Source organism: Blautia segnis (assembly GCF_014287535.1).
Classification (GTDB): domain Bacteria; phylum Bacillota; class Clostridia; order Lachnospirales; family Lachnospiraceae; genus Blautia_A; species Blautia_A acetigignens.
Genome location: NZ_JACOOT010000012.1, coordinates 57,290 through 109,667, shown reverse-complemented (window position 1 = coordinate 109,667; position 52,378 = coordinate 57,290). Strand labels below are relative to the sequence as shown.

Below are 52,378 nucleotides of genomic sequence, written 5' to 3'. Positions count from 1 at the left end.
GGGAGATTTTGTCCGGATGAGGGCGCCGTAGCGGGCTACGGCAACTGAATTCGGGCAAAATATACCGCAAAGTGGGGCGTGCAGATTGCGGGAATGATTTTTCAAACACGCTCTAATCTGCCCCTGCGTTTTCTTATGTACATAGCAGATATTTATTCTGCTTATACAAAAGATATGAACCTGTATGGTACTAAAGCAATACAGATTCCATTGCCTTCTTTTATTATTTTTTACAATGGAAGAGAACAACAGCCTGACAGAACGGAATACCTGCTTTCTGATTTATTCCATCCTACTGCAGATCATCCTGCACTGGAGCTGAAAGCTGTCATGTTAAATATAAACAAGGGACATAATCAGGAACTGATGGATGCTTGTCACACCCTTCGTGATTATTCCGAATATGTATCACGCATCCGAACCTACTCTGCCCAGATGCCATTATCTGACGCTGTTGAAAAAGCCATCACCGAATGTATCCAGGAAAATATTCTGCGGGATTTTCTATTAAAAAATCGAGCGGAGGCAAAAGCTATGAGTATTTACGAATATGATGAAGAGAAAACGATGCGCATGCTTCGGGAAGAGGCATATGAAGAAGCAATTGAAATAGGTATCCGCACTACGATTGAAACCTGTATGGAATTTAACGCTTCCTCTGCCCTCATTATTCAAAAGCTGATTTCCCAATTTCATCTTTCCGAGGAGAAAGCACAGGCCTATTTAAATGAGTACCTAAACCAAAATCCCAAACACTCCCCCCTATAACCACTTATCAGCATTCCATAAAAAAACCTTCTGTTACTCGTCTCAGCAACAGAAGGTTTTATAAATATACCTTTCATTAAAAATATAAAATTATACCATTTTCGCTACCATATAAAATATTTTAATTAAAATCTGCAGATACCCTATGCCGCATAATATACCAGTTATAAACCTGCGTATATTAGTTGACGGCAGAACATCAATATACTGCATATACCAATCCCCCAGCATAACCAAGCCAAAACATAAACATAATTCTATAGGTACAAATATTTTCAGCACAAATAAAAGAACTCCAACTAAATATCCTGCTAAAATCCCTGTGCAGCGTGCACATAATGGAAATTGCATCCCATTTATAAAAAAACTTCTTTCTGGCATCTGATGACATCCGGAGTATTTTCCTATATGCATAAAGTATCTATGTAAAAGCAGGAGCTTACATTTTAACTTTTTGTTCAAGTTCTGCATATTCTGATTCCTTTGTTTTTATTTCTCTCTTAAGCAGAGGAACTAATATTACAGTAAAAATTGCACATCCTATTCCCATAATTTTAAGCAAAGAATAATCTATCAAAATTCCCATAATAACAAGAATTAAGCAGCAAACAAATATTGATCTGACTCCTTTTAAAGCATTTTTCTTCTTTTGTATTTCCAGTTCAAGATCTTCAAGTGCAGGAAATTTACAGCCACAATCAGAGCACACCCAGAAATGCTTATGTTCATCTGTAACCGTTGTTTTCTGGGATTTTCCGCAATTTCCGCAAAGCAGTCCAAATGGTCCTAAGAAAAGATAGCCCAGGAATCCTTTAGAGCCTGAATATCCTCCTGAAGTTTCTACTTTTGTTTCTGTTTCGGTCACATATTGTAAATTAGTACTGTTACAAGATGGACATTTTAATCTTTTTGTTTCTCCATTTTGTTGTTTCCTGTTATTAAATTCGTTCATTTTTCTGCCTTTCCTCCCAAAGCGCCCATAGGCAGTGCTTTCACTGCCTAATCTATTGCATGGATGCTCGAAATCGTATTGTTATTATAATTAATTTCCACATTGTATTTACCATTGTTAAAACTTAAAATCACCTCTTCCTTTTTAGTTTTGGTAAATTCATAGGAATAATATGCTTCCTGAATCATACTCTCTTCTTCCCAATCCTCAAAAACCATTCCATCACTGTTCTCCTTACACACTGGTGTGAACTTACTTTCTTTAAGATAAAGAGTAGAAGCATCAAGAAAAGTTATATGTGTCTGTATCTCTCTTGAAGAGCCATTCTTATTTTTATGTAAATTATAAATCTCAAAAGATTGTCCAAGCGCATCTTCTTTTACTGACTCAAGTAATTCTTTATCCGCATATTCTTCAAAATGGCTGATAGGTATATAACCAACCACAGACCGATCAGCATTGCAAACCAACGGACAATCTTCATAACGGAATTTTCCGCTTTTTAACCATCCGACTTTTCCAAAATCCGATTGGTTTCCAATAGAATATACCACCTCTCCCTTATGAAATTTTTTCAGTTTATAGCCCGTCATAGATAGTGACAGGGGAAAGTACGATACTGCAACACCATATTTATACTTATATCTACACCCTGCTTCTACAATCGGAAAACTTTCTCTATCTAATTTATATGTAATGCTTTCTTCCACAGGAGTTTCCAAAATTTCTGCTGCCCAAACATTATACGCATATACCTGTGGAACGATCATGACCACAAACTGTATGATAAGTGCAGTAATAAACGCACCAACACCTGCCCATTCTTTCATCAACCAATTATCCACTGCACACATTATGATCAAAATAGCAAGAGATATCATAACACTGATACAATTTACTTTTTCTGCATTGTCAAAAAAGACAAGACATAATGCATATGGAAAATATGAAAAAAACGCTCCGAAAAACAAATACTTAATACCATATAAAATCCATATAAACCGCCTTTCTCTAAAAGCATAAACGATTTCTCTCCCTGCCTGAAAAAAAGTCCATAGAAAAAATGATACCCAGGATATCCCCCTTATCATATCGGTAATATTTGCCACAAATGTATAGCCTGCACCTAACAGAAGCATCAAAACACCAATAATTACTTCAAATGTAATCGGTAAAATAATTATATATTCCATAACATTCTCCATTCTTAAAAAACCAGAGTTTGTGGTTTTAGTAAATTTATTTACTATTTCTTATTTTAGTACATTTATTTACTAATTTCAATATAAAAGAATCTTCCTATGCTAAAATTATATAAATTTTATTTCTGAATCATATTTTTTAGGTTTATACAAAAACTAAAATGAAATCTTATTTTTTCAATGTTTTCATGAGGATTTACTTGAATTACAGACAACGTATTCGCGATTTACGCGAGGATGCCGATAAAACCCAGACTCAGATTGCTGATTATTTAGGCACTTCACAAACGATGTATGCACGATACGAACGTGGTGCGAATGAAATGCCAATCCGCTATCTGGTTGCTTTATGCAGATACTATAACGTTTCTGCTGACTATATTCTTGGATTTACCAACACAAAAATTGTCTTACCTGAAGATTCTCCCAGAAAAGAACAATAAGTTCGCAAAATTTTCCAATTACATTTTCGTGTAATAACGAGAAAATTTTTGCGAACTTATTATTTTTGCACTCTTTCTTTTTTATTGTATCAAAGCATTTTCTGTAGTCGCTGCGCTCCTCCGCCTACAGAAACTCCTTCAGTTTCTCCACATTCTCCTCCTCAAACTCCTGGAGCCGTTCCATCAGCTTTTTAATATCTTTCTCCACATCGTTTTCATACTGATGAAGTTTTTTCACGGCTTCGGTGATTCCCATGCTGCTGCCCTGGATCAGCATTTTGGCGATGTGGGAGGTGGATGCGTCGGCCATGGTCTGAAGATTCACCATCAGGTAGGTGCGGATTTTTTCGAAGGTGCCAAGGCCTTTTTCATCGTATCCGTTCCGGTTCAGCAGGTCGCGGGCTTCGCTGTGGAATTTGCAGTAGCCTTCCAGCTGCTTTTTCAGATAAGCCTGAAGCTTCTCATCTTCTGTGATGTCCAGAAGCTGTTCTAAGGTATCTACTCCCATCTGGGAATTCTGGTATACGTAATTTAGAAATTCTGCATTTGCATTCATAGGCAATTCTCCTCCGTTTAAAAGGGTTCTTTCATGTAAAACTGTTCCTTACCTTTATAACAGAATGCCCCGCATTTCTATTTTATATGCAAAATTGTTTCTAAAATTTCCAGATAAATTTCCCCCTTATTTTCAATACTTTCAGATAAATTCAGCTTACCTCATTTACTTTCACTCATACTTCACAATCTCCTTCTTCAGCCTCTTCATAATCCGCTTCTCCAGCCGCGAAATATAAGACTGCGAAATTCCAAGCAGATCCGCTACCTCTTTCTGGGTTTTCTCTCGGCCTTCGTGTCTGCCAAGGCCGAACCGCAGCTTGATAATGGTCTGCTCCCTTGGTGAAAGCTTGGAAATGGCTTTTCCAAGAAGACGAATCTCCACCTCATCCTCCAGACGGCGGGAAATCTCATCATCATCTGTTCCCAAAATGTCCGACAGCAAAAGCTCATTTCCATCCCAGTCCACATTCAAAGGCTCGTCTATGGAAACCTCCATTTTCGTCTTGCTGTTCCGGCGAAGGTACATCAGGATTTCATTCTCGATGCACCGGGATGCATACGTAGCAAGCTTAATATTTTTCACCGGATTAAAGGTATTGATTGCCTTGATCAGTCCGATGGTTCCAATAGAAATCAAGTCCTCCACACTCACCCCTGTGTTGTCAAATTTCTTCGCAATATACACCACAAGCCGAAGATTGTGCTCAATAAGAAGTGATTTGGCTTCCTTTTCCTCTGGTGTCCCCAGCTTCTCCAGGATCCTGGCTTCTCTCTGGCTCTCAAGCGGCGGCGGCAGAATGTCGCTTCCGCCAATATAATAAACATCTCCCTGCCTGCCAAACAGGAATCTTGGCATCACCTGAAACGGATAATAAGTTGCACTTGCTGCTGATCGGTTCATAGACGAGTCCCCCTCCTAATGCAATATTCTGGAATTTAACAGTACCTGGTACTCTTTTCCCAAAGCAGAGGGTTCCACCGCCAGCGCAAGCACCGGATTCACTGCATGAATCACCTCCCCGGGAGTGTGAATACAAAGGTCATCCAACACCACCGCCAGCATCACGCCTTCCTTTCCCACTGTTTTGTAGGGTAGAAAATGCGGATGCAGATCAGTAAGCTTCGTACCTTCCAGCTCCCCTGGATCCTCCTGCAGGTGCATCAGCCTGTCTCTTTTCTCTTCAGGCAGCATTGCCTCCAAAACCTCAGGTTTCACAATAAAAACCCCATCTCCGTTTATCGGATCCACAAGAAGGTTCCCCGTATCCCAGAACCCGAAAAACTGCTGTACATTTCCCTGATAGGACAGGGTAACCGGATAGATGTTTTTCCACCTGGCACGAAAAGAATCGCTGACATAGATCAATGCGCTAAGTCCCATGTAGGCCCCTGCTGCCACAACCAGAAACCGAAGCGGCGCGGCATTCTTCACTGGCGCCGCCTCCATAAGGCCGCCCATGAGAAATGCCATCAGGTAAAAAGTCACCAGTGCCTTCGCCAGCATTCCTCCCGGCTTAAGCCCCAGTCCCAGAACCAGCATGATCCAGGCACAGCCTCCATGAAGAAGCACCTTTGCCGGAAACAGCCCATCCGATGGTACATAAAGAATGAGGCAGGAAAAAAGGGCGCCGACGGCTGCCGCCAGCAAGATCCTTCTGCGGCTTCTTTTTCGCAGAAACAGTTTGCCAACAATGCGAAGAAGAATATAATCCATAAAAAGATTCGTCAGAAAGACGATGTCTATGTATACGTCATAATACATAAAAAAGCCCCCTGTGGCCGTCAATCCTTCACTTTGGTAAGTGAACCCATTATACGGTCACAGGGGGCGCAGATTTTGTCAAAAAGGGACGGGAAATCCTGAGAATTTCTCGCCCCTAATCGACAGCGCGATCTGTCAATTTTCTTTTTTCGAAGTCATTCGAGAGATGCATAGTAAAGCCGAAAATACTCGCACAAAGAACAATTTTCGGATTATGCCTCCAGATTCTTCTGGTGCAGCGCTTCCAGAAGACTTCGCAGCTCTCCAATAGGGAACTGTCCCGGTGCAGAAGCTGCTCCTACCGTTCCAAAGGTAATTCCGGAGCCGAAGTTTTCCCCGGAAATACGGCTGATAGAGCCAATGCTTCCCATTGCCATGGATACCAGCGGCTTTTCGCACTCTTTTCTCATGGCATTGGTTGCTTCCATAATGGCTGCCACATCCTCAAAACCGTGGGGCATTACCGCCATTTTCAGAATATCAGCTCCGGATTTTTCCATTTCACGGAAACGGTCCAGAAGGATTTCCTGACTGTCTGTTTTGTCAAAATCGTGGGAAGAAGCAATGATTTTGACACCTTCCCTTTGAAGCTCTGCCACCAGTTTTTTCTTCTCTTCTGGATTTCCCATCACTTCCACATCCACAAGGTCTGCTATGTGGCTTCTGGCAGCGTTTCGGCAACATGCGCTGTAATCTTCCATGGAGATGGCAATATTTCCGCCTTCCTCGCTTGTGCGGATAGTAAAAAGAAGCGGAGTCTCTCCAAGGATTTCCGAAAGCTTTCCAAGCACCTGCTTACAGGCTTCTTTGTCCATCAGGCCCTCGAAGAAGTCCGCACGCCACTCCACCAGGTCTGCTCCGGCTTTTTTCGCATCCTTGGCTTCCTGGCAGATTTTTTCTTCTGTGGTTCCCGTAAGAGGAACACAGATTTTGGGGATTCCTGCCCCAATGGTCAGATTCTTGATCTGAATAGGTTTTGTCATTTCTTGACATCTCCTTTCTATTAGAATAAGATAAGAAGTAAGTTTATAAAATTTCAGGAGGTTCCTTATGATTCCAATTACCGGCCATACCCGTCTTACCGCACTTCTTGGAAGCCCGGTAGCGCACAGTATTTCTCCCCTTATGCATAACGAAGCATTCCAGCTTCTTGACCTTGACTACACCTATTTATGCTTTGAGGTAAATGAAGAGACTCTTCCGGCAGCTGTCGATGGTCTGAAGGCCTGCGGCATCCGCGGTTTTAATCTTACCATGCCGAACAAGAACAAGATTGTAGAGCTTCTGGACGAGCTTTCCCCGGCAGCCAGACTGATCGGTGCAGTGAATACCGTTGTCAATGATGACGGACATCTTACCGGATACAACACAGACGGTGTTGGCTATATGCAGGCAGTCAAAGATGCCGGCTATGACATCACAGGCAAAACCATCACGATCATGGGTGCCGGCGGTGCTGCTACTGCCATCTGTGCACAGGCTGCTCTTGACGGCGTGGAAAAAATCCACATTTTTGCCCGGGAAACCAGCCGTTTCTGGGATCGCACCCAGAAGCTTGCAGAAAATATCAACTCCACTCTTCCCTGCAAGGCAGTCCTTCACGAAAATAAGGATACGGCAGCCCTTGCCCAGGCCATTTCTGAAAGTGCCCTGCTCCTCAATGCAACTTCCGTAGGCATGGCCCCAAACACTGAGGGAACGATTATTGAAGATACTTCCCTCTATCACCCGGACCTGATCGTATCCGACGTCATCTACAATCCCCGGGAAACCCGTTTCCTCAAGGAAGCCAGAGAGGCTGGCTGCCGTACCTTTAACGGTATGTATATGCTTCTTTATCAGGGTGCAGAGGCTTTCCGCTTATGGACCGGGAAAGAAATGCCAGTGAAGGAAATTAAGGCAAATTTCTTCGCTGATTGATTTTTCTCCTGATAGTACTCTGTTTCATAACAAAATTCACATTTTAAGAAAACAGGCGCCGCTTTTTACAGCAGCGCCTGTTATTTTTTACATAGATTATTTCTTCTCTTCCTGAACCTCTACCTTGCGGTTCTCTCTGCTCTTGATCTCAGCTTTGATGGAAGTGATGAACTCCTGAAGATCCTTTGCACCTTCATCTCCAAGGAAACGGCTTCTTACAGAAACCTTGCCCTCTTCCTCTTCCTTCGCACCAACAACCAGCATGTAAGGAATCTTCTGAAGTCTTGCCTCACGGATCTTGTAGCCGATCTTCTCAGCACGGGTATCAATCTCAGCACGGATGCCAGACTCTTTCAAATCATCCAGAACCTTGTTTGCATAGTCCATATATTTGTCAGAAATCGGAAGCACCTTAACCTGAACAGGAGCAAGCCATGTTGGGAAAGCACCTGCAAAATGCTCGATCAGGATACCGATGAAACGCTCGATAGAACCGAATGCTACACGGTGGATCATGATCGGACGATGTTTCTCTCCGTCAGCTCCAATGTACTCGCAGTTAAAGCGAAGCGGAAGCTGGAAGTCAAGCTGAATGGTACCGCACTGCCAGGTTCTTCCGATGGAGTCCTCAAGATGGAAGTCGATCTTCGGTCCGTAGAATGCTCCGTCTCCTTCATTTACCACATAGTCAAGACCAAGGTCGTCAAGAGCTCCGCGAAGAGCGTCTGTAGCCATCTCCCAGTCCTCATCGCTTCCCATGGAATCCTCAGGACGTGTGGAAAGCTCTACATGATATTTGAATCCAAACAGCTGATATACTTCGTCGATCAGCTTTGCAACGCCTTTGATCTCCTCACGGATCTGCTCCGGCATCATGAAAATATGGGCATCATCCTGTGTGAAGCAGCGTACACGCATCAGTCCGTGAAGCTGACCGGATTTCTCATGACGATGTACCAGACCAAGCTCACCCATACGAAGCGGCAGATCACGGTAAGAACGTGGCTCAGACTGATATACAAGAATACCGCCTGGACAGTTCATTGGCTTAATTGCAAAATCCTGCTCATCAATAACAGTTGTGTACATATTTTCTTTATAGTGATCCCAATGTCCGGAAGTCTCCCAAAGATGACGAGCCAGAATGATTGGTGTGGAAATCTCAACATATCCTGCTTTCTGGTGAATCTCTCTCCAGTAGTCAAGAAGTGTGTTCTTAAGAACCATTCCCTTTGGAAGGAAGAACGGGAATCCAGGACCCTCGTCGCTCATCATGAACAGTCCAAGCTCTTTGCCAAGCTTTCTGTGGTCACGCTTCTTAGCTTCTTCCATACGGTTGATGTACTCTTCCAGATCTGCTTTCTTTGTGAAGGAAGTTCCGTAGATTCTGGTAAGCATTTTGTTCTTCTCGCTTCCTCTCCAGTAAGCACCTGCAATGCTGGTAAGCTTGAATGCCTTTACTGGTTTGGTTGTCATCAGGTGAGGTCCTGCACAAAGGTCAACGAACTCGCCCTGCTGATAGAAGCTGATCTCAGCATCCTCTGGAAGATCTTCGATAAGCTCTACCTTGTATGGCTCATCTTTCTCTTTGAAAAATGCGATTGCTTCTTCTCTGGATTTGGTGAAGCGGGTGATCGGAAGTGCTTCCTTCACTACCTTCTTCATCTCAGCTTCGATCTTTGCAAGATCCTCTGTGGTGATCGGGTTCTCGCTGTCAATATCATAATAAAATCCGTCTGCAATAGATGGTCCGATTGCAAGCTTTACATCCGGGTACAGTCTCTTGATAGCCTGTGCCATAATGTGGGATGTGGTGTGACGGAAAGCTCCCTTGCCGCCTTCATCCTCAAATGTAAGAATGCTTAACTCGCAGTCTTTGTCAACTACATGTCTCAGGTCAACGACCTCTCCGTCAACTTCACCTGCACAGGCTACTCTTGCAAGGCCCTCGCTGATGTCAGATGCAATGTCGATAACGGATTTTGCTTCTGCGTATTCTTTCTTAGAACCGTCTTTTAATGTGATAATCATGATTCGTGTCTCCTTTTCTTTTTCTGAAACTGTATCTGGCAGGAAACTGTCTGATACAAAAAACGTATGGTAACGTTTGCCTTTGCAGGGACGAAATAAAAAAGCCCCTTACAATGCTCTCACACTGTAAGGGACGAGTATACTCGCGGTTCCACCCTGCTTGCCATAGCATACGTATCTGTAAACCAGGCCACTTATTTGATGGTAACGGAATCACCGGACCGGATTAGGGTCACTCAGAGGTAGTTTTCAACTGCTTCCTGATAAGGCATTTCCAGCTGCCTGCCTCTCTCTGAAACATTCCACAGTTTACTCTTCTCGTCAACGTGTTTTCTTATCACTATGCCTCATTATAGCCTTGGGTTCTGGGTTTGTCAATAACTACAAAAACAAAGAGGAGAAAAATTTGCAATGAAAGGTTACTGTTCACTCCGTGCCCAGTAACACGCTTCGCGATGCACAGAAATCATGCTTTGCATGATTTCGCGCCGCAAACCTCGGGTTTTCTGTGAACTTTGTTCACAAAAAACACCTCGCGGAATATTACCTATGAACAGTAACAATGAAAGTCCTGTACGCAGGCATGAATGAATTCATAAATGCCTAACAAGCAGTATGATCATTTCTCTTTTAAATATTCCCATAAATTTTCGCCTTTATAAGAGCCGCTGCTTCCCGCACCACATAATGAACCTGCATGATTGGGTCTGATGGGGCTGCTATTCCATAAGGATGTTCATATCCTGCTTTTTCTGCTATTTTCACCGCACGGTACACATGAAAATTATTGGACAGGATTCCCGTATTTTTCTGGCTGCAGCCTGTAAGCGCATCCGAAAATTTCAGATTCTCCTTTGTGTTGGTGGATTTCTCTTCCAGCACCAGCCGCTCCCTGGAAATCCCATGGGCTGTGAGGTAATTCTCCATGCATTTCGCCTCTGTAATATCTTCCCCGAAGCCCTGTCCGCCGGAAAGAACCAGGATCGTGTCCTCATTCTCCCTGGCATATTTCAGTGCTGCCTTCAGGCGAAGCTCCAGTGCCTTGGACGGTACATCCCCTTTTACATGGGCGCCAAGCACTACCACATAATCCAGATTTTTCCGGGCTGATGTTTTCATACCGGAAACCACAAGGCTGCAAAGTGCTGCAAAGCACACGATTCCCAGCAGCACCACTGCTGATACTGCATATTTCACCCATCCTGGGAAAAATCCGGGATGATTTTTTCCATAGCGGATCAAAACTGCGCCGCCTTCCAAAATTGCCGCCAGTACCAACCAGATCCAGGCGAAATCAGCGGTAATCCCCGCATAAACCACAATCAACAGGTAATAGGCCAGACAGATACTGCCTGCACAAAAACATAGTAAACTCAAATTCTATTCTCACTTTCCTGTTAGATACACAAAACGGATTGCAGGACAGCTATGCCACCCTTGCAATCCGTTCCCCAAGACCAAAAGCTCATCTGGCTTCCGGTCCATTATGCACTATGATTATTTGTTTCTACCGCAGCAGAATTTATATTTCTTTCCGCTTCCGCATGGACACGGATCGTTACGTCCAATCTTGTGTGCTTTCACAACAGTACCGGATTTCTTCTGCTCAAGATAAAGCTCTTTACGCTTCTCAGGTGTGAAGATCTTGTCCCACTGTGGAAGATTGTAAAGCCAGTCAGCCTTAGCGTCTACCATGTTCTTGTAAAGAAGCTCTTTGTCGAAGCAAAGGCTTACGGTAGTGTTCTCATCCATAGTCTCGATCGGGTTCTGGATCTTCAGGCTGTCGTTGATTCCATCAAGGAAACCAACCATGGTAAGAACTTCCTGATTATATTTCTCAGCCAGCTCTTTTACTGTACCGGTAACGACTTCGTCCGGATTCTCAAGAAGCTGTGCATAAATGTTCTTCTCAATAGCAAAATATCTTGCCCAGAACTGCTGGAGTTTATTACGGTCTGCCTGCTGGTCATAGGCAATGGCACGCCACTGCTCTAAAATGGTCTTATCGCTCATTTCTTATTCCTCTTTTCAACAAAAATTTCGTAATTATGCCGTTTTACAGCTGAATTTTATTATAACATCTTTTTGTCAAAAAAACAAATCCTATTTTTTCTTCTAAGGTTTTCATAAAATTTTACCTGTTTTTCTGTGACATATGTATAAAAAAAGAGAAGAAAGCCCATACTATGAGTGTTCAGTGATGAACAGCAAATTCATTGAACCCCCTTCAATGATATGGCAGTACAAAAGACAAATGAGATTGTTACTGTTCACTCTGTGCCCAGCAACACGCTTTGCGATGCACAGAAAGACGAACCTTCTTGTGCAATGCACAAGAAGCAGCGTTTGCTGCGCAAACTTAATTCTCGGGTTTTGTGTGAACTTTGTTCACACAAAACACCTCGCGGAACAGTACCAGTGAACAGTAATATAGATCAACTTATATCCTCCCCGAAACGCCCCGGGTTCTGACGTACTCTCAGAATCCGGGGCGCTTACATTTTGTTCTTCTATTTTACATTTTCCAAAACAAACCGGTATGCATTTTCATGGAAAATCTTCTCCACCAGGCTCTCACCAAAGCCATGGGCAAGAAGGGCTCTGCGCAGGTCTGGAACAGATTGAACGCCCTTAATTCCTTCCGGGAATCTTCCGGAGCAGCCGTCGAAATCACTGCCAATGGCAAGGCAGTCCTCTCCTCCCATTTCCAGAACCTGATCCATATGGCGAAGCAGGTCCTCCACCTTGGGCTCCTCTCCCACAAAATTGGAAAAGAAATTCATTCCAATGATTCCCTTTCTGCGAATCAGTTCCTTCAAATGTTCTTTCTTTATATTTCGCGGTCTGTCCCTCACTTCTCTTACATTTGAGTGGGACGCAATGATGGGTCTGTCTGTCAGCCCAAACAGGTCTTCCACACCCTGATCGGACAGATGGGAAACATCCATTACCAGATTCTGGGAAAGAAGAGTTTTCACCAGTTCTTTTCCCTCAGATGTCAGACCCTTCTCCTGGTCAAAGGCAGCTCCGCATCCATATTTATTCTCATAATTCCAGGTCAGCATAGCAAAGCGAAAGCCCATCTCTCTCACATTTTCCACGTATTTTCCCATAAGGGAAATGTCCTCTATGGATAAAAAGGCAGCTGCTTTTCTCATGCTATGCGCCTTTTTCATGTCCTCACCGCTTTTGCACAGCAGGATTTTCCGGTTTTCTTCCTCAAGATATGCAATTGCACGGTGATACAGCTGCAGAAAGTCCCTGTCAGGATCCTCTTTATTTAAATTCTGTGCATCCTTCCACACTGCAAAAATCTGGGTGTAATTTTCCACAAAATCCCCCAGTCGGTTTAAGTCAAGATCCCCGGAATTCTGATCCAGGGTTTCTCCTGAAATAATCTCCGTAAGTGTATCTGCATGGCAGTCAAAATAATTCATCTTCGAAACATCCTTTGCCCTTATATTTGTATGGTTCTACTTCACCCCAAGCTTCTCAAGTTCCTTCGCAGCCTGCTTCAGATTATGGAATTCAATGGCGTGAATGCCAAGCACTCTTGCGGCCTCACAGTTCTCCGGGCGGTCATCCAAGAACACGCTTTCCTCTGGCTTCAATCCGAATCTTGTAAGAAGGGTCCTGTAAATCTGGGGTTCCGGCTTGATTTCCTTTACCTCACAGGAGAAAATAACACCGTCCATATTTTTCAGGAAAGGCATTTTATTCGCTCTGGTGTGATCCAGCATAAACTGACTGTAATTTGACAGAATATACAGATGATAGCCCTGGCTCTTCAGGTAGCTGGTCCAGGTCTCAGCGTAATCCTTAATCTGGATCGTTTTCTCAGATTCTCTAAGAACCCGCTTCACATCCTCCTCATACTCAGCCGGAAGTGCGGCAATAAACTGCTTCAGGTACTCTTCCTCCGGGAAAAGCCCCCGGTCACGCTCATTCCAGGTCTGGCTTTTAAACACAGCCTCTGCGATCAGCTTCTCCTCTTCTTCCGGGAAATGGAAACTTTTCAGATAATCTTCCCACTCATAGGAAACCAGAACCTGTCCCACATCAAAAATAATATTTTTCACTTCGCCCTCTGCCTCCTTATCCTCTTTTTTCAGAAGCTTGTAAACCATCAAAAATACATAAGCCAGCACTGGCACCAGAATGACGCTGCCCACTGCTGCCTTAAAATTCCCCTGGGAATTCTCCCCGCTTCCAAACGCAAAGATCATGGGCAGACAGCACACTGCCAGCAAAATTACCACTCCAAGAATGGCTGCTATTCGTTTAAAATTCTTCATTTATTAACACCTGTATTTATTTTTTCTCTGAAATAAGCTCTGACCTGTTCAAAGGAAAATCATCCAGATACAGCTTGCGCCGGAGAAAATCCTCCGGCGCAGTGTTATCCCTCAAGGTCAGGCGGAAATCCCATTCCGCTTTCTTCCAATTATTTATTTCTGTAGATGATATCGTTTCTTCCCGGTCCGTTGGAAACCATGGTGATCGGATATCCAATCTTCTCCTCAATGAACTCGATGTATTTTCTGCAGTTCTCCGGAAGATCCTCATAATTCTTGATTCCGCGGATATCGCATTTCCAGCCTGGAAGCTTCTCGATCACAGGTTTTGCTTTCTCAAGCTTAGCTGTGGTCGGGAACTCAGTGGTGATTTCTCCGTCGATATCATAAGCTACGCAAACCGGAATCTCATCCAGGTATCCAAGTACATCAAGTACCGTAAATGCCACATCAGTAGCACCCTGAAGACGGCAGCCGTATTTGGAAGCCACACAGTCATACCATCCCATACGTCTCGGACGTCCTGTGGTAGCACCGTACTCTCCGCCATCACCGCCACGTCTTCTAAGCTCATCAGCCTCTTCGCCGAAAATCTCGGAAACGAATGCACCAGCACCTACAGCACTGGAGTAAGCTTTACTTACAACAACAATCTTCTGGATTTCGTATGGCGGAACACCTGCTCCGATTGCACCGTAAGCAGCCAGTGTGGAAGAAGAAGTAACCATCGGATAAATACCGTGATCAGGATCCTTCAGAGTTCCAAGCTGTCCCTCAAGAAGAATCTCCTTGCCCTCTTTTAATGCATTGTTCAGATACAGGGAAACGTCACATACATATGGTGCAACCATTTTCTTGTATTCCATCAGCTCTGCGAAAAGCTCGTCCACATTAAGAAGAGGTTTATGATATAAATGCTCAAGAAGAACATTCTTTGTCTCACAAACGCTTTTCAGCTTCTCTTTCAGACGATCCGCATCAAAAAGCTCATTTACCTGGAAGCCAATTTTGGCATATTTATCAGAATAGAAAGGTGCAATACCTGATTTGGTAGAACCAAAGGACTTGCCGCCCAGACGCTCTTCCTCATACTGATCAAACAGAATATGGTATGGCATAACCATCTGTGCTCTGTCAGAGATCAGGATCTTCGGTGCCGGAACGCCCTTGCTTACTACTTCATTGTATTCCTTAAAAAATACAGGGATATTAAGAGCAACACCGTTGCCGATCACACTTGTAGTGTGTCCGTAAAATACACCTGACGGCAGGGTATGAAGTGCAAACTTACCATAATCATTTACGATAGTATGTCCTGCATTTGCACCGCCCTGGAAACGAACGATAATATCAGCCTTCTCAGCGAGCATGTCGGTAATTTTTCCTTTACCTTCATCTCCCCAGTTTGCTCCAACTACTGCTTTGATCATAACTCAAATTCCTCCTGTGTTTGATCGAATTGATTTATTACTATAAAAATTCTGTTTATCAGACATTAATTTCTGCTGTCATTCCAAGCATTTCCTTATGTGCATCCAGAACAGGCTTCACAATTTTGGAAACGAAGGTCTCAGTCTGCTCTTTCGCACGACCTACATATTTCTTCGGATCCATGGTCTTCTGAAGCTCTTCTAAGGTCAGGTTAAATGCAGGATCTGCTGCGATCAGCTCAAGAAGGTTGTTATCTTTACCCTCTACCTTTACGTTCTTTCCGGCTTCCATAGAAAGCTCACGAATACGCTCATGAAGCTCCTGACGGTCTCCGCCGGCTTTTACTGCATCCATCATGATATTCTCAGTTGCCATAAAAGGCAGCTCAGCCATCATATGTTTTTCAATAACCTTCGGATAGACTACAAGACCATCTACAACATTCAGACACAGATCCAGGATTCCGTCAATTGCAAGGAAGCCTTCCGGAACAGAAAGACGCTTGTTGGCAGAATCATCCAGAGTTCTCTCAAACCACTGGGTAGCAGAAGTGATGGCCGGATTCAAGGCATCTACCATTACATATCTGGAAAGAGAAGCTATACGCTCACTTCTCATGGGGTTTCTCTTATATGCCATAGCAGAAGATCCGATCTGGGATTTCTCAAATGGCTCTTCAACCTCTTTCAGATGCTGAAGAAGACGAATATCGTTGGACATCTTGTGCGCACTTGCTGCAATTCCTGCAAGCACATTCACAACACGAGTGTCAACCTTGCGGGAATAGGTCTGTCCGGATACCGGATAGCATTCCTTAAAGCCCATCTTCGCAGCGATCATAGGATCAATCTTGTCAATGGTCTCCTGATCTCCGTCAAACAGCTCAAGAAAGCTTGCCTGTGTACCGGTAGTACCCTTGGAGCCAAGAAGCTTAATGGTATCAAGAACATACTCAAGATCTTCAAGATCCATCATAAATTCCTGTGTCCACAGTGTAGCACGTTTACCCACTGTAGTTGGCTGTGCCGGCTGGAAATGTGTAAATGCAAGTGTTGGCTGATCTTTATATTTGTCAGCAAATCTTGAAAGCTCTGCAATTACATTCACCAGCTTCTTCTGAACCAGCTTCAGTGCTTCTGTCATAACGATGATATCTGTATTATCTCCTACATAACAGGATGTGGCTCCCAGATGGATAATTCCCTTTGCTTTCGGACACTGCACACCGTAAGCATATACATGGGACATAACATCATGACGCACTTCTTTCTCACGTGCTCTGGCAACATCATAGTTGATATCATCTGCATGAGCCTTCAGTTCATCAATCTGTTCCTGGGTAATGTTCAGTCCAAGCTCTTTCTCAGTCTCTGCCAGAGCGATCCAGAGTTTTCTCCAGGTGCGGAATTTCATATCCTGTGAAAAAATGTACTGCATTTCCCTGCTGGCGTAACGCTCAGACAAAGGGCTTGTATATCTGTCTGTACTCATTCTTTTTTCTCCTGTTTCTAAGTAAATATTTATAATTCACTTTGCAGCCTGTCTGTATGCGGCAAATACCGGACTACAGACATAATGTGGATAAATTTCCTATATTTCAGGGCAGACTGATGCCTCAGTCTTTTCCACATACAAGGGGATTATATAACATCCAAAGATTTTAAGCAAGCCCCTGATGGAATTTTCCCAGGAATTCCTTCATTCGTACATGTTCAGAGGCGGGAGTTTGACAGTTGAATAATTAAAAATCACCCTGCAGGCCTTATAAAACCTGCATTTTTTATGTCAAATTTTACGTTTTTATATGTGCTTGTTTGTAATAGTGTAGTATAATAAAAGAAAAACGACCACAACACCCATATTTACTGGGTTTGTAGCCGTTTTGCCACCTTACAACTGTCAAAGATGGGATCTTAACACAAACGCAAAGGCAGAACAACCAATTGCCGGAATCATCAGAATGATTGTTACTTTACCGTAAATCTGCAAAACTGCGCACAGCCTGTACTCTGTTTCTGTTCAGAGTGTACATACATTCCCACTGTACAGCCGGTAAAACCGCCTGCCGCTTCTGTACACATATGGCTGATATCCACCTCCCTGATTATACATTGTGATTTTTCTTCCGTCTCAGGCCGAATCAGCCATACCTGTGCCAGGCTTTGGTCTACGCGCAATCTCAGGGTCTGCATACCTCTTTTCTCTGTTTTCTTTTCTGCAAGTATCTTCTCTGTTCCATTGATACATACTGTGACATAGATATAGCCGTCTGCCCCCACTTCTCCATATTCTGCCAGAAGATAATTCTGAGAATTCTGAAGATAGGCAATTCCGGCTCTGTCACCTTTTTCTCCTGCTTTTAACAAAAACTCCGTCTCTGCCTGAAATCTATGGTGCTTTTGTCTCACCGCAACATACGAAGGACTCCCATTATCCCCAATTGCCACAGCTTTTGCAGGAAGTTTTAAACATTCTTCCTGTTCATCTATTGTATAAGCATTCGGCTGGGGATTTCTGAGCATCATAAAATCCAGTGGAAGCTTTTTATCTGTCATATTTTTGAAACTGTAATTTCTGACTTCATTCAGTTCTCCGGGCATAGAGTTATCCTTCTCACCAGGCAGACAGATTTCCTTTTCCAGCATTCCTACTCCCGGGTTTACCACCGGCCAGTCATCCTCCCACTCTACCTTTGCCAGAAAAGTCTCTCTTCCCAGAAATGTCTTTCCGTCCACAGGTCTGCAGCCCAGAACAACCATAAACCAGTTTCCCTGTTCATCCTCAGTCAGATCGCAATGTCCTACACAGGTAATCTCCGCATTTTTTCCCAAATGTCTGTGCGTCAGGATCGGATTTGTCCCTGCATATTCATAGGGACCAAAAATGTTTTTACTCCTGGCCACCATTTCACTGTGATGCTCCGCTGTTCCACCTTCTGCATGAAAAATATAGTAATAACCATTTCTTTTATAAAGATGAGGACCCTCCGGCCAGATTGCATTTCTCTGGAATCCATATAAAACAGGATGTGCCTCCCCTTCTAGCCTGAAAGTCTGTAAATCCAGCTTCTGTATCCATATTTCGCAATCACCATTGTACCTGCCGCCACGGGAATTTTCTCTCTGCCCGATATAATAACAGGTTCCATCCTCATCAAAGAATAAGCTAGGGTCGATTCCCCTGGCATTTTCCAAAAAATGAGGTTCTGACCATGGACCCTGGGGATTTTTTGCAGTTACTATAAAATTTCCACCGCCAGATACATTGGTAGTGATCAGATAAAAAGTTCCCTCATGCCACCGAAGTGTAGGAGCATAAATCCCCTCATTATGTTCACAGCCCTGTAAGGGTAGCTGGCTCTCCCGTGTCAATATATTGCCGATCTGCTCCCATTGTGCCAGATTTTTGCTGCGAAATACAGGAATTCCCGGAAAATATGCAAAAGTAGATGTAACCAGATAAAACCACTCTCCTACCCTGCATATGGACGGATCCGGATAAAAGCCACTTAAAATCGGATTTTTACAAGTTATCATTGATCATTTCCTCCCGTAAATCAAATATGAAGTCTGTAAACTCTCTTATATGCTTTTCAGCAAACCCTATATCAGTGAATGCCAGATTATAAGATCTGGCACTCTCCATTTATTTTACAATATATTTTTATTTTTGATAAATTTTCTACATAGGTACATTCTGCATTGAATATCAGGTTTCTGGCTGCATTCATATAATTCACATAATCTATATTAGTGGTATACCACACATTCTCATGGTCTGAAATCTTTCTGCAGAAGCTTTCCATTTGCTCCCATGTCTGTTCCCGGTCAAACTCAAAGCTGTGTCCCCATACATAGAGAAGAGGAAGCTTCTGATAATCCGGTTTGTGCAAAAACTTTTCTGCAATTCCCCTGAATGCATCATTGTGATGACAGGACGGAGTCCACCTCATAAAATCCTCCGGAATGCGGAAATTTCCTGTAGACTCCACGGTCCTGCTGTATGCAAACCCAAGATTCTTCAGAGTATTGATGACCCTTTCGTCATATTCTCCAAATGCATAAGAGCATCCCCTGATAATCCTTCCCGTTTCTCTCTCCAGACTGCATCTGTCCTGATAAAATTCCTGAACTAGCCTTTCCTGCGAAAGATGTGTGGGATACTCATGTGCAACACCATGGCAGGCAATTTCATGTCCCTGATATAAGCTTTTCAGTTCTTGTGTTTTTATAAATCCTTCTGTATCCAAAGTCCCTGAGTTCAGATGAAATGTTGCTTTCAGATTATATTTATTAAAAATATCAACCAGTCTTCTATCAAAAATCTGGCCATCATCATAACTGAATGTAACTGCCTGGTCTTTCCACTGCGGATAAAACAATTCAAATTTCATAAGCTCAGTCTTCTTTCTCCCAGATTATCTTTACAGGTGCTGTTCCGGTAAGCTCTATACTTCTTTCATCCGGCTGGCTACAGCCTGCAAAAATCTCATATTTCCTGCCATCCTCTACACGTTTTCCATTTTCATCTACCACTGTAAATGCCTTTTCCCAGACAGGAACCATAACTTTTCTGCGTTCTCCTGCTTTTACAAAAATTCTCTGGAATCCTCCCAGTGCAGGATTTGGAATTGCATTTTTACTGTCAAGATTTTTTACATAAACCTGAACAACTTCCTCCGTATCTGCATTACCCTTATTATATACTTCTGCCTCTACTGTTATCTGCCGTCCGCACTGTCTTACCTCTGCATTTTCTACTTTTACATTACTGTAGGTAAGTCCATATCCAAAGGGGAACTGTGCTTTTCCTTCCATATAACGATAGGTTCTGCCTTTCATGGAATAATCTGTAAATTCCGGAAGTTCTTCAAGGCTCTCGTAAAAGGTAACCGGAAGTTTTCCGGATGGGGAGTTTTCCCCAAACAGAATTTTTGCTGCCGCTTTTCCGCCCTGGCTTCCCGGATACCACAGAACCATAACTGCATCAAATTTCTCTGCTGCATAGCTCATGTCAATATCACTTCCTGCCATCAGACAGAGAACCACCGGTTTTCCGGAACCAGCCATTGCTTCCATTAAATCAATCTGGGACTGAGGCAGCTTCAGGCTCTCTTTGTCTCCGGATGCATAGCTGTTTCCGGTATCTCCTTCTTCACCTTCCAGTGTCTCATCCAGACCTACACAAAGAATCACCACATCACTGTTTTCTGCAACGATCTTAGCTTCCGCAAGACGATCTCTGCTAAATGCCAGAGGTTCTGTCCTGTCTCTAAACAACTCGCTTCCTACAGAACTAAGAATTCTCACATCCTCACCTACATAATCCTGGATTCCCTCCTGGATCGTAATATATCTGGATGCAGTTCCATGATAGTTTCCAATCAAAGCCTTTCTGCTGTCTGCATTAGGTCCCACAATTCCGATTGTTTTGATATTCTCTTTTTTTAATGGAAGAATTCCATTATTCTTCAAAAGTACAAAGCTCTTCGCTGCTGCTTTCTCTGCTGCTGCCAGATGTTCTGCTGATTCTACTTCCATATAGGAAATATCATCATATTCACTGCCATCAAATAACCCAAGAAGATATCTGGTAGTAAAAAGTCTTACTGCTGATTCCGTAATTCTTTCCTCTGTGACAAGCCCCTTTTCATATGCTTTCATAATATGAAGATATGTATTTCCACAGTTCAGATCGCAGCCATTATTAATGGCAAGTGCTGCTGACTCATAAGCCGTATTAGTCACCATATGATGTTCATGGAAATCTCTGATCGCCCAGCAGTCTGATACAAAATGTCCCTGGAACTTCCAGTCATCTCTCAGTTTTTTCTGCAGAGCAGGGCTTCCACAGCAGGGTTCTCCATTTGTGCGGTTATATGCTCCCATAACTGCCTCTACATCAGCCTCCTCTACCAGGCTTTCAAATGCAGGCAGATAAGTTTCCTCCATATCTTTTGCAGATGCCTTTGCATCAAACTCATGTCTGATCGCTTCCGGTCCGGAATGCACTGCAAAATGCTTTGCACATGCCGCAGCTTTCATAGTTTCTCCATTACCCTGAAGAGCTTTTACAAAAGCTACTCCAAGCTCTTTGGTCAGATACGGATCTTCCCCGTAAGTTTCATGGCCTCTGCCCCATCTCGGATCACGGAAAATATTTACGTTGGGAGACCAGAATGTCAGTCCTTTATAGATATCTCTGTCTTCTTCACTGGAATATGCATTGTATTTTGCACGTCCTTCTGTTGCTACAATATCTGCCATCTCAGCTACGCAATCTCTGTCAAATGTAGCAGCCATGCCAATTGCCTGCGGAAATACAGTTGCCTGTCCTGCCCTGGCTACCCCGTGAAGTCCTTCATTCCACCAATTATAAGCCGGGACACCAAGTCTCTTTATAGCCGGCGCATCATATTTTAACTGACTGGCTTTTTCTTCCAATGTCATTTTGGATACCAGTTCCTGCGCTTTCTTTCTTGCCTCGTCTCTGTTCATACAAGCCTCCTTTTACACATTCCTTTCATACATCATCCTTTTACAGCACCTGTAGTCAGACCTTCTACGATTTGATTACTGAACAGGCAGTATACAATAACGGTAGGTGCAATTGCGATAATGATCGCCGCGAACATCTGTACATAGTTGGTAGCATATGGTCCTACGAAATATGTAAGTGTTACAGGCAGTGTTTTCTTTACCGGGTCTGAGATAAATACCATAGCCAGCAACAGTTCATTCCAGTTACCAACAAATGTCATAAGACCGGAAACAAAGAATCCTGTTCTGCAAAGTGGAAGTGCGATTCTGAAAAAACATCCGTAAATTCCACATCCGTCAATGGCTGCTGCCTCAAACAACTCTCCAGGCATAGATTTGAAAAATCCTGTCAGAAGGAAAATAGTCATCGGAAGGGAAAACGTAATATACGGGATCATCAGACCTACTCTTGAGTTAGTCAATCCCAGCCCTGCAAAACGTACGAACAGCGGAATCAGGATACAATGTACCGGAACCATCATTCCGATCAGGAAAAATGTGTGTGCTGCTTCTGATAATTTCCAACGCATTCTTGCAATGGCAAATGCTGCCATTGCTCCAAAAAACAGACTGACTACAAGTGTGATCCCACAGACCAGTACTGAGTTTACAAGTGCAGTTCCAAGCTTACCCATTGTCCATGCCTGCTGGTAATTTTCCCAGTGAAATACTTCCGGCAGGGCAAATGGAGCTGCCATTACGCCTGCATTATCTTTGAATGAAACACTTAACATCCATAACAGCGGAGCCACATAAATCACAGCAAGTGCAATAAGAAATATATAAAGAATTACTGTAACAGGCTTTACCGGTTTTCTTGATTTTTTTGTCTGCATCTCTGTTACCTCCTAGCCCTCGTAAGTTTCAACTTTAATTACTTTTTTAACCAATAATGTTACAATCAGACACATAACCAGTAAGACTACAGAAATCGCACTGGCATAACCATATTTAAAATAGTTAAAACCTTCTGCATAAAGTTCTGTCGCAAGCACCTCGGTTCTGTGGTTTGGTCCACCCTGAGTCATGTTATACACAAGGTCAAAGAATTTAAGAGAACCGATACAGTTCAATGAAAGTGAAGTTACCATCATTGGTTTGATCAGTGGAAGTGTAATATAACGGAATGACTGTGTCTTTGATGCGCCATCTATATAAGAAGCTTCATATATGTCTCTAGAAATTCCTGTGATCTGAGCCATATAAAGCATCATATTCTGTCCAACATACTGCCATAAGGCAACAAATGCAATTACCCACATGGGAAGTACAATAAAACCTTTGGAATCCATCAGCCAAAGAGGGCCTTTGATTCCGAACTGTGCCAGCAGATTATTGATACCGATCTTTGGGTTAAACATAAATGCCCATAAAAGACCTAAGGCTGCTGAGGAAAGAACGGATGGAAGATAATAAATATTTTTGAAAAGGTTTCTGCCTTTCTTAATATTGGTAAGCATAACTGCAAGACCAAGGCCGATCACCTGCTGAGTGATAGCAGAAAAGATCATAAAGAAAATAGAGTTTTTTAACGCAATTTTAAATGTAGAATCTTGAAAAAATAGCTTTTTATAGTTTGCAAGTCCGGTAAATTTGGGCGGTGTCAATGCCGCATAATCGCATAAAGAATAATAAACCATCTGCACCATAGGGATAACCAGTACCAGGACAAACATGATCAGTGCCGGTGCGATAAATATGAAAATAGCCTTCTTATTACGTAAAATTTTATCCATAATTGCCTCCATTTAAAAACTGCTGCGGAACTTTTTTCTTCCGCAGCAGCCATGTAAATTCTGTACTATCTATCCACAATTATTCCCAGACGTTTTCTTCATAGAAATCCTGTACTGTCTGGAAGGCTTCTTCCGGAGTCTGGTTTCCAAGGAATATATCAACCATTGCATTGTCGAAGCAGTCACCGGCTTCTACAGATGCCAGAGATTCATTGTAGAATCCAAAAGTACCAGTTGCTTTGTCCATGATATCCTGAACATATTTCAGCTGTGCAGGAGCTTTGTCATAGTCAATGTCAAGATCTTTGATAATCGGGAATTTTCCTGCTACTTCTGCTGTATATTTCTGTGCTTCTTCATCTGTAAACATCTTCATCAGTGCGATTGCTGCATCCTGATGCTCTGTTGTAGAACTCATCAGTAAGTTGTCTGTTTTAACGATCATACGGTTCGGATCATTTGCTCCGTCGATTCCAGGGAACTGGAATACACCGCATTTGCTCTGGAAATCAGAATTATTACCATTGATCTGAGCGATAGCCCATGATCCCTGTACCAGCATTGCTGCATCTCCATTGTAGAAGTTTGCTGTAGCCTGATCATTGGAGTCACCAGCTGCTGTTTCCTGGAAATACTGAGATAACTCTTTTAATTTCTCACCTGCTGCAATACAGTTATCGTCTGTCCAGTTTGCTGTATGATCTGCGATTGCCTGAAGATCTACACCTGAACGGTCACAAAGATAACCGGCAATCATTGACAGGCACCATGCAGTTCCTGCGGAACAGGAGATTGGTGTAATACCAGCATCCTGCAGTTTCTTACATACATCGATCAGTTCATCATAGGTAGTCGGAACTTCTACTCCGGCCTTCTCAAAAAGCTCTGTATTATAGTATACACAGGCTGCTGCGAAGTTTGTTGGAACTGCCATGATCTTTCCATCATAAGTCAGTCTGTCAAAGATTCCATCTGTAAATGTTGCATACCAGTCTTTTTCCTGATTTTCAAGAATGTCTGTCAGGTCTGCTGCTGCTCCTGCATTTACATATACATCCATGTTCGGTCCCGGGTTGCAGATATATACATCCGGTGTCTGTCCTGCTGCGATCAGAGCATTTAATTTTCCGTCATATTCTTCCAGGTTTGTTGTGATCGGTGTTACATGGTATTTCCCTTCGTATTCTGTATTGAAACGATCAATAATGTTTTTATATCCTTTGGAAACCAGATCCTCTGTAGCTTCCAGATCATCCCAGAACATCCATGTGATTTCCTCTGTGTCATCTGCATATGCAGGCACTGCTACTGCCATGGTTCCCGCTACCATAGCTGCTGAAAGTAATACTGAAAGTAATCTCTTCTTGTTCATTTTTTTAATCCTCCTTTTGATTCATTACCTCGTTTCTTGATGGTTCTACTATATCAGAATGTCCTGTGATTGGCTCCATAATTCTTGTCATGTTGCTATCAATTCTTGCTATTTATCTACTACTATTTTCTTCAATATGTCAATTTTAATAGATTTTTATATTCTTTTTTATATATTTTGACATATGTTTTTATTATTTCAATTTTTCCAATGTTATATATTGCCATTTACACATGTTTTTGATACATTATATACACAAACATTAAAAATCAACATTTGCTATCAAAAGCAATAATTAGGTGTAAAGGAGTCCATATGATCCATAATTTACAGGGAATTCATGAAACTGTTGATTACAAAGCAGATACCCAGATATGTCTTTATTACAATGATGAAGCCGAAAACTATCCTCCTCACTGGCACCCTTCTTTCGAAGTGATCATGCCTGTTATCAATGACTACCGGGTAGTCTGCGGTTATAACGATTATCATATCAAAGAAGGAGAAATTCTTGTTATATGTCCCTGTATGCTCCACGAGCTCTTTGCTCCGGCAACAGGAGAAAGGATTATTTTTCAGCCCGACCTGAGCCACATCAAGCTAAAAGAACTAGATCTGATCACTCCACTCCTCAGTCCCGCCATTCTGATCACCAAGGAAGAATATCCACAGGTCTATGAACACATCCACAGTCTTATGTTAGAAATTAAGGATGAATATATGAATTTTACCACCTATTCCGAAATTTCCATCATTGCAAAATTCCTGGAAATCCTTGTGGATATTGGCAGAAATCACAAAGCTTTTCATCAGCAGGACGGAGACCGTGATATTCACCATCAGAAAGAATATATGGAGAAATTTCTGTTTATCACCGACTATATCAGCAACCACTTTTCTGAAAACCTTACTCTGGAGGAGGTTGCCAGTCTGGCAGGATTCAGCAAATATCACTTTGCCCGCCTTTTTAAACAATATACTAATTCCTCCTTCTACAAATTTCTGAACCAGAAAAGAATTGAATACGCAAAATCTCTTTTGCTGGATCCGGAGCTTGCTGTTACCGAAGTGGCAATACAATCAGGCTTTTCCAGCCTGTCCGCCTTTTTACGGATGTTCAAACAATTAAACCTGTGCACTCCCACAGAATTCCGAAATATGTATGATTCACAATTCCAAAAAACACCTGCTTCCGGGAAAAAGTAATCCCGGAGGCAGGTGTCTGTATTTGCTGCTTTGCAGCAAATACCCCCCAGATATTCACTGATAACTACATTTCGCAGTTTTCTGGTCAGAGGAAAGGTTCTATCTTCTCGCTGTCTTTGATACAATTTTATTTTTACAGATACCTTTTTATTTTTCCTAACCTTTCAAAAACAAGGATCTCGACCTGCTCCGGCAGGGACTGCAGCGTTTCCATAAAATTTTCCATCATCTGCCGCTGCGCCTTTTTGCGTGCAATAGCATCTTGTGTAATTTCGAGCTTTGCCGTCAAATGTCCAGATATTTTCTTTTTCAAAATAGACCTCCGTGCCGTGTTCCTTCAGCTTTCGGATTGTCGTAAGACTGTCAACCGTGTTGCGGGCAAATCTGGAAACGCTCTTTGTTACGATTAAATCGATGCGTCCGTCCAGCGCGTCCGACACCATGCTGTTAAAGCCGTCACGCTTTTTGTATTGCAGCCTGAAATACCCTCATCCGCATATATGCCGGCAAATTTCCAATCGTCACGGCTTTTTATGTAGTTCGTGTAGTAATCTACCTGTGCCTCATAGCTCGATGCCTGATCTTCATGATCGGTGGACACCCGTGCGTATGCTGCGGTTTTCCGCTTTTTGACCTGCGTCAGAGGGACAGCGGAATAAGTTCCCGGCCGATATCGGCATATCCAGACCTTGCCTGCGGAAACATATGATTTTCTCTCCGAGCCAGAAAGAATTACGAGGATTCGCAGAAATCCAGGGAAACGATAGAAAAGGAAATTTCCGTCCAGGAATCCATGTCGGAATTCTTCTCGGGCATCAAGTTGGGCATGGACACCTTTAAAACCATCAACGGGAATGAGTTTACCATCACCAGCGTTAGCGATACCAATATCAATGGCACGTTTCCCATGTACTGCATGTGCATAGTGTCTTGTGAAGTTTGTATTAATACCGCTTTCATCGAGATATATTTGATGTTCTGCATTTGCACCAGATATAGTTTCTATCCATTGACTGCGTTTTCTCTGCACATCGGGGACGCTCCTGTTCTTTTGCATGCAAAGACTGTTTCTTATAAGTGTAACCTTGTTTTATCAGAAAACGCCTGACAGCTTCATCGCCTACAGGTAAATGAAGCGTTTCGACAATCTCCTTCATTGTGATATCCGGTTGTTCTTGCACAAGTTCCAGAATATCGTGGTGCTGTTTTTCTGTAAGAATTGTTTTCCGGCCTCTCATCTGCGTTCTGGTCTCATAACTGCCAGTGCGTGCACGCTCTTCTACAAGGCGGTATAAAGTCTATAACACGATCTACTACAAGGAAGTACCTGTTGTTACAGGGGACATGGATGAGACTTTAATTGTCACTTATTCTCCTAAGTACAAAGCCTACCAGAGAAAGATCCGCGTCCGACAAATTGAAAGGGCTGAACGGATAATCACAACACCTGGGCGCAAAAGAAAAGGGAAGAGCCAAAACGATCCTATGCGTTTCGTGAAAAAGACTTCCGTTACTACTGATGGTGAGATTGCTGAAAAACAAGTTTATGATCTTGATGAAAAACAGATCCAGAAAGAAGAAATGTATGATGGGTTTTATGCGGACCCTCATCAAGAATACAAAACAGATAAAATCAAAGCAAGGATAATATAGTACATATCGCTGCAAAAAGAAAAACGGCCACAACACCCATATTTACTGGGTTTGTAGCCGTTTTGTCACCTTACAACTGTCAAAGATGGGATTATATAACATCCAAAGATTTTAAGCAAGCCCCTGATGGAATTTCCCCAGGAATTCCTTCATTCGTACATGTTCAGAGGAAAATACCTCCTGCGGGGTACCTTCTACTGCAATGAGGCCATCATCCATGAAAATGATCCTGTCAGAAATATCTTTGGCAAAATTCATCTCGTGGGTGACGATTACCATAGTGATGTGTTCGGCTGCCAAATCCTTAATAACCTTCAGGATCTCTCCTGTAAGTTCCGGGTCAAGGGCGGATGTTGGTTCATCGAAAAACAGAATATCCGGGTTCATACACAAAGCCCTGGCAATGGAAACTCTCTGCTGCTGTCCGCCGGAGAGCTGGTAGGGGTAATAGTTTTCTTTGTCGGACAGGCCCATTTTTTTCAGAAGTTCTCTTGCCTGGGCGTAGACTTCTTTTTTGTCTCGTTTCTGGACTTTAATGGGGGCGTCAGCAATATTTTTGATAACGGAAAAATGGGGGAAAAGATTGAAGTTCTGGAATACCAGGCCGATTTTTCCATTTTTGATGATTTCGCCGGAGTCCGGGATTTCCAGACCGGTGGCGCAGCGGAGCAGGGTGGACTTGCCGGAACCAGAAGGGCCGATGATGCTGAGGACCTCGCCCTGGTCTACTTCCAGGGAAATGTCGCGGAGCACATCCAGAGCTCCGAAGCTTTTCTTTATGTGTTTCATTTCAAATAGTTTCATAATGAGGGACTCCATTCTTCTTAACGATAATAATTCAGTTTTTTCTCTACCTTGTCCATGATCACAGCTACCAAAAGGTTAAATACATAATAAAATACGGCGGCTACCACAAAAGGAACCATAGTGGTCTGGGAGCTGGCGATCTGTTTGGCCAGGGTGAACATTTCGGCTACTGCTACTACGAAGGCAAGGGAGGTGTCCTTGACCAGGGTGATCACCTCATTGGTGATGGACGGAAGGATTCGCTTAAATACCTGAGGCAGGATGATGCGAAAGAAGGTCTGTGCCTTGGAATAGCCAAGGATTTTGGCTGCTTCGTACTGGCCTACCGGCATGGACTCAATTCCGCCGCGGTAAATTTCTGCAAAATAGGCTGCGTAGTTAATGGTAAAGGCAATGAATACCGCAATCAGGCTGTAGCCCATGGAAATGCGGATTCCGAAAATGAAATAAGGACCGAAATATACTACCATCAGCTGCAGCATCAGCGGCGTTCCGCGCATGATGGAAATATAGGCGGTCACAATCCACCGGATCACTGGTATTTTGGACATTTTTCCCCAGCAGACCAGAAGTCCAAGGGGCAGGGAAAAAACAAGGGTTACAAAGAAAATCTCGGTGGTTACCGTCATTCCCTTTGCAAGCTGGCTTAACATCACACTAAAACTCATAGTTTTTTGATTTCCTCCTGTTGATACTTGTATTCTAAGATGTCTGTCTGACACATTTTTTCACCTCTGTGAATTACAAAGCACCCTTTTTCCGTCAGACATCCTTCTCGCTAAGAAAAGAGGGTGCGCCAGGTACCCTCTTCTCTGCTTTTCTATGTACAAAATAATTTGTTCTAATATATTGAACTTAACTGAATCAAAACTCAGCGGCAATTTCAAGGATTATTCAGCCTCATCCTCAGCTGCATCTTCTGTTTCTGCATCAGCAGCTTCTTCTGTATCCGCATTCTCATCTTCTGCGTCTTTGCTGTCCTCATCTACAAGGCAAAGCATATCTGCGACTCCATACTGTTCTGCCAGCTTATCGATCTCGCCGTCCTCGTACAGCTTCATAACCTCTGCCCATACCGTATCGCGGAGCTCTTCATTGCCTTTGGCAAAGCCGATGCCGTACTGCTCGCTCTGGATTGGCTCGTCAAGGATCTTGTATTTGCCCTCTTCTCTCTGAGCCAGCTGGTATTTGGCAACACCGATATCAACTGCAACGGCATCTGCTGCACCGGAATCAATGTTCATAAATGCGGTATTGTAATCCGGGTTCTCAGTAAGGGAACCGAAGCTGTCTGTCAGGTCTTTGTTATCATCGCTGTTCAGCGCATCCAGTGCTGCGGAAGCTGCCTGAACCACTACGTTCTTGCCAGCAAGATCTGCAAGAGTATCAATTCCGGAATCAGAAGCAACTACCATAACCTGCTCATTGTTCAGATATGGATCAGACCAGGTGTAGTCGTCCTCACGTCCGTTGATCGTGAAGCCGTTCCAGATGCAGTCGATGTTTCCGGAATTCAGCTCCATGTCCTTGGAATCCCAGTTGATCGGCTTCTTCACAAGTTCCCATCCAAGGTTGTCGCACACCTTCTGTGCAATATCCAGGTCAAATCCAACATACTCACCGTTCTCATCCATATATCCAAATGGCGGATACTCTGCATCAAATCCAACAGTCAGTGTCTTGCTGTCTGCATCTGCATAAACAGTTACACCGGAACACACGCCTGCTGCCATCAGGGCACTCATCATAATCGCCAGCATTCTCTTCTTCATAATATCTATCCTCCTGAAAGTTGTTCTCAAAATAATTTTAGTACGTTTTCACGCTACCATACTAAAGCATGCTTGTATGGTAGCATACGAAAGCGTTTCTGTCAACATGAAATTTTAATGCCGGAGATAAAAAACAAATAGCAAAGCACAGATTCATCATGAACCTGTGCTCCTGTGATACTCCCCTGTTAATTTTTCCAGCATTTCGTCCGTCCTGCCTGGTCTGATGCTGATCTCTTTTTTCTGGGAAAACTGATCCAGCGCTTCCTTCAAAGCAGCCTTCACCTCAGAAGAAACATTTAACTCCTTCAGCTTCTTCTCATACTCCTCTGGCTTCTTTACGCTTCTGTACGCAAGCAGGTAGCAGATCAGTTCCTTGTCGCTGCTCTCTGTAAGAAATGCCTCCCAGAAGCATTCCACTGCCTTCTCCATCTGGAAAAGATAGCTGTACGCACATCCCAGATTGTGCCAGATGCTCATGGTAAGCCCCGGCTTCACCTGCTCCAGCCCCTCTTTCTTAAGAAGCTGCTGGTAAACCTTGATGGCACTGACGTACATTTTGTTTGCCACCAGCGCATCTCCCTTTTGCTTCTGGCGAAGAAGAGGCGCCTCCTGATCCAGCTTTGCCAGCTTCACATTCAGGGCCTTCAGCTCATCATAGGTAAGATAATTGATCTCCTTAAAAATGGGATAAAGCACATCCTCAATACTTGCAAATTTGCCAAGATGGGGACGAAGCTTGGCTGCCAGCCTTGGCAGATCCAGTTCCTCGCTGATCCAGATACATAAGCCCTCATTCATAACAGAGGAATCCACCAGATACAGGTTATGGTACAGGTAATAGCAAAGCTCTTCCAGTGAATAAATATTCGTGCTGATGTTCTCCACAAAATAAGGCTTTTCGGCCTTTTTTGTCTGACATAAAATATATCCGCTCATGTTCCTGCCTCCTTTACCACTCTACCAGTTCATCCCAGACCTTGCCGCTTGACGGGAACATCTCCCCAAAGCCCAGGTCCTTTACCTGAACACGGCAGCGCTTCTGTGATACATACGCAAGGGAAAGAGACAGTCTTGTGGTCTTATTCGGACGCTCCGGCAATCCCGGCAGTCCCATGATCACCTTCTTTTTCTGCTTCTCGCCGAAGGTTCCCACCACAAAAACTAGCTCTGCGGTATCATCCAAAATCAGCTCGCAGCTGGCCTTGCACTCATACCAGTTCTTTCCGGCTTCAATAAGAGGATAATAGGCAGGCGCACCCATCACCCGCATATCCATTCCAATGTCTTTCAGAACCAGTGCCGGGCTCATATAACGGTAGCCCTTAAGGATCTTATCCTCCATCCGCTCTTTTCCAGCAGCGCAGGCACCCTTTGCGAAAAGGTTGTTGCCGTAATAGACTTTTCTTCTCTGCATGCAAAGGCTTCCGATGGACTTCTTCGCCCACTTGGGATCAAAGCCGTAGCCTGTGATCTGAATGCTGGAAAACAGCCCGGTTCCCAAAGTTTCCTTTATGAAATCCCGGTAAGCCTCATCTCTGGCCTCCACAGCCTTCTCTCTTTCCTCCTCATCCGCTGTGAGGGAGGGAAGCGTAGTCACCTTAGGCTCCTCCAGGCGCACCAGTACCGGTCTGGTACCGCCGTCCATAGTCAGCTGGCGGAACTCCACCTCATCCTGGTGAAAGGAGTACCAGCCAATGCTTCGGTTCCAGGTCTCCCTTTTCTGGGTCAGGGAATAATAATAGAAGCACTCCCCATGATCCATCAGCATATACTGGTTCTTGCCAAATCCAATGTCCTGGCAGGCTTTTTCCAGGTTTTTCACCTGTATATCCTCAAGCTCAGGACTTGTGATCACCAGGCATTTGGTATTTTTCACAACGTCTGTCACACCCAGGAATTTCAGCATTCCCCGAAGAAAAACGCCCAGCAGCTCCCATGGCTCTACCTGCTCTCCAAGAAGCTGTACGCTGTCTTCTTTTTTGCAGACCTCATACAGGTCATCCACCAGCTGGCCGCTTTTTTCCCGTGCGAAATACACTGCTTCCACACCGATTGTATATTCTTTTTGCTCTCTCCTTCTGCAGATACAGGTGGGGACCTCATATTCCTCAGTTCCAATCTTCATGGACACCGAGCAGGGTTTCTCCCCTTTCCGGTCATAATAGCAGATCTGGGAATAGTCTTTTCCAAAATCAATTCCTATGATCAAATCACGAATTTCGTTCATATATTCAGTCCTCTTTTGTAATGACAAACATTTCTTTCACATACTGTTCCTGGCGAAGGTATTTCTTCAGTCCCTTTTTGACCTCTTCGCTCTTATCCAGCTTCCGTGCCGACAAAATCTGATTGATCATCTGATATTTGCTGAACGGCGTGCCCTCCACCTTACTCATGCTAAGCACCCGCTCTGGTGATTTCTTTGTCTGTCCGTCACATTCCTCACAGAAATAGTAGTGCAGAGTCTCTCCATAAAACATAGTGAATGTCTTGGTGAAAATACCCTCATATACGTTTTTGAGAGGCTCTGTCTTATATTCCAGTCCTCTTCCAAGTCCGGTATCCAATGCATACACCAGCATCACCTTCGCATCCGGACTGGTATGATACTCCACGCAAGTCTTGTCATCCATCTGATAAAGGCTGAGCAGCTCCGGGGCAAGCCTGTGGAAGAAGGAAAATACCATTCCCTTGTCCATACATTCTTTCAGAAGCTCCTTCTCAAGAGAAAGAAGCGCCTCGTTTCTGCCCTTCTCTTTGGAAAGCTCCCGGAACAAAGCCAGATGGCACACCGGATCCACCGCCCATTTCTGCATATATGCATTCACAAGGCAGTTCTTCACAAAGGGGCTCATCACATATTCTTTCACGAAAATCCCATAGGAAACATGGGTCAGATATCCGCTTACGATCCACTCCCTTCCGGAATGGCGAATATAGGATTCCAGCACATGCTCCCCTTCCTTGCGGTAATCTGTTGTAAACATGAGAAGCTGAAGGATCTTCTCCTCCACATCATAGGTATCCATCTCAAAACCGCAGGCACTTTTCCAGATGGAGAGGATTTCATCCACTGGTCCGAAGCGGTACTTCATCAGATAATTGAGAATAACCTCATCATAAAAACCGTTTCTGTATACATCCGAAGCCAGCGCCAGAAGCTCTTCATCCTCAAGCAGATCACAGCGGACGATCATCCGGCTTGCCAGCTTAAGAAGGCTTCTCATATCCACGCCCTCGCAGCCGAACTCCTCCACAATGGCAAGTGCCTGTGAGAAAAGCCCTCTGCTGATCAGCACCTCCAGAAGCTTCTGTCTGTCCACACGGGCATATTCCCGGTAATCCATCTTCTTCAGATAGTCATCCAGGTCTTCTCCGTATACATGCTCTGCATAATAATCCAGGATTCTGCGGCGTACTTTCTGCTTGTACTCCTGGCAGAATGCGTCAGACTGCACCAGTCTCTGGAAAATATCCAGGTTGTTTCCGTCAAGCTCATGGCTCTCGCAGTAGTGAAGAAGCACGCCTGGCTCTGTCACCCCAAGGTCCAGAACCTTTCTTACTGCAGACTCCTCGTCCATCACCTTTTTCAGGCTGTAATCCACAGTAACACTGTATCTGCGCTGCTTGTCATCCTGGAAAAGAATGGCCGCGTCTGAGGTATAGATTCTTGGATAAGCCACGCCCTGCACACAGGTATAAATCTCTTCCTGCTCCATCTGGCTGTGGCGCACGATCACATAGCGGACCTTTTTGTCCTCAAAATACAGGCGGTGGGTAAACATCTTCTGTGCGATCAGATCTCCCGCTTCCTTTGTGCGCGGCTCCATAAGGAATTCCTGATAAAGTGCCGCATAGCTCTCGTTCATTTTGCCCTCGGAAAGCTTCTTCTTCGCAAAATCCTGCATGCTCTGCATATAGCGCTCGTATGCGGCAGGCTCCTTCTCCTTATTGGCTGCAATGCAGGAATAGATAAAGGCACGTTTGGAATCTCCCAGGGAATCGCTATTGTAGGTGAAATACATCAGAAGAGCCTTGGGGAGCTCGATTCTTCTGGAGGTATCCATGGTCTCCACATAGTATTCATAAAGTCTGGTCAGGCGCAGCCCATGCTCCACTGCCAGGGAAAACCAGCGGAAATATTCCGGCTTTCTGGGATTTCCCTTCATCACATATTTGCAGATGGCTTCCAGGGTATCGTCAGAAGGATACTGGTCGTATCCCCTGGCCATTGCCTGGTAAATGCTCTCATTATAGTCTTTCTCATATCCGGAAAGATATGCAAGACGCATGACAAGCTCCTCCGTGAGAAGATTCCGCCTTGCTGCAAAACGGAACACCTGTCCCCAGAAGCTGCTCAGACGATGAAGCAAAGTCATGTCCTTACAGATAATCTTCCACGCTTCCAGATAAAGGAATGGGCTTCTGCATCCCTTGTCAAACTGCTCTTCCAGCACGAACAGGGCCTTGGACGGAGTCTCCTTGTAAGCCGGATCCAGCTTCAGAAGGATCCACAGAAGGAGGAAGCTGTCGCTTTTCTGCATGTAGAAATTGCGGATTCTGGAAAGGGCATGTACCTTGTCCTTGTACAGTCCGGTAAGTGTGCACAGATACAAATAAATTCCTGCAAACTCCAGATCGTCCCTTGTATAGGATTTGTCCTCGTAGCTCTCAAGAAGTGCGCGGGCTTCCTCATGGTGGTTCTCCAGATAAAGAAGAAAGACCTCGTACATCTGATATTCCGGATATTCACAGCCGGACTGGTGCAGCTGGTTCAAAATATAATGGCTGCTTGCACACCAGGTGGAAAAGTCCATCCAGCCATTTGCCCCTGGATTGTCTTTTCCTTCCAGATTGCTTGCCTTAGCGGTTTCATAGCAAAGATAAGACAGGCTGTCCCGCAGAAGATCCAGCTTGCACTTCTTCTGATTCAGGCGGATATCCACGTCAAGCTTGCCGCTGGTAGAGGCAACAATGGTGTAAACCAGCTCCTGATAAGGGCTCTTTACCACAATTTTGCCAAACTGGTTTCCCGTTCCAAGCTTCTCCTTATGAAGCAGGTATTCTACCTCATAGTGACTGCCGATGAAATCCTCATCTGTCACAACCTTCCGTGGAATATCCAGGAAATCCCCTGTAGCTTCCACATCAAGGCGCAGATGTCCCCATCCGCTTCTCTGTATATAGAAGGATTCCTTCACTGAATCCTTAAGTTCATAATATTCCTTGCCCACTTCCCTGGCGCTGATGGTAACTTTCTCTTTTTTGCCGGCGGCAATGAGAAACTCCTCCAGGTGCTGGTAGGTTACAGGCTGTCTGGATAATCCCTGGTAAAGGGTCTGGCTTCTCTCATCCTCACCTTCAAGAATTCTGGCAAAGCTTGGATCCTTAAAGATGCGGAATGCTTCCTTAAAATCATCCTTTGCCACCTGCACAAAGGCATCCAGATTCTCCACCACACCTGTAAAGCTGCGGATTTCTTCTTTCTCAATCTCGATCTCAAAGGGAATCCTGGCTTCTCCCACATTGGTGGTAAAGCACAGCCAGCCCTTCAGGCATTCCCCTGGGACAAGGCCTACCGTATCCACGCCAAAAGGAAGCCGTACCGTTGTCCCGGAAATATGATCCATCCCCGGCACTACACGGCGGCTTGACGAGGTGACAAATCCGCGTATCCTGCGGTTATCCTCGGTTCCTACGTACACCTCGCCTCTTTTGGTCTCACCAGCCTTCATGGTCATGGTGATCTTCTCTTTGGAAAAAAGAAGCGGCGGCTGTTCATATTCAAAATTTCCACTTAAAAGCTGTTCGATCTTTTTTTTCAAAATCATTCACCTTACGTCTTTCGTTTTCTTTCGACTCTTTCATTATTATAATGATTTTACCCTCTCATTTCAATGTTAATTCGAAAAAAGAATTCCATCAGGCACTTAGAGCCTGTATTTTTCATAGACTATATAGAAATCCCCTTTGAGGTAGCGATTTGAAGACTTTTTTGAAACCTTTGACAATGGCCGAGGAGCAGCATTATCTTCAGCAGTACCAAAGGGGCGATATGGAAGCAAAAACCATTCTCATTGAGCGTAATCTGCGGCTTGTTGCCCATGTAGTAAAAAAATATCAGGGAGCAGATGTGGAGCTTGACGACCTGATCTCCATCGGCACCATCGGCCTGATGAAGGCAATTTCCACCTTTGACCCAGGTAAAACCACCAGGCTTTCCACCTATGCAGCCAGATGCATCGACAATGAACTGCTGATGATGTTCCGCACCAGGAAAAAGCATTCCAGGGAAGTTTCCCTGTATGAACCTATTGGAACGGACAAAGAGGGCAACGAGATCAGTCTTCTGGACGTAATGGAAGGTCCTGCCGTGGATGTGGTGGAGGAATATTCCACACGGGAGAGCATCCGCCATGTGCTTGGCTCCATGAAAACCGTTCTCACGGAAAAAGAATATGAAGTGATCTGCTGCCGCTTCGGTCTTTTCGGCAAAAGAGAACAGACACAGAGGGAAATCGCCCGCCACCTTCACATCAGCCGCTCCTACGTCTCCAGAATCGAAAAAAACGCCCTGCATAAGCTGCGGACGCTTTTTCCTGAATCATAATTTACGCTTCACTGCGGCGGAGAATATCATAAACCTGGACACCGCCGCCAAGATCTACAAACAGCTTCTGCTGCGGGTGGGGAGCGCTCTCTGCGGAATTGCCCTCCTCATCATAGATCGCCTTCACAGGAACCACCACATTGGCTCCATCCGGCTTCATGATCTCGATGGTCTCTCCCACAGTGAATTTATTTCTCTGTGTAATCTGAACGTATCCTCTCTCGTCAATTGCTTCCGCAAAGCCAAGATAGGTGTATCCCTTCTCGTAGGTATTGTTGTCATAGATCTGGGCTTCCTGGTTCGGCTTGCCGTAGAAGAAGCCTGTGGTGAATTTACGGTAGGTACAGCCTGCGATCTGCTCCTGATACCAGGACATATTGGCCTGGTATTTGGCTGGATCCTCCAGATAGTCGTCAATGGCCTTCCGGTAGGTACGGGCAACAGTGGCAACATAAAGGGCTGTTTTCATGCGGCCCTCGATCTTCAGGCTGTCAATTCCGCTGGTAAGCACATCATCCATATGCTCGATCATGCAAAGATCCTTGGAGTTGAAAATATAGGTACCACGCTCATTCTCATAAACCGGCATGTACTCCCCTGGTCTTGACTCTTCCACGATGGAATATTTCCAGCGACAGGGATGGGTACAGGCTCCCTGGTTGGCATCTCTTCCTACCAGGAAATTGCTGAGCAGACAACGCCCGGAATAGGAAATGCACATGGCGCCGTGGATAAAGGTCTCAATCTCCATATCCTCCGGGATATGGGCACGGATCTGGCGAATCTCCTCCAGGGAAAGCTCTCTGGCACTGACCACTCTCTTGGCTCCAAGATTGTACCAGAAACGGTAGGTCTCATAATTGGTGTTGTTGGCCTGGGTGCTGATGTGGCGCTCAATCTCCGGACAGATTTCCTTGGCGTAGGTAAAAATACCGGGATCTGCGATGATCAGGGCATCCGGCTTCAGTTCCTTTAATTCCTTCAGGTATTCCCTTACGCCCTCAAGGTCATAGTTGTGCGCCAGAATATTCACGGTCACATACACCTTCACACCGTGCTCATGGGCAAATGCAATTCCCTGTGCCATCTCTTCCTTTGAAAAATTACGGGCTTTGGCGCGAAGGCCGAAAGCCTCTCCTCCAATATAAACAGCGTCTGCTCCGAAAACAGTGGCAATCTTCAGAACCTCAAGACTGCTTGCCGGAACTAATAATTCTGGTTTACGCATACGACTCCTCTTTCTTTACGCTAATGGCTGCTCCGTCTCCCAATGGAAGAATGGAGGTCTCCAAAAGCGGATTGTGTTTCAGTTCATACAGATACTGGCGCATCCGTTTGTAAATGGTACGGTTGCGTCGCTCTACAAGATAATGGGATTCGATAATGTCTCCTTCCTGGAGAACATTATCAGAAACAAGAATGCTGCCCTTATGCATTAAACGAAGCACATCCGGCAGCCAGTGAATATACTGCCCTTTGGCAGCATCCATAAAAATAAAATCATAGGTTCCATCCAGCTTTCCAAGGATCTCGGTGGCATCCCCGGTAAGCAGGCTGATCTGGGATTCCCTTCCTGCCTTTCGGAAATTCTCCCTGGCAATGGGAATCCTTTTCTCATAATTCTCAATGGTGGTGATCTTCAGGTCCGCAGGGCCGTATTCACACATCAGAAGTGTGGAAAAGCCCACTGCAGTGCCCACCTCCAGGATGGTCTGCGGGCGGGTAGCTGCAAGGAACATTTTAAGGAAGCTCTGCATCTCCTTGCGGATGATGGGAACACGGTCTAAAAGAGCTTTCCTTTCCAATTCTTCCAGAAAAGAAGTATTTCCCATATCAAGAGAATTGATGTAAGTGCGCATCCTTTCTTCTACGATCACTGGCCGGACTCTCCTTCCCCTGCTGCGGTATCCGCTGCACCATCAGATGAAGCATCGCTGCCGGTATCTGCAGCAGCATTTGTACCGTCATCTGAAGAAACGCCTGCCTGCTCCTCATCTCCTGCAAGGATTCCCATAATACGGGTAGGTGTGTATGCAGTGCTGAGAAGATAGGTGCCAGCCTTCATCTGACCCTTGTATGTAGAAAGTTTCTCCTGTGCAAAAAATACCAGGCTGTCCTGGATCAGTCCTTTGCTTTTCAGGATCTTGGCTACATCGTAAGTGGAAGCCCCATCTGGAATCACTACCGTTACTTCCTGACCTGCTCCCGGACTTACTGCCTGCTGGTTGAACACATCATAGCCAAACTGATAAGCAGATTTGCCCAGCCAGAAGATCAAAAGTGCCACGCAGACGTAAAAAGCGGTACGGAATACTCCGCTGGCAAGAAAAAGCCCCACCTTTCCCACCTGATCTCTTGTATTACCCATGTTTCCTCCTTTAATTTCCAGTCAGCTGCCCAAATAGCGGACAGTTATAACTCCGGGACATCCAGCTCGATTCCCTCTGTAAGTGACTTGCAGATTCTCTGCATAAGCTTGCAAAGAGCCAGCTCTGCATCAAGAAAGGCATTTACAAGCGGGTCGCTTCTTAATTCCCTTGATTCTCTGTTGAGCTGTTCCGTTACCCGGAACAGCTCGTCTCTGTTTGCTTCATTCTGTAATCTGAAATTGTTGGCCCGAAAAGCATTCACACGTTCCATAAGGCCCGGATCCTGCTCTACAAGGGCTTTGTATTTCATAAATTCCTGATATTCTTCACTATTCTGTACAGCTGCCAAAAGAGCATCTATACAGTCTTTGATCTCATTCATTGCTGCCTCCGCTTACGCCTCCATAATGATCGGAAGGATCATCGGGCTTCTCTTGGTGCGTTTCCATACATAATCGCTAAGTGCGTCCTTCACTGCTGCCTTGATCTTGCTCCAGTCTGTGATGCCTTTTTCCAGACAGCCGTCAAGAGCCTGCTCTACCACTTCTCTTGCGTGATCCATCAGGTCCTCAGACTCTCTTACATAGACAAAGCCTCGGGATACAATATCCGGTCCTGCCAGTACCACATTGCTGTGTCTCTCCAGAGTCATAACAACGATCATGATGCCGTCCTCTGCAAGATGCTGTCTGTCGCGAAGTACGATATTTCCTACGTCTCCAACGCCAAGACCGTCTACCAGGATGGCTCCTGTATGAACAGAACCTGTTACAGCAGCACTATGCTCATCCATCTCCAGAACATTTCCGGATTTCAGGATGAAAATGTTGTCATTGGAATAGCCAAGCTCTTCTACTACATGCTTCTGTGCAGTCAGATGGCGGTATTCACCATGGACCGGGATGGCGTATTTCGGCTTCACAAGGGAATAGATCAGCTTGATTTCTTCCTGGCAGGCATGTCCGGATACGTGTGCATCCTGGAAAATAACCTTGGCCCCCTTCATGGAAAGCTCGTTGATTACCTTGGAAACAGCCTTCTCATTGCCTGGGATTGGATGAGAGCTGAAAATAATGGCATCATTTGGCTTGATGGTAATCTTCTTGTGGATGCTTGCTGCCATACGGGAAAGTGCTGCCATGGACTCACCCTGGCTTCCGGTTGTGATCAGTACCAGCTGGTCATCCGGGTAATTCTTCACCTGGTCGATCTCGATCAGGGTCTGATCCGGAATGCGAAGATATCCAAGCTCTGCCGCTGTGGTGATAACATTGACCATGCTGCGGCCTTCTACCGCTACCTTGCGGCCGAAGCGGTATGCTGTATTGATGATCTGCTGCACACGGTCTACATTGGACGCGAAGGTGGCAATGATAATACGTGCAGTCTTATATTCATTGAAAAGGTTGTCAAATACATGTCCTACTGTACGCTCAGACATGGTAAAGCCCGGACGCTCTGCATTGGTGGAATCACACATAACTGCAAGAACACCCTTGCGGCCGATCTCTGCAAAACGCTGCAGGTCAATGGCATCACCGAATACAGGTGTATAATCTACCTTGAAGTCTCCTGTATGCACCACAATTCCAACCGGGGAATAAATAGCCAGTGCAGATGCATCCTGGATACTGTGGTTGGTCTTAATAAACTCGATGGCAAAATCACCAAGGTTGATCACCTGACCGTGTTTGACCTCTTTTAATTTGGTGCTCTTGGTCAGATTGTGTTCTTTCAGCTTGTTGTTAATAAGAGCCAGGGTCAGCTTTGTGGAATAGATCGGCACATTCACTTCCTTCAGTACATAAGGAAGGGCTCCGATATGATCCTCATGGCCGTGGGTGATCACAAATCCTTTGACCTTGGAAATGTTCTCTTTCAAGTAGGTGACATCCGGAATGACAAGGTCGATTCCAAGCATGTCATCTTCCGGGAAGGAAAGTCCGCAGTCCACTACTACTATACTATCTTCATACTCGAAAGCTGTAATATTCATTCCAATCTGTTCCAGACCGCCAAGCGGAATAATCTTTAATTTGGAACCAATGTTGTTTCTGCGCGGTCTCTTTAAGGAAGGCTTCACCTGACTGCGAAGCTGAGGCTTATAGCTTGTATTCTTAACAGGTCTCTCCTGACCTGTAAACTTCTGTCCGTCCTTTTTCGGCTGTGCCTTATATCTGTAATTTTTGTGTCTGAAATTCTGTTTTCTTGTACCGTTTGTGGCAGCCGGATTCTTTGACCCGCTGCTGTTCATTTCATTTTCCGTCTTCAATCAATCCATCCTCCATTTTTGCGCACTTTGCCCTCAAACCTCACGTACAAAAGCAAAGCGTCTTTATTTTGTTACGGCGTAAGGAGCATTCGTCCTGGCTGCATCATTCTCACATCTCAAGATCCACGTCATCCAGCATCTGTTCAAATACCTTGGAAATTGCCAGCAGTTCTTCATCGTCTTCCACCATCTCGTAGCTGGCTTCCTGGCTTCCTTCCTCGGAAACATCCTTCATAATGTAGGCATTTGCCTCATCGTCCTGTGAATCAGATACCAGCAGATAGGTGATTCCTGCAACTGTAGTCTGCTCTTCCACAAAAAATTCTATAATCCCGTCCTCGGATTCAAATTTAATTTTCTCCATTATTTTCTTCCTTACTCATCATATTACTTCTGTCCAGATATCCCTGTAAGATCAAAACCGCTGCCATCTGATCAAGATATTGCTTCCGATTCTCACGTCTGACGCCTGTCTCCATCAAAGTACGCTCCGCTTCTGCAGTTGTCAGCCGCTCATCCCACATCACAACAGGCAGGCCTGTTCTCTTCTCCAGCTTTTCTTTAAACTCAAGAGATTTCACAGCCCGCTCGCCTATGGTGTTATTCATATTCTTCGGATATCCAAGTACAATACGCTCAACCTGATATTCCGAAATCAGTTCTTCGATGCGTGCCAGAGTCTGGCGAAGCTTGTTCTCCTGCTTGCGCCAGACAGTTTCCACGCCCTGTGCGGTCAGTCCCAGAGGATCACTGACGGCAACGCCCACCGTCTTGGAACCGTAGTCTAATCCCATTAATCTCATAATCAGTATTCCCAGGATCTGTTCTTAATATACTCGGTCAGCAATTCCTCAACAAGTTCGTCACGCTCAACCTTCATGATCATGCTTCTGGCTCCCTTATGGCTGGTGATGTAAGTCGGGTCACCTGACATAATGTATCCTACGATCTGATTCACAGGATTATAGCCTTTTTCTTCCATTGCGTTATAAACCAGGTCCAGGATCTCTTTTACTTCCAGTTCCTGATCCGGTTTTGTTCTGAAATATTGTGTACTTCCCAGATTATTTTCTGCCATTTTTCTCACGTCCTTACGATTATTTCTTCTCTATTTTAATATAACTGCGGATAAATTACAATCCTATATTTTTGTTTCTCAAAAAACTGGTCTGGCCAAAGGTTACTGTTCACTCCGTGCCCAGTAACACGCTTCGCGATGCACAGAAATCATGCTTTGCATGATTTCGCGCCGCAATCCTCGGGTTTTCTGTGAACTTTGTTCACAAAAAACACCTCGCGGAATATTACCTATGAACAGTAACGGCCAAAGCGTCTGCAATTCACTTTATGCCCGGCGCCACGCGCCTCGATATACAGCAATTAATCATGTCAGTTTCCTTTTAGGTTTTATTCTGCATCTTCTCCCAAAAGGATATGCGGCTGTAAAAATCTCTCGACCTTTACTGTGAGCATATCATTTACCTGGTATTTCTCCTGCACAGGCACTGCAACCTTCACATACTCACGGGAATGTCCAAGGTAATAATCCGCCCCCTCGATCTCCACTTTTTCCTCAAGAAGCACTTCTGCTTTCTGTCCCAGAAGGGAGTTCTCATATTCTGTTGCCCGGATCTGGTGAAGCTCCAGCATTTTGTCACTTCGAACAGCCTTCACGGCTTCTGTGAGCTGACCGTCCATTGCGGCTGCCTTGGTGCCGTGACGGCGGGAATATTTGAAAATGTGAGTCTCATAAAAATGAATATCCTTCACGAAATCATAGGATGCCTGGAAATCTTCCTCACTTTCCATGGGAAATCCTACGATCACATCTGTGGTCAGTGCCGGATTGCCGAAATATTTGCGGAGAAGCTCACATCTTTCCTTGTATTCTGCGCTTCTGTATCTGCGGTTCATCCTCTCCAGAGTTGCATCGCAGCCGCTCTGCAGGGAAAGGTGGAAATGAGGGCATACCTTAGGCATGGCTGCCAGCTCTTTTGCAAATTCCTCTGTGACGATTCCAGGTTCTAAGGAACCCAGGCGGATTCTTTTGATTCCTTCCACCTCATTTACTGCCTGGATCAGGGACAGCAGGGTTTCTTTTTTGTCCTCCGGGAAATCCACGCCGTAGGAGCTTAAGTGGATTCCGGTGAGAACCACTTCTTTATAGCCCGCTTCTGCAAGCTTGTGCACTTCCTTTAAGATATTCTCTTTTTCCCTGCTTCGCACACGGCCTCTGGCATAGGGAATGATGCAGTAGGTGCAGAACTGGTTGCAGCCGTCCTGAACCTTGATGTAGGCACGCACATGCTCTGCCGTGCGGCTGATCTCCAGTTCCTCGTATTCCCTGGTCTGGTTGATCTTGATAATATGAGACTGGCGCTGGTGTTCTTCCTCATATTCAGAAAGAACCTCCACAATGTTTTTTTTCTGGTTGTTTCCAAGCACCAGGTCTACCGCCTCATCCTTTTCCAGCTTGCCCTCATCGGTCTGCACGTAGCATCCGGTGGCTACCACTACGGCATCCGGGTTCATCTTCTTCGCTTTGTGGAGCATCTGGCGGGATTTACGGTCTGCAATATTGGTTACCGTACAGGTATTGATCACATAAACATCAGCACCTGGCTCAAAGGGAACGATCTCGTATCCCGCCTGTTCCAGAAGCTGCTGCATGGCCTCTACCTCATAAGCATTTACCTTGCATCCAAGATTGTGTAATGCAACCTTTTTTTTCATGCTTTCCTCCAAAATCTGTAAATCTTTTATACAATTTAACTAATTCTTATACCAAATTTTCTCTTTTTTCACCTTGACTTTTATTCTGCCTACAGGTAATATGAGTACTGTAAAGCAATACAACAACTATTCAAGGGAGGTTATATCACAATGAAAACAGCAAAAATCTCACTTAACTCTATTGATAAAGTGAAAGCATTTGTAAACGAGATCAGCAAATTCGACTGCGACTTCGACCTGGTATCCGGAAGATATGTGATCGACGCTAAGTCCATCATGGGCATCTTCAGCCTGGATTTATCCAAACCGATCGACCTCAACATTCATGCTGACGGAGCTGCTCTTGACAGCGTTATGGAAATCATCGACAAATATACAGTTGAATAATCCATGATTCAATTGTGGGAGGAACTGGCGACAGTTCCTCTTTTCTTTTATACAAAAGTATATATACCCATCTCTTTTACAAATTCCCCGGACGGCGAACCGCCCGGGGGATTTTTTATTTACTGAATCTCAAGCACTTCTGTTGTTCGCAGTGCCTCTTCCATCAGTTCGTCGATTTTTCCTGCAAGCTTCTCCTCAGATTTCTGTATCACCTTCAGGTTCGGTTTGGTAACCGGATGCTTGGCAACGAAGATGGTACAGCAATCCTCATAAGGAAGTACGGAAGTATCATAGGTTCCGATTTCCCAGGAACGCTCCACGATCTCCTGCTTGTCAAAGCCGATTACCGGACGGTATACCGGAAGGGTACAAACTTCATTGGTAGCCGCAAGGCTCTGTAAAGTCTGGCTTGCCACCTGTCCGATGCTTTCTCCTGTGATCAGTCCAAGGCAGTTGTCCTGCTTTGCAAAATGCTCTGCGATCCGCATCATGTAGCGGCGCATGATAATAGTAAGCTCATCATGGGGGCACTGATCGTAAATATAAAGCTGAATATCTGTAAAGTTGACTACATGAAGCTTGATGGGTCCGCTGTATTTGGCAACCAGCTTGGCCAGGTCCACAACTTTCTGTTTCGCGCGCTCGCTGGTGTACGGCGGAGCATGGAAATAAACAGCCTCAATCTTAACACCGCGCTTGGCGATCATGTAGCCGGCTACCGGGCTGTCAATTCCGCCGGAAAGAAGAAGCATAGCCTTTCCGTTGGTTCCAACCGGCATTCCACCCGGTCCCTTAATGCTCTTTGAATATACATAGATTTTCTCACGGATTTCAACAGATACTGTCAGTTCCGGATCATGCACATCTACCTTTGCCTCCGGGAAAGCATTTAAGATGCTCTCACCGATCTTGGCGCTTACTTCCATGGAATTTACCGGATAGGACTTCTTGGCACGTCTTGTGTATACCTTGAAGGTTCCGCTGTAATCCGGATGTACGTTTTTCATGTATTCTACAACGTCTTCTCTCATCTTATCAAGACCCTGGTCCTCATAGATCACAACCGGGCAGATGTATACGATTCCGAAGACCGTCTTTAAGGCTGCCACAGCCTCGTCAAAATCATACTCTTCCGGGCAGAACACGTACACACGTCCCTGCTCCTTCACTACACGATAATCCCCTTCAATCTTGGAAAGAGCAATGTTCATCTGCTTTACAAGGGCATCTTCGAATAGGTATCTGTTCTTGCCCTTAATGGCTATTTCTGCGTATTTGATCAGAAATGCGTGAAATATCATTTCGTTTCCTCCTCTTAGTGTCTGGAATATCTTCTTAACATGGGAAGTACCTGTCCTAATACCTCCAGGCAGTAATCCACTTCCTCAAATGTATTTTCCTCTGAAAAACTAAAGCGCAGGGTGCTCTCCCTCTGGGCAGCTTCCATTCCCATAGCACTTAAGGTGCCGGCTGCCTTACGCTTATGGCTGGAGCAGGCGCTTCCTGCTGAAACATAAATGCCCCTGTCCTCCAATGTGTGAAGCAGAACCTCACTTCTTACGCCCATAAAGCTGGCGCTTAAGATCTGAGGTGCTCCTTCCCAAAGCTCCATGCCGTTGAGACGCACATCCGGAAGCTTCAAAAATCCCTCTGCAAGGTGCTCCTTCAGCTGGTACATATGTTTGATCTTTTCCTCAAAATCTGTGTATACCATCTTGGCAGCTACACCAAGGCCTGCAATTCCCGGCACATTGTCTGTACCGGAGCGCATTCCTGCCTGCTGTCCGCCTCCAAGGATCTGGGGTTGAACCCGCACCTTGTCATTGATGTACAAAAATCCAACGCCCTTTGGTCCGTGGATCTTATGGCTGCTTACGGAAAGCATATCGATTCCCAGCTTCTTCGGGTAGATCCGGTACTTGCCGAATGCCTGGATGGCATCTACATGGTAAAAAGCCTTCGGGCTTTTCTCATGAACAAGCCTGGCAATCTCTTCCACAGGCATCACAGCTCCCACCTCGTTGTTCACATACATGGTGGAAACCAAAATAGTGTCCTCGCGAAGTGCCTTCTCAAGAGCATCTAAGCGAACTACGCCTCTTTCATCTACCGGAACAATGGTCACCTCATAGCCCATCTGCTCCAGGCGCTCCACAGGCTGTCCTACAGCAGCATGCTCTACAGCGGTTGTGATAATGTGATTGCCCATTCTTTTGTTGGCTTCTGCTCCGCCAAATAGGGCCAGATTGTTAGACTCTGTTCCTCCGGAGGTAAAAATGATTTCTTTCTCATTGACCTTCAGAAGCCTGGCCAGTGTCTGTGCAGAATCGCGGACATATTTCTCCGCTTCCACGCCTTTCAAATGCATGGCAGAAGGATTGCCAAAATCCTCAGTCATGGTCTTCACTACAATGTCTGCCACTTCCTTATAACACCTTGTAGTGGCAGAGTTATCAAAATATGCTTCCATTTCTATTCGTCCTCTTTTTCCAGCGTAAACATCAGAATAGACAGCATGGTCATGCCTGCTGTCTCTGTGCGCAGGATTCTTTTTCCCAAAGTAACCGGCTTTGCGCCAGCTTCCATGGCAGCCTGAACTTCTTCCTCTTCAAAGCCGCCCTCCGGCCCGATGAAAATTCCCACAGACTGTCCCGGCTCTATAGCGGCCAGAATCTCTCTGGTTTCTTTCATGCCCTTGGCAAGCTCATAAGGGATCAGAAGCACATCCAGCTCTTTGGCAAAAGCGATGGCTTCCTTCCAGCTCATTGCCTTCTTCACTTCCGGGATCAGCATGCGCTTGGACTGCTTGGCTGCGCTTTCTGCGATCTGCTGCCATCTTGCAGTCTTTTTGGCTGCTTTCTTCTCATCCAACTTCACCACGCATCGCTTGGTTTCCACTGGAACCACGCTGTAGGCACCAAGCTCCACAGCCTTCTGAATGATCAGCTCCATTTTGTCCCCTTTGGGAAGTCCCTGGAACAGGTAAATACGGCTTGGAAGCTCATACTGGGGCTCCTGCGCATAAAGAATATGAAGGACTGCTCCCTCTTCCTCAAAGGCCTCTATGGTGCAGTGGTATTCCTTCTGGCCGCCATCGCTGATCCACACATCCTCACCAATACGCATGCGAAGCACATTTTTCATATGGTTCACATCCGGACCTGTCAGGGTGATGCGGTGTTCTTCTTCCTGAACCTGATACGGTTCCACAAAAAAGCGCTGCATAATTATTCCTTTCTTGCAGTTACAGATACCCATTCACCCTGATGTGTTACCTCAACCAGCTGAAGGCCTGCATCCTGAACTGCCTTTACCACTACCTCTTCCTTCACATCCAGGATTCCGGAGGTAATGTAGTATGCCCCTTTCTTCATCTGATTTACAATAACCGGGGTAAGAGGTACCAGTACATCAGCCAGAATGTTGGCTGTTACAATGTCGTATTTCTCATAGCCTACGGTATCCTGAACTTCCTTATCATCAATAATGTTGCCGATGAGCATATCAAAGGTCTCGTCCTTGATTCCGTTGGCCGCTTTATTATCTGCTACAGCTGGGATTGCACATGGATCCAGGTCAGTTCCTACCACATGGGCTGCTCCAAGCTTCAGCGCTACGATTCCAAGAATACCGCTTCCGGTTCCTACATCCAGCATCTGGGTATCCTTTGTCACAAATTTCTTCAGCTGACGGATCACCAGCTGGGTGGTCTCATGCATTCCGGTTCCGAATGCAGTGCCTGGATCAATGTGAAGGATCATTTTGTCCTTGTCCTCTTCCTTCACTTCTTCCCAGGAGGGAACGATCAGGATATCATCCACATAGAACTGATGGAAAAATTCCTTCCAGTTGTTGATCCAGTCCTTGTCCTCAGTCTGGGATTCGGTGATGGTGCCCTCGCCGATGTCCATGTATCCGCGCACTTCCTCCAGAACGCCGCGCACTCTTTCCAGAACAGGCTCCACCTCTGTATCCTCCTCCAGATAGAAATTCAGATAGGCAATTCCGTCATCTGCAGGACCTTCTGGCATAATATCCACAAACATCTGCTCCTTATCTGTCTCAGTAAGCGGCTGCTTGTCCTGAATCTCAACACCCTCCACGCCTACGTCTGCAAGTGCGGAAATGATCACATCCTCCGCCTCTGTTTTGGTTTTAATCGTAAAGCGATTCCACTTCATATTCATTCTCCAATCTTGATTGTTTTTATAAATTTGGGGAAAGCAATCCCCGTCATAAAATCTGTCATTCTTTTTTCCGGTCAAATATCTTTACCACCCAGTTATGCCGCTGCCCTTTCTGGTAGAATCTCCAGAAAAACTCTACCAGCACCAGAGCCAGAACCGCATCCACAATATAATGCTGTTTCAGAACCTGTGTGGATATAATAACCAGAACCGCAAACACCATGGAAAATTTCTGATACCATTTTGGAATAGCCGAAGACCCTGCCACACCTTTCCAGCACATCCAGCTTACATAGCAGTGAATAGACGGGAAAAGATTGGAAGGAGCACTTCCTCCATCCAGGGCATAGACCAGAAGAAGTACCTTCTGGGAGATGGTATCTCCTGCGATCTCCGGCCTGATGTTGGTGGTCGGTACCAGAATAAAAATCAGAAAACAAATCAGATGAATAGTCAGATCGGTTGCAACAAACCGGTAAAACATGTCCTTTCCCCGTCTTGCCGCCAGCATATAACCAGCAGCCCAGAACGGAAAAGCCAGAATATAAACCCACACAAAGCCAGGCAGTAAGGGAACTGCCCTGTCAAATGCCATTGTAAAATCATAATGATACCGACTGGCTGTAAGGGCGCTGCTTCCCCAGTAGATCAGGCAATTCACTGCCAGGATCGTAACAAGAGGAGGAATGGCCCACAGCGGCAAAAATCTGTTTAACACATCTTTTTTCTTTGTTTTCATGCAAAACTCCTTTCCGGATTCTTGCGTCTACTCTCTAATATACAATAAGTAACAAAAAAAGAAAAGAGGATATCTCCCCTTTTCTTTATTCTTTTATGGAAAAAGTCTGTTTTTTACTCTTCAAAGGTCTCTTTTAATTTGTCCATGAAGCTTTTTTTCTTTTTCTCGGACTTCTCGGAACCATCTGATGTGCCGCCTGCAGGACGGTTTCCGCATGCCTCATCAAATTTGCGAAGTGCTTCCTTGGCTTCCTCATTCAGATTGGTCGGTACCTGGACAACCAGTGTAACATAGTGGTCACCGCGGACATTCTTGTTGCGAAGAGACGGAACACCTTTGCCCTTCAGACGGATTCTGGTATCGGTCTGGGTTCCCGGTTTCACCTCATAGAGCATTTCACCGTCTACTGTGTTCAGCTTCACTTCACCGCCAAGTGCTGCCTGTGCATAAGTAATTGGTGCAGTAGAATAAATATTCATATCCTGTCTCTGGAAAATCGGATGGCGTCCTACATTTACTTCTACAAGAAGATCTCCTCTTGGGCCGCCGTTTGTTCCTGGCTCGCCTTTATCACGGATACGGATGCTCTGGCCATTGTCAATACCAGCCGGAATGGATACCTTGATCTTCTTGCGGTTGGAAATGTATCCGGTACCGCGGCAATCCGGACATTTGTCCTTGATGATCTTACCGGAACCATGACAGTCCGGGCACACCTGTACATTACGTACCATACCGAACATGGACTGCTGGGTATAGACGATCTGTCCCTCACCATTACATTTCGGACAGGTAACTGGTGAAGTACCAGCCTTGGCTCCAGTTCCATGACAGGTGGTACACTCATCCTTCAAAGTGATCTCAAGCTCTTTATCACATCCAAATACAGCGTCCTCAAAGGTGATGTTCACACGCGCACGCAGATTGGCACCTTTCATAGGGCCATTGTTGGCACGTCTGCGGCTTCCGCCGCCTCCGAACAAATCTCCGAAGATATCTCCGAAAATGTCACCCATATCAGAACCGGAGAAATCAAAGCCTCCGAAGCCTCCTGCTCCGCCACCGCCTCCGTTTTCAAAAGCAGCGTGGCCAAACTGGTCGTACTGTCTTCTCTTGTCCGGGTCACTTAAGATGCTGTAAGCCTCTGTTGCCTCTTTGAATTTTGCTTCAGCTTCCTTATCTCCCGGATTCACATCGGGATGATACTTCTTGGCAAGCTGACGATATGCTTTTTTTAAGGTAGCCTCATCAGCGTTTTTGTCAACGCCTAAGACTTCGTAGTAATCTCTTTTATCAGCCATGATTTCTTTCTTTTCCTAACGTCTTCATTTTGCTGTCACCAACGGGCGACATATCCTTTTAGTGTCTTCTACCGCCATTGCCCGGTCATGAAAACTCACGGCCGGGCTGCTGGTTCCTGTTCCAGAATTCCGGAACTTTACTTATGAAATTATTACTTATTAAACTTCTTTGTAGTCAGCGTCTACAACATCATCGCCGTAGCCTGCTTCATTTCCGCCCTGGGAAGCTCCGCCCATGTCCGGTCCGGCCTGACCAGCGCCGCCCTGTGGGTTCTGTGCCTCATACATCTTTGCGAAAAGCTTCTGAGCACTTTCCATCATCTTCTCCTGAGCTGCTTTGATCTCTGCAACCTGAGCATCGCCAAGATCTTCTGTATTTGTATATTTTGCAAGGATATCTTTTAATGCATTTAAGTCAGCCTCTACAGCAGCCTTATCATTTGCATCAAGCTTGTCGCCTGCTTCCTTCAGTGCATTCTCAACCTGGAATACCATGGAGTCTGCATTGTTCTTTGTATCAATCGCCTCTTTACGTTTCTTATCCTGAGCTTCGAACTCAGCAGCTTCCTTAACAGCCTTGTCGATTTCGGACTCGGACATGTTGGAACCAGCTGTGATTGTGATGTGCTGCTCTTTACCTGTTCCAAGATCCTTAGCAGATACATTTACAATACCGTTGGCATCGATATCAAATGTAACCTCGATCTGCGGAACACCACGACGTGCTGGCGGGATTCCATCCAGACGGAACTGTCCAAGGGACTTGTTGTCTTTCGCGAACTGACGCTCACCCTGTAATACGTTGATGTCTACAGCTGTCTGATTGTCTGCTGCTGTGGAGAAGATCTGGCTCTTCTTGGTCGGGATTGTTGTGTTTCTCTCGATCAGACGGGTTGCAATACCTCCCATTGTCTCAATAGACAGGGAAAGCGGAGTAACATCAAGAAGAAGGATGTCACCTGCACCAGCCTCACCGGAAAGCTTACCGCCCTGGATAGAAGCACCAAGTGCAACACACTCATCTGGGTTCAGGGCCTTGCTTGGCTCTTTGCCTGTCAGCTGTCTTACTTTGTCCTGTACAGCCGGGATACGTGTAGATCCGCCAACCAGAAGTACCTGGCCAAGATCTGCATTGGTAAGACCTGCATCAGAAAGTGCACGGCGTACCGGCTCTGCTGTCTTCTCAACAAGGTCATGTGTAAGTTCATCAAATTTTGCTCTTGTAAGGTTCATATCAAAGTGCTTCGGTCCCTCAGCTGTTGCTGTGATGAATGGCAGGTTGATATTGGTTGTTGTTGCGGAAGAAAGCTCTTTCTTTGCTTTCTCAGCA

The 52,378-nt window shown here is 45.0% G+C and carries 49 protein-coding genes, 3 pseudogenes and 1 other annotated feature (1 of these 53 only partly in view); of the genes and pseudogenes, 7 read left to right on the top strand and 45 right to left on the bottom strand.

The features are described 5' to 3' along the window. A pseudogene (locus H8S54_RS19305) lies at positions 1 to 57 on the bottom strand (DUF6783 domain-containing protein); the annotation flags it as partial. Between the two features lie 36 nt (positions 58 to 93). On the opposite strand from H8S54_RS19305, the gene H8S54_RS05775 reads away from it, so the two are divergent. Further along, positions 94 to 768, top strand: a complete 675-nt coding sequence (locus H8S54_RS05775; protein WP_117850435.1) for a hypothetical protein — start codon at positions 94 to 96, stop codon at positions 766 to 768. Between the two features lie 90 nt (positions 769 to 858). Here the strand turns inward: H8S54_RS05775 and H8S54_RS05770 are convergent, their stop codons facing one another. Genes H8S54_RS05770 through H8S54_RS05760 form a run of 3 tightly spaced genes read right to left on the bottom strand, consistent with a single transcriptional unit; the run spans position 859 to position 2,913 of the window. After that, positions 859 to 1,149, bottom strand: a complete 291-nt coding sequence (locus H8S54_RS05770) for a DUF2085 domain-containing protein (RefSeq protein ID WP_243176661.1) — start codon at positions 1,147 to 1,149, stop codon at positions 859 to 861. Between the two features lie 58 nt (positions 1,150 to 1,207). Beyond that, positions 1,208 to 1,720, bottom strand: a complete 513-nt coding sequence (locus H8S54_RS05765) for a hypothetical protein (protein WP_021924725.1) — start codon at positions 1,718 to 1,720, stop codon at positions 1,208 to 1,210. Between the two features lie 47 nt (positions 1,721 to 1,767). Continuing rightward, a complete protein-coding gene (locus H8S54_RS05760) occupies positions 1,768 to 2,913 on the bottom strand; it encodes a hypothetical protein (protein ID WP_186901071.1) in 1,146 nt (381 codons plus the stop codon). A 209-nt stretch (positions 2,914 to 3,122) separates the two neighbouring features. On the opposite strand from H8S54_RS05760, the gene H8S54_RS05755 reads away from it, so the two are divergent. Beyond that, the gene (locus H8S54_RS05755) at positions 3,123 to 3,365 is read left to right on the top strand and encodes a helix-turn-helix domain-containing protein (protein WP_021924723.1); all 243 of its coding nucleotides are present in this window, start codon (positions 3,123 to 3,125) and stop codon (positions 3,363 to 3,365) included. Between the two features lie 124 nt (positions 3,366 to 3,489). Here H8S54_RS05755 and H8S54_RS05750 read toward each other — a convergent pair whose 3' ends face one another. From H8S54_RS05750 to aroD, 4 genes are all read right to left on the bottom strand, one after another. Beyond that, a complete protein-coding gene (locus H8S54_RS05750) occupies positions 3,490 to 3,921 on the bottom strand; it encodes a hypothetical protein (protein ID WP_021924722.1) in 432 nt (143 codons plus the stop codon). A 171-nt stretch (positions 3,922 to 4,092) separates the two neighbouring features. Further along, the gene (sigE, locus tag H8S54_RS05745; RefSeq protein WP_021924721.1) at positions 4,093 to 4,824 is read right to left on the bottom strand and encodes an RNA polymerase sporulation sigma factor SigE; all 732 of its coding nucleotides are present in this window, start codon (positions 4,822 to 4,824) and stop codon (positions 4,093 to 4,095) included. A gap of 15 nt (positions 4,825 to 4,839) precedes the next feature. Next, positions 4,840 to 5,685 (bottom strand): sigma-E processing peptidase SpoIIGA, encoded by an 846-nt coding sequence (locus tag H8S54_RS05740; RefSeq protein ID WP_021924720.1) that lies wholly within the window; start codon positions 5,683 to 5,685, stop codon positions 4,840 to 4,842. A 212-nt stretch (positions 5,686 to 5,897) separates the two neighbouring features. Beyond that, the gene (gene aroD / locus H8S54_RS05735; RefSeq protein ID WP_021924719.1) at positions 5,898 to 6,668 is read right to left on the bottom strand and encodes a type I 3-dehydroquinate dehydratase; all 771 of its coding nucleotides are present in this window, start codon (positions 6,666 to 6,668) and stop codon (positions 5,898 to 5,900) included. Between the two features lie 67 nt (positions 6,669 to 6,735). Here aroD and H8S54_RS05730 point away from each other — a divergent pair, with 67 nt between their 5' ends. Continuing rightward, a complete protein-coding gene (locus H8S54_RS05730) occupies positions 6,736 to 7,605 on the top strand; it encodes a shikimate dehydrogenase (protein ID WP_117850441.1) in 870 nt (289 codons plus the stop codon). A gap of 96 nt (positions 7,606 to 7,701) precedes the next feature. Here the strand turns inward: H8S54_RS05730 and thrS are convergent, their stop codons facing one another. The 13 genes from thrS to H8S54_RS05665 form a co-directional block, all read right to left on the bottom strand. After that, positions 7,702 to 9,636: a threonine--tRNA ligase gene (gene thrS / locus H8S54_RS05725; protein ID WP_117850443.1), complete on the bottom strand. Its 1,935-nt coding sequence runs from the start codon at positions 9,634 to 9,636 to the stop codon at positions 7,702 to 7,704. A 126-nt stretch (positions 9,637 to 9,762) separates the two neighbouring features. Further along, positions 9,763 to 9,970 (bottom strand) — a binding site (T-box leader). A 296-nt stretch (positions 9,971 to 10,266) separates the two neighbouring features. After that, positions 10,267 to 11,013, bottom strand: a complete 747-nt coding sequence (locus H8S54_RS05720; RefSeq protein ID WP_147342978.1) for a YdcF family protein — start codon at positions 11,011 to 11,013, stop codon at positions 10,267 to 10,269. 120 nt (positions 11,014 to 11,133) lie between these two features. Next, a complete protein-coding gene (locus H8S54_RS05715; protein ID WP_021924645.1) occupies positions 11,134 to 11,649 on the bottom strand; it encodes an SEC-C metal-binding domain-containing protein in 516 nt (171 codons plus the stop codon). A 497-nt stretch (positions 11,650 to 12,146) separates the two neighbouring features. Next, the gene (locus H8S54_RS05710) at positions 12,147 to 13,073 is read right to left on the bottom strand and encodes a dipeptidase (RefSeq protein WP_021924646.1); all 927 of its coding nucleotides are present in this window, start codon (positions 13,071 to 13,073) and stop codon (positions 12,147 to 12,149) included. A gap of 36 nt (positions 13,074 to 13,109) precedes the next feature. Next, positions 13,110 to 13,931: an HAD family hydrolase gene (locus H8S54_RS05705; RefSeq protein ID WP_173768389.1), complete on the bottom strand. Its 822-nt coding sequence runs from the start codon at positions 13,929 to 13,931 to the stop codon at positions 13,110 to 13,112. Between the two features lie 149 nt (positions 13,932 to 14,080). Then, positions 14,081 to 15,361, bottom strand: coding sequence for an adenylosuccinate synthase (locus H8S54_RS05700; protein WP_173768391.1), 1,281 nt, complete (start codon positions 15,359 to 15,361; stop codon positions 14,081 to 14,083). A gap of 58 nt (positions 15,362 to 15,419) precedes the next feature. Continuing rightward, entirely contained in the window at positions 15,420 to 16,853 is a 1,434-nt protein-coding gene (gene purB, locus H8S54_RS05695; protein ID WP_117850454.1) for an adenylosuccinate lyase, read from the bottom strand. 476 nt (positions 16,854 to 17,329) lie between these two features. Beyond that, complete coding sequence (locus H8S54_RS05690) at positions 17,330 to 18,898, bottom strand: glycoside hydrolase family 43 protein (protein WP_117850457.1); 1,569 nt, start codon at positions 18,896 to 18,898, stop codon at positions 17,330 to 17,332. A gap of 86 nt (positions 18,899 to 18,984) precedes the next feature. After that, a complete protein-coding gene (locus H8S54_RS05685; RefSeq protein WP_117850459.1) occupies positions 18,985 to 19,755 on the bottom strand; it encodes a polysaccharide deacetylase family protein in 771 nt (256 codons plus the stop codon). A gap of 4 nt (positions 19,756 to 19,759) precedes the next feature. Then, positions 19,760 to 21,859 carry a glycoside hydrolase family 3 C-terminal domain-containing protein gene (locus H8S54_RS05680; protein ID WP_019162665.1) on the bottom strand — a complete coding sequence of 700 codons (2,100 nt, stop codon included), beginning with the start codon at positions 21,857 to 21,859 and terminating at the stop codon, positions 19,760 to 19,762. 32 nt (positions 21,860 to 21,891) lie between these two features. Further along, positions 21,892 to 22,737, bottom strand: a complete 846-nt coding sequence (locus H8S54_RS05675; RefSeq protein ID WP_117850464.1) for a carbohydrate ABC transporter permease — start codon at positions 22,735 to 22,737, stop codon at positions 21,892 to 21,894. A gap of 12 nt (positions 22,738 to 22,749) precedes the next feature. Further along, positions 22,750 to 23,637 carry a carbohydrate ABC transporter permease gene (locus H8S54_RS05670; protein ID WP_117850467.1) on the bottom strand — a complete coding sequence of 296 codons (888 nt, stop codon included), beginning with the start codon at positions 23,635 to 23,637 and terminating at the stop codon, positions 22,750 to 22,752. Between the two features lie 79 nt (positions 23,638 to 23,716). Beyond that, positions 23,717 to 25,009: an ABC transporter substrate-binding protein gene (locus tag H8S54_RS05665; protein WP_117850470.1), complete on the bottom strand. Its 1,293-nt coding sequence runs from the start codon at positions 25,007 to 25,009 to the stop codon at positions 23,717 to 23,719. Between the two features lie 315 nt (positions 25,010 to 25,324). Here H8S54_RS05665 and H8S54_RS05660 point away from each other — a divergent pair, with 315 nt between their 5' ends. After that, entirely contained in the window at positions 25,325 to 26,215 is an 891-nt protein-coding gene (locus H8S54_RS05660; RefSeq protein WP_117850472.1) for a helix-turn-helix transcriptional regulator, read from the top strand. Between the two features lie 133 nt (positions 26,216 to 26,348). Here H8S54_RS05660 and H8S54_RS05655 read toward each other — a convergent pair whose 3' ends face one another. Next, the gene (locus tag H8S54_RS05655) at positions 26,349 to 26,528 is read right to left on the bottom strand and encodes a hypothetical protein (protein ID WP_173766000.1); all 180 of its coding nucleotides are present in this window, start codon (positions 26,526 to 26,528) and stop codon (positions 26,349 to 26,351) included. Then, a pseudogene (locus tag H8S54_RS18825) lies at positions 26,494 to 26,897 on the bottom strand (recombinase family protein); the annotation flags it as partial. The pseudogene H8S54_RS18825 and the gene H8S54_RS05655, both read right to left, overlap by 35 nt. Positions 26,898 to 27,508: 611 nt before the next feature. Between H8S54_RS18825 and H8S54_RS05640 the strand changes: the two are divergent. Next, a pseudogene (locus H8S54_RS05640) lies at positions 27,509 to 27,817 on the top strand (IS1634 family transposase); the annotation flags it as partial. Between the two features lie 162 nt (positions 27,818 to 27,979). Here H8S54_RS05640 and H8S54_RS05635 read toward each other — a convergent pair. The 6 genes from H8S54_RS05635 to H8S54_RS18140 all read right to left on the bottom strand — a co-directional run bounded on the left by H8S54_RS05635 (position 27,980) and on the right by H8S54_RS18140 (position 36,275). Continuing rightward, positions 27,980 to 28,672, bottom strand: a complete 693-nt coding sequence (locus H8S54_RS05635) for an amino acid ABC transporter ATP-binding protein (RefSeq protein ID WP_186901070.1) — start codon at positions 28,670 to 28,672, stop codon at positions 27,980 to 27,982. A gap of 20 nt (positions 28,673 to 28,692) precedes the next feature. Next, complete coding sequence (locus H8S54_RS05630; protein WP_021925003.1) at positions 28,693 to 29,343, bottom strand: amino acid ABC transporter permease; 651 nt, start codon at positions 29,341 to 29,343, stop codon at positions 28,693 to 28,695. 222 nt (positions 29,344 to 29,565) lie between these two features. Beyond that, a complete protein-coding gene (locus tag H8S54_RS05625; RefSeq protein ID WP_021925004.1) occupies positions 29,566 to 30,447 on the bottom strand; it encodes an amino acid ABC transporter substrate-binding protein in 882 nt (293 codons plus the stop codon). A 156-nt stretch (positions 30,448 to 30,603) separates the two neighbouring features. After that, complete coding sequence (locus H8S54_RS05620) at positions 30,604 to 31,386, bottom strand: hypothetical protein (RefSeq protein ID WP_021925006.1); 783 nt, start codon at positions 31,384 to 31,386, stop codon at positions 30,604 to 30,606. A gap of 13 nt (positions 31,387 to 31,399) precedes the next feature. After that, positions 31,400 to 32,677, bottom strand: coding sequence for a DUF5716 family protein (locus H8S54_RS05615; protein ID WP_186901069.1), 1,278 nt, complete (start codon positions 32,675 to 32,677; stop codon positions 31,400 to 31,402). Positions 32,678 to 32,681: 4 nt separating this feature from the next. Beyond that, on the bottom strand, positions 32,682 to 36,275 hold the full coding sequence (locus tag H8S54_RS18140; protein WP_243176659.1) for a DUF5717 family protein: 3,594 nt from the start codon (positions 36,273 to 36,275) through the stop codon (positions 32,682 to 32,684). 158 nt (positions 36,276 to 36,433) lie between these two features. On the opposite strand from H8S54_RS18140, the gene sigK reads away from it, so the two are divergent. Then, a complete protein-coding gene (gene sigK / locus H8S54_RS05605) occupies positions 36,434 to 37,060 on the top strand; it encodes an RNA polymerase sporulation sigma factor SigK (RefSeq protein ID WP_021925009.1) in 627 nt (208 codons plus the stop codon). 1 nt (position 37,061) lies between these two features. Here sigK and H8S54_RS05600 read toward each other — a convergent pair whose 3' ends face one another. The 9 genes from H8S54_RS05600 to mtaB form a co-directional block, all read right to left on the bottom strand. Then, positions 37,062 to 38,288, bottom strand: a complete 1,227-nt coding sequence (locus tag H8S54_RS05600) for a peptidase U32 family protein (RefSeq protein ID WP_021925010.1) — start codon at positions 38,286 to 38,288, stop codon at positions 37,062 to 37,064. Further along, positions 38,281 to 38,937: an O-methyltransferase gene (locus H8S54_RS05595; RefSeq protein ID WP_021925011.1), complete on the bottom strand. Its 657-nt coding sequence runs from the start codon at positions 38,935 to 38,937 to the stop codon at positions 38,281 to 38,283. The genes H8S54_RS05600 and H8S54_RS05595 overlap by 8 nt, the downstream gene beginning before the upstream one ends. After that, positions 38,934 to 39,428, bottom strand: a complete 495-nt coding sequence (locus tag H8S54_RS05590) for an endolytic transglycosylase MltG (protein WP_021925012.1) — start codon at positions 39,426 to 39,428, stop codon at positions 38,934 to 38,936. The genes H8S54_RS05595 and H8S54_RS05590 overlap by 4 nt, the downstream gene beginning before the upstream one ends. Positions 39,429 to 39,472: 44 nt before the next feature. Further along, positions 39,473 to 39,811 (bottom strand): YlbF family regulator, encoded by a 339-nt coding sequence (locus tag H8S54_RS05585; protein ID WP_117850491.1) that lies wholly within the window; start codon positions 39,809 to 39,811, stop codon positions 39,473 to 39,475. 12 nt (positions 39,812 to 39,823) lie between these two features. Next, positions 39,824 to 41,683 carry a ribonuclease J gene (locus H8S54_RS05580; RefSeq protein ID WP_202031038.1) on the bottom strand — a complete coding sequence of 620 codons (1,860 nt, stop codon included), beginning with the start codon at positions 41,681 to 41,683 and terminating at the stop codon, positions 39,824 to 39,826. Positions 41,684 to 41,810: 127 nt separating this feature from the next. Continuing rightward, complete coding sequence (locus H8S54_RS05575) at positions 41,811 to 42,065, bottom strand: DUF1292 domain-containing protein (protein ID WP_021925015.1); 255 nt, start codon at positions 42,063 to 42,065, stop codon at positions 41,811 to 41,813. Beyond that, positions 42,052 to 42,504: a Holliday junction resolvase RuvX gene (ruvX, locus tag H8S54_RS05570; protein ID WP_021925016.1), complete on the bottom strand. Its 453-nt coding sequence runs from the start codon at positions 42,502 to 42,504 to the stop codon at positions 42,052 to 42,054. The genes H8S54_RS05575 and ruvX overlap by 14 nt, the downstream gene beginning before the upstream one ends. A 2-nt stretch (positions 42,505 to 42,506) precedes the next feature. Beyond that, complete coding sequence (locus H8S54_RS05565) at positions 42,507 to 42,779, bottom strand: IreB family regulatory phosphoprotein (RefSeq protein ID WP_021925017.1); 273 nt, start codon at positions 42,777 to 42,779, stop codon at positions 42,507 to 42,509. 329 nt (positions 42,780 to 43,108) lie between these two features. After that, positions 43,109 to 44,434: a tRNA (N(6)-L-threonylcarbamoyladenosine(37)-C(2))-methylthiotransferase MtaB gene (gene mtaB, locus H8S54_RS05560; RefSeq protein ID WP_021925018.1), complete on the bottom strand. Its 1,326-nt coding sequence runs from the start codon at positions 44,432 to 44,434 to the stop codon at positions 43,109 to 43,111. Between the two features lie 150 nt (positions 44,435 to 44,584). Here mtaB and H8S54_RS05555 point away from each other — a divergent pair, with 150 nt between their 5' ends. Beyond that, positions 44,585 to 44,821 carry an HPr family phosphocarrier protein gene (locus tag H8S54_RS05555; protein WP_021925019.1) on the top strand — a complete coding sequence of 79 codons (237 nt, stop codon included), beginning with the start codon at positions 44,585 to 44,587 and terminating at the stop codon, positions 44,819 to 44,821. Positions 44,822 to 44,940: 119 nt separating this feature from the next. Here the strand turns inward: H8S54_RS05555 and thiI are convergent, their stop codons facing one another. The 7 genes from thiI to dnaK form a co-directional block, all read right to left on the bottom strand. Continuing rightward, positions 44,941 to 46,122: a tRNA uracil 4-sulfurtransferase ThiI gene (thiI, locus tag H8S54_RS05550; protein WP_117850496.1), complete on the bottom strand. Its 1,182-nt coding sequence runs from the start codon at positions 46,120 to 46,122 to the stop codon at positions 44,941 to 44,943. 14 nt (positions 46,123 to 46,136) lie between these two features. Further along, positions 46,137 to 47,291, bottom strand: coding sequence for a cysteine desulfurase family protein (locus H8S54_RS05545; protein WP_186901068.1), 1,155 nt, complete (start codon positions 47,289 to 47,291; stop codon positions 46,137 to 46,139). Between the two features lie 2 nt (positions 47,292 to 47,293). After that, the gene (locus tag H8S54_RS05540; RefSeq protein WP_021925022.1) at positions 47,294 to 48,046 is read right to left on the bottom strand and encodes a 16S rRNA (uracil(1498)-N(3))-methyltransferase; all 753 of its coding nucleotides are present in this window, start codon (positions 48,044 to 48,046) and stop codon (positions 47,294 to 47,296) included. 2 nt (positions 48,047 to 48,048) lie between these two features. Then, positions 48,049 to 49,002: a 50S ribosomal protein L11 methyltransferase gene (prmA, locus tag H8S54_RS05535; protein WP_021925023.1), complete on the bottom strand. Its 954-nt coding sequence runs from the start codon at positions 49,000 to 49,002 to the stop codon at positions 48,049 to 48,051. Positions 49,003 to 49,066: 64 nt separating this feature from the next. Beyond that, positions 49,067 to 49,747, bottom strand: a complete 681-nt coding sequence (locus H8S54_RS05530; RefSeq protein ID WP_186901067.1) for a phosphatase PAP2 family protein — start codon at positions 49,745 to 49,747, stop codon at positions 49,067 to 49,069. Between the two features lie 113 nt (positions 49,748 to 49,860). Continuing rightward, positions 49,861 to 51,048 (bottom strand): molecular chaperone DnaJ, encoded by a 1,188-nt coding sequence (gene dnaJ / locus H8S54_RS05525; RefSeq protein WP_021925025.1) that lies wholly within the window; start codon positions 51,046 to 51,048, stop codon positions 49,861 to 49,863. Between the two features lie 159 nt (positions 51,049 to 51,207). Next, positions 51,208 to 52,378, bottom strand: partial view of a molecular chaperone DnaK gene (gene dnaK / locus H8S54_RS05520; RefSeq protein WP_117850503.1) — the 3' portion only. 707 nt of this gene lie beyond the right edge of the window; the window shows 1,171 of its 1,878 coding nt (coding positions 708–1,878); its start codon lies off the right edge, out of view; it ends in the stop codon at positions 51,208 to 51,210.

Excerpts from the sequence above, each read along its gene's own strand:
- H8S54_RS05680 (WP_019162665.1), bottom strand. The coding sequence starts at position 21,859 with ATGAACAGAGACGAGGCAAGAAAGAAAGCGCAGGAACTGGTATCCAAA.
- H8S54_RS05630 (WP_021925003.1), bottom strand. The coding sequence starts at position 29,343 with ATGAGTTTTAGTGTGATGTTAAGCCAGCTTGCAAAGGGAATGACGGTA.
- sigE (WP_021924721.1), bottom strand. The coding sequence starts at position 4,824 with ATGAACCGATCAGCAGCAAGTGCAACTTATTATCCGTTTCAGGTGATG.
- H8S54_RS05615 (WP_186901069.1), bottom strand. The coding sequence starts at position 32,677 with ATGAACGAAATTCGTGATTTGATCATAGGAATTGATTTTGGAAAAGAC.
- dnaJ (WP_021925025.1), bottom strand. The coding sequence starts at position 51,048 with ATGGCTGATAAAAGAGATTACTACGAAGTCTTAGGCGTTGACAAAAAC.
- H8S54_RS05545 (WP_186901068.1), bottom strand. The coding sequence starts at position 47,291 with ATGGAAGCATATTTTGATAACTCTGCCACTACAAGGTGTTATAAGGAA.
- H8S54_RS05710 (WP_021924646.1), bottom strand. The coding sequence starts at position 13,073 with ATGAATTATTTTGACTGCCATGCAGATACACTTACGGAGATTATTTCA.
- H8S54_RS05775 (WP_117850435.1), top strand. The coding sequence starts at position 94 with ATGATTTTTCAAACACGCTCTAATCTGCCCCTGCGTTTTCTTATGTAC.
- H8S54_RS05565 (WP_021925017.1), bottom strand. The coding sequence starts at position 42,779 with ATGGCAGAAAATAATCTGGGAAGTACACAATATTTCAGAACAAAACCG.
- H8S54_RS05635 (WP_186901070.1), bottom strand. The coding sequence starts at position 28,672 with ATGAAACTATTTGAAATGAAACACATAAAGAAAAGCTTCGGAGCTCTG.
- H8S54_RS05665 (WP_117850470.1), bottom strand. The coding sequence starts at position 25,009 with ATGAACAAGAAGAGATTACTTTCAGTATTACTTTCAGCAGCTATGGTA.
- H8S54_RS05740 (WP_021924720.1), bottom strand. The coding sequence starts at position 5,685 with ATGTATTATGACGTATACATAGACATCGTCTTTCTGACGAATCTTTTT.
- H8S54_RS05770 (WP_243176661.1), bottom strand. The coding sequence starts at position 1,149 with ATGCCAGAAAGAAGTTTTTTTATAAATGGGATGCAATTTCCATTATGT.
- H8S54_RS05765 (WP_021924725.1), bottom strand. The coding sequence starts at position 1,720 with ATGAACGAATTTAATAACAGGAAACAACAAAATGGAGAAACAAAAAGA.
- H8S54_RS05660 (WP_117850472.1), top strand. The coding sequence starts at position 25,325 with ATGATCCATAATTTACAGGGAATTCATGAAACTGTTGATTACAAAGCA.
- H8S54_RS05750 (WP_021924722.1), bottom strand. The coding sequence starts at position 3,921 with ATGAATGCAAATGCAGAATTTCTAAATTACGTATACCAGAATTCCCAG.
- H8S54_RS05715 (WP_021924645.1), bottom strand. The coding sequence starts at position 11,649 with ATGAGCGATAAGACCATTTTAGAGCAGTGGCGTGCCATTGCCTATGAC.
- H8S54_RS05670 (WP_117850467.1), bottom strand. The coding sequence starts at position 23,637 with ATGGATAAAATTTTACGTAATAAGAAGGCTATTTTCATATTTATCGCA.
- H8S54_RS05575 (WP_021925015.1), bottom strand. The coding sequence starts at position 42,065 with ATGGAGAAAATTAAATTTGAATCCGAGGACGGGATTATAGAATTTTTT.
- thiI (WP_117850496.1), bottom strand. The coding sequence starts at position 46,122 with ATGATATTTCACGCATTTCTGATCAAATACGCAGAAATAGCCATTAAG.
- H8S54_RS05685 (WP_117850459.1), bottom strand. The coding sequence starts at position 19,755 with ATGAAATTTGAATTGTTTTATCCGCAGTGGAAAGACCAGGCAGTTACA.
- H8S54_RS05625 (WP_021925004.1), bottom strand. The coding sequence starts at position 30,447 with ATGAAGAAGAGAATGCTGGCGATTATGATGAGTGCCCTGATGGCAGCA.
- H8S54_RS05690 (WP_117850457.1), bottom strand. The coding sequence starts at position 18,898 with ATGATAACTTGTAAAAATCCGATTTTAAGTGGCTTTTATCCGGATCCG.
- mtaB (WP_021925018.1), bottom strand. The coding sequence starts at position 44,434 with ATGAAAAAAAAGGTTGCATTACACAATCTTGGATGCAAGGTAAATGCT.
- H8S54_RS05585 (WP_117850491.1), bottom strand. The coding sequence starts at position 39,811 with ATGAATGAGATCAAAGACTGTATAGATGCTCTTTTGGCAGCTGTACAG.
- H8S54_RS05700 (WP_173768391.1), bottom strand. The coding sequence starts at position 15,361 with ATGATCAAAGCAGTAGTTGGAGCAAACTGGGGAGATGAAGGTAAAGGA.
- H8S54_RS05705 (WP_173768389.1), bottom strand. The coding sequence starts at position 13,931 with ATGAAGAATTTTAAACGAATAGCAGCCATTCTTGGAGTGGTAATTTTG.
- H8S54_RS05540 (WP_021925022.1), bottom strand. The coding sequence starts at position 48,046 with ATGCAGCGCTTTTTTGTGGAACCGTATCAGGTTCAGGAAGAAGAACAC.
- aroD (WP_021924719.1), bottom strand. The coding sequence starts at position 6,668 with ATGACAAAACCTATTCAGATCAAGAATCTGACCATTGGGGCAGGAATC.
- H8S54_RS05675 (WP_117850464.1), bottom strand. The coding sequence starts at position 22,737 with ATGCAGACAAAAAAATCAAGAAAACCGGTAAAGCCTGTTACAGTAATT.
- thrS (WP_117850443.1), bottom strand. The coding sequence starts at position 9,636 with ATGATTATCACATTAAAAGACGGTTCTAAGAAAGAATACGCAGAAGCA.
- H8S54_RS05620 (WP_021925006.1), bottom strand. The coding sequence starts at position 31,386 with ATGAGCGGATATATTTTATGTCAGACAAAAAAGGCCGAAAAGCCTTAT.
- H8S54_RS05600 (WP_021925010.1), bottom strand. The coding sequence starts at position 38,288 with ATGCGTAAACCAGAATTATTAGTTCCGGCAAGCAGTCTTGAGGTTCTG.
- H8S54_RS05580 (WP_202031038.1), bottom strand. The coding sequence starts at position 41,683 with ATGAACAGCAGCGGGTCAAAGAATCCGGCTGCCACAAACGGTACAAGA.
- H8S54_RS05530 (WP_186901067.1), bottom strand. The coding sequence starts at position 49,747 with ATGAAAACAAAGAAAAAAGATGTGTTAAACAGATTTTTGCCGCTGTGG.
- H8S54_RS05730 (WP_117850441.1), top strand. The coding sequence starts at position 6,736 with ATGATTCCAATTACCGGCCATACCCGTCTTACCGCACTTCTTGGAAGC.
- H8S54_RS05760 (WP_186901071.1), bottom strand. The coding sequence starts at position 2,913 with ATGGAATATATAATTATTTTACCGATTACATTTGAAGTAATTATTGGT.
- prmA (WP_021925023.1), bottom strand. The coding sequence starts at position 49,002 with ATGAAGTGGAATCGCTTTACGATTAAAACCAAAACAGAGGCGGAGGAT.
- ruvX (WP_021925016.1), bottom strand. The coding sequence starts at position 42,504 with ATGAGATTAATGGGATTAGACTACGGTTCCAAGACGGTGGGCGTTGCC.
- H8S54_RS05590 (WP_021925012.1), bottom strand. The coding sequence starts at position 39,428 with ATGGGTAATACAAGAGATCAGGTGGGAAAGGTGGGGCTTTTTCTTGCC.
- H8S54_RS05555 (WP_021925019.1), top strand. The coding sequence starts at position 44,585 with ATGAAAACAGCAAAAATCTCACTTAACTCTATTGATAAAGTGAAAGCA.
- purB (WP_117850454.1), bottom strand. The coding sequence starts at position 16,853 with ATGAGTACAGACAGATATACAAGCCCTTTGTCTGAGCGTTACGCCAGC.